This is a genomic window from Paractinoplanes hotanensis (genome assembly GCF_023717965.1).
In the GTDB taxonomy this organism is placed as follows: domain Bacteria; phylum Actinomycetota; class Actinomycetes; order Mycobacteriales; family Micromonosporaceae; genus Actinoplanes; species Actinoplanes polyasparticus.
Window position 1 is genome coordinate 1 of sequence record NZ_JAMQOL010000076.1, and the last position, 56,017, is coordinate 56,017.

Below are 56,017 nucleotides of genomic sequence, written 5' to 3' on the forward strand. Positions count from 1 at the left end.
CTCCACCATCACGCCCATAACAGATCAACGGACCACAATCCGTCAAGCTACGGGTTATTTCTCGGCGAGCCCTAAGCGCCTGGCCAGAAGTGTTGTCCGTAACCCGGCGGGAGCCAGGGTGAGGTCCAGGCCGGATCCGTATTGACGACGGCGCCGAGCAGGTCGGGTACTCCCCTTCGAACTGCGAACTATCATTCCCGAAGTCTGCTTCGTAGGACAAGCCGGGGGCGCATGAAGTGCGATACGAATCTCGTGACTTGGAACGCGTATATTGACCCGGATGTGCTCGGCCCGACCGCACGGATGGAGTGGCCCGTGTCTCTGCCCCCGGGGGCCGCTCGACGCCGGGCGGCAAGGAATGGACGTTCCTCACCAACCACGCCCACCCACCACGCTGTGAGTACGGGCTGCGACCGGCCGCCCATGACCCGGCGGGCGCTCTCAGTCACCGGACGGGCCGGCCGCCGTGGCTATCAATCAGGCCGGAAGCTTCCGGCGGGGGCCACCATGCTGCACATCACGGTCAGCGGTGCAGAGCCTTGCGCTTGATCATTCCGATCGCGGCGGTGGCCACGAAGAGGATGATCCCGATGATGGCCAGCCACATCAGGCCCTCGATCGCGAAGCCGACCACGGCCAGAACGAGCCAGACCACGAGAACAACGATGAGTAGGACGAGCATGTCTTGCCTCCTGACACGAGGGTGGCGCTACCTTCCAGCGTGTGCCCCGTGGGATCGGGCAGACAGGGCCGAAGGGCCTGCCCGGTGTCGTTCTTCCGGAACACCGGCCTGGTCGCGGCCACTGCGAGCACATCGGGGGCGCGCATGCCGGTGGACGGCTCGGCCGCTATCGTCATCGCCCTGCGGGCCACCGCGTCAGATGTCCGGGGCGGGACGACGAGCGGCCACCAGCCGCCGTCGAGAACTGCTCGTCCGGTCCCGAACGGAGGAAGACCGAGCCGGGGTGTCGAGGGTGGTGACGTTGGGAGCGACGGTGCGTCGTCGGGGAGAAGTCATGGCTGACGTGCCAGACGTGAGGGCGAGGGGCCCGGCACCATGATCCGGCGCGAGCTTTCCGCGTCGATCCCGAGCGTCGCTGACAGGCTCCGGGTTTGCCGACTTCGACGATCTCGGGCAGTTGCCGCTCGAAACCAATCGGCTCGGGCGAGCTTTCCTTCCGAGTGCGGCGGGAAAACGATCTTGCCCGGCTGACGCATGCGGTTGTCGCAGCCGGTCCTCCTTCGATGGGCTGGAGCTTCTGTCCCGTCGGCCGGGCTGAGCTTGCCTGTCACGCACAGACTGCGCGGGCGTGGGTGAGCCAGACGGGACCGACCTGCCCGATGCGGGTTGTGGAGAGCTTCGAGTGCTACATGACCGCCCAGGCCATGGTCACCGACCACCGGGATCGCCGTGTCCAGATCTGATCTAGAGGACGAATACGGCGAGGGCGACGTACTGGCAGGCGGCGGCCAAACAGACATAGGTGTGGAAGACCTCGTGATAACCGAACACCTCGGGTCTGGGGTCGGGGCGGCGGCGGTGGTAGACGAGCGCGCCGACCGTGTAGAGCAGTCCGCCCGCGGCGACGAGTAAGGCGGACGCCACACCGCCGTGCGTCCACAGTGCGGGCAGGGCCAGGCAGGCCGTCCATCCCATGGCCAGATAGATCCCGACCCGCAGCCGCTCGTGCCGGGTCGGCCAGGCGACGTGCAGGCCGATGGAGCCGACGGTGAGCGACCACAGTACGATCAGGCAGACCACCCCGAAGACGCGGGGAGCGGCGAGCAGATAGATCGGCGTTGCGGTCCCCGCGATCAGCAATGAGATCGTGGCATGGTCGGCCGACTGCAACGCTCGATGAACCGCCGGCTTCCACTGGCCGAGGTGGTAGAGAGCGCTGGTGCCGAACATGGCGGAGACGCTGGCCGCGTAGATCGCGGCGGCGGTGATCCGGAGTGCGCCGGCGGCGGCCGACACGACGAGTGTGCCGATGACCAGCGACGCTTCGAAGCAGACGAAATGAGACCAGCCGCGCAGGACCGGCTTGGCAGCGCGGACGGGCCGGTCTGGAACCCTGACCGCGCCGGCTGCCGGCGCGGTGCGGACGTGGTCCGAGGTGGTGACGTGGTGACGCACAGCTGCACACCTCCTTCAACGGATCGGTCGCCCGCTGTGCGCGAGCGGTGATTCGTTCCGGTGGTGGCCATCCCGGCCAGGAACCCACCGGCGCGTTGGGCCGGCTACCGGTGGCGGGTGACCCGTCGTGGCGATAAGGGGCCGTCGGCCCGGAAGCCGTTCCTCCGTCCGCCACCGAGGCGTTTCGCCTCCGCGCCGGTGGGTTCGTCCTCATCCTCGCCGGGCGCCGGCCGACCGGGCAGGGTCACAAGTCCCGACCTGGCCGGCGCCGGAGCGGCCGTCCGGTCCGGACTGTTGGCGCCGGCCCGGCCGGCCGGGGAATTCGTGACGAGGGACACGTTCACCGGTCGGACCGTCCCCGGAAAGGGCCGGGCGACTCTCGGCCCGATCGGGTCCGAGGTGAGAACGCCGAGCAGGCCGGTCAGCTCCAGAACGCGCCGGACGGCGGGTTGTGGCCGGGTGATCCGCAGGCCACCGCCGGCACGAACGGCGGCGTTCCGCCCGGCGACGAGAGCACTGACACCGCAGCAGTCCAGGAAGGTGACCTCCCCGAGGTCGACCTCGATGGCCGGCAGCGGCTCAGCGAGGGGGATGCCGAGCAGGGCGTCTTCCAGCTCGTCGACGGTGGCGAGGTCGATCTCGCCGGCCACGGCGACCCGGACGGCGCCTTCGGACAGTCGGCTCGACTCGATGCGGAGCAACGGTAACGAGGGGGCGGGTGATGGTGTGACGGACATGGGTCCTCCTGACGGCAGCTTCCACGGCGGACGTGGTGCGCGGGCAGGGTCCAGGCCCGGGACGGCACGGCGGTGAGGGCGATCAGTCGTGCCGGGCCGGAAGGGTGGCGTCGCTCGGCGGCACCCTGTGCGTTGGCGGAATGCCGGCCTGCGACGACGTCAGACGGTCGGCGGCCGGTGGACCGAGCCGTTCGGTTGAGTCGACGACGCCTCGCGCGACGTCGCGCAGGCGCCGATTGTGGCTGCGGGCATGGCTTCGTAGCAGACCGAACGCGTCGTTCATGGTCAGTCCGAGGCGTTCGGACAAGATGCCCTTCGCCTGCTCGATCAAGATGCGGCTGTCCAGGGCCGTCTGCAACTGCGCGGCCTGCAACTCGTGGGTCCGGATGCTGTCGTGCTGAAGCAGGCCGATGGTGGCGATCTCGCTCAGCGTCCGGCCGATGTCGAGAGAGTCCGGATCGAGCGGCCCGGGGCGTCCGGTGAGAAAACTCAGCGCACCGACCGTCTGAAGATGATGGCGCATGGCAACGACGTGGACGGCGGCGAAGCCGGCGTCGGTGGCGCCGGCAGCGAACTCCGGCCAGCGATCATCGGCCGGCAGGTTGTCGGCGCTGACGCTCCGTCCGGTGCGATAACAGTCCACGCCCGGGCCGCTTCCGGTTCGTAGCTGTAGCTGCTGAAGCAGCAGGGCACCCGGCGAGGAAGCGGCGCTGAGCCGCAGAACGCCGTGATCGTCGGCAAGCAGCCCGCCGGCCGCGCCGATGTCCATGAGCTGGACGCTTCGCTGAGTCAGCGTGAACAGAAACGCCGACGTATCAAAATCCTCGCCGAGGGTGTCCGCGATCTCGACAAGTACGGTTGCCAGTCCTTCTGTGACCATCGTTGCCGCTCCCATCTCGGTGTCGTGGCGAGCTGGTCCGACCACCACGGGAGCGCGAGGAGCAGCGTCCCTGATCGTCGTGATTGTGCATGGCTCGCATCCAGCCTGGCCAGGGCCGAAAGTCCCACCACCGCCCGGCGCCCGGATGCGACGACGCGGTGATCTGCCTGCTCACCCGGCACGGCAAGACAGGGACGGCCGCCGCCACCAGCGACTCGGTCGCTGGTGGCCGACCGCATCTGGCACGACACCGGAGACGGTCCGTGCTCGACAGCCGTCCGTACCAGCGTGGCTCACCTGATTCCCGCTCTCCGGCAGGACGAAGACTGGCCCGCCGCCAGCAGGCGCGCCGAACAGAGCTCAGGGATCAGATGCGTCCTGGCGCTTCCCGTCATCGCGGGTCCGCGGTCCTGGGCGGCCGCACCGTGGCCGATACCGGCCAAGTGCCGGACCGGCGTCCCCAGGACGCCGGATGACCGGGACGGCACCGGACGATGGCCCCGGCAAGGGGGCTTCCGGCCGTGGCCGCCCGGGGCGCGGCCCGGGCTTGCCGACGCCGGCATCCTCCTTCAGGCCGTGGAGGCGTATCGATTCGAGTCAACCACCGATCGGGTGCCAACCCCCCAAGGCGGACGCGCTCCGGAATTCCCCGGCCTTGGCGCGGGGCCAACCAGGCCAGGCAGGCCTCACGGGACCTCCGGCCCTGACCTCCGTCGACAGTCGAGCCGAGCCTGGAGGAGAGCCCATCGGCATCGGGACCCGGAGGCAGGGCATCATGACAACCAACAATCGAACGGTGCTCGTCGGGACCGACGGATCTCCCGCCGCGCGGGCAGCGGTGCGCTGGGCCGCCGACGAGGCCCACCGCCGCAACACGGTGCTGACCATCCTGTACGCGTTCACGCCTGAGTGGGTCGTCGACGACAACCTGCCGGAGCGACGCTACGTCGACCTGGGCGCCGAACACGCCGAGGTCGTGCTCGCCGACGCTGAGATGGACGCGCACGGCGTGTCGGCCGATCTCGAGGTGCGGCGCATGGCTGTGGCCGGTAGCCCGGCATCGCTGTTGCTCGAGGCTGCCCGCTCGGCCGCCGTCGCTGTGGTCGGGCACCGCGGGCACGGAGCCTTCGAGGACCTCCTGCTCGGCTCGGTGGGACAAGCTGTCGCAGCCCATGCCGGCTGCCCGGTGGCCGTCGTGCGGGGACGCGCAGACCTTTCCAGCGGCCCCGTCCTGGTCGGCGTGGACCCGTCGCCGGCCGGATCACACGCCGTCGAGCTCGCCTTCGACCAGGCCGGTTCGCGCGGCTGCGGCCTTGTCGCGCTCCGGGCCTTCCGGTCGCCCGCGCCGCCCTGGGGAGCGGACATCGCCCCGTCGGTCGTGCATCTCGAGGAGCAACTCGACCTCGAGCGCCGGCTGCTGGACGAGGTCCTGCAACCGTGGCGGACCAAGTACCCGCAGGTGCCGGTGGAGACCCGGATGTCGCGCTTCGACGCCGCCCGGGCCCTGATCGAGGCCTCCTGCGGCGCGCAGCTCTTGGTCGCCGGTTCCCGCGGTTCCGGGCATCTCGCCGGCAATCTGTTCGGCTCGGTCAGCCTGCACCTGCTCCGGCACGCGGCCTGCCCGGTGCTCGTCGCTCACGCCTGAAGTTGCCTCTCGTCTTCTCGGCGACCGACGCGGGACTGGCGGGTCGCGGGAGGGCTACAGCGGCAGAATCCTGTCCTCGATCTGGGGCCGACCGCCTCTGCCCGGATCTGTCAAAAGGCGGCATGATCGACATCATGCAGACCTCGGGCCAGAGGACGGACTCATGACTCATCCCGGTGAACCGCACACCGACGGGACCGCCGGGCGATTGAACTGGCTGCGGGCCGGGGTTCTGGGCGCCAACGACGGCATCGTCTCGACCGCGGGCCTGGTCGTCGGTGTGGCCGGCGCGACCCTGGACACCGGCCCCATCGCCACCGCCGGGGTCGCCGGGCTGGTGGCCGGCGCGGTGTCCATGGCATTGGGCGAATACGTCTCGGTGAGCAGCCAGCGCGACACCGAACGAGCTCTGCTGGCCAAGGAGCGCACCGAACTCGTCGAGTTCCCCGAACAGGAACTCGACGAACTGACCGCCCTGTACGAGGCCAAGGGGCTGACCGAGGCCACTGCGCGCCGGGTGGCCGAGGAGTTCACCGCCAAGGACGCCTTCGCCGCCCACGCCGACGCCGAGCTGCGTATCGACCCCGACGCCCTGACCGACCCCTGGCAGGCCGCCGGTGCGTCAGCCCTCGCCTTCACCGTGGGAGCCCTGCTTCCGCTGATCGCGATCCTGGTGCCACCACCAGGCGCCCGGGTGGCGGTCACCTTTCTGGTGGTGGTCCTGGCTCTCGCGCTGACCGGGGCGATCAGCGCGAGACTCGGCTCGGCCCGTGTCGGACGGGCGGTGGCGCGACTGGTCGGTGGCGGGGCCCTCGCCATGGCCGTGACCTACGGCATCGGCCAGTGGGTCGGCGCCGGCGTGGGCTGAGACCCGTCTCGGACCGGCCGTCCGGTATGTCAGGTGGCGTCCCCCGAAGCATGACGTCGGCCAGGTGCCGCCAGACAGGGCCGTTGGTCCCGGCCCAGGGGCCGCACCCAGCACAGCGGCCGAGTTCATCGGTGCTGGTGCCGTCTCGTCAGTCTCCGCAGACTGCTTCCGGGGCGCGGGCGAAGACCCGGAGCCGTTCGCCGGACCGGCGTGTCCGGCAACCGTGCCGGCGGAGGGATCGCCGGTGGAACCGGCCCGGCCGCCCGGGATATGGTCGGGAGCTCGACGATTCCGAGCGTGGTCGCCACCAGAGCCGACCACGCCGTGCCGAGGGCGAGACCGCCGAGCACATCGGTGAGCCAGTGCGCGCCCAGATAGAGGCGGGAGAAGCCGACCAGGCTCGCGATCAGGACCGCCGCGGTCCACACGCTGACCCGATGTCCCCAGCGTCGCAGCCTGCCTGCGAGCAGATAGGCGATGACCCCGTAGACGGCTGCGGCCTGCGCACTGTGCCCGGAGGGGAAGGCGTATCCCGGCGCTGCGGTCAGCAGATCGGCGATGTCCGGCCGGGTCCGGGTGGTGAGCAGCTTGATCGCATCGACCAGCACGCTCGTGCCCCCCGCGACGAGCGTGAACAGGATCGCTGTGTGCCACCGCCGGCCGGGCCGGGCCAGCAGCAGCAGAGCAAGGACGAGGGCGACGACCGTGACCCGCCCGCTGCCCAGCATCGTGACGACTCGCATGACGGCGGTCAGCCAGCCGGCCCGATGGCCCGTCAACCAGGCCGCCACCGGACTGTCCCGGACGGCGAGTTCGTCGCGGTGCACGACGTCTCCGAGGATGCTGCCGAACGCCCAACCGGCGAGTCCGATGACAACCAGACCAGAAGTCAGCGACAGACCCAGAGCACCGCCGCGGCTGAAACGCCGGGCGATGAACGCCAGCTGCCGCCGGTAACGCCGGCGCAGTCCGACCACCCGGGGCCGGTCGATCACCCGTCCGGCCAAGGCCCGCAGGCGATCCGGATGTTTGGCGATCCACCGGGCGGTGGCCGTGATCACGCCGATCAGCACCAGCAGGATCACCACGACGAGGCCGGCGGGGCCGGTGACGGCAACCACTTTCTGGTAGGAGCCGCCGGCGAAGTAGCCCAGCAGCACCGACCCGGGACCCCAGATCAGTCCGCCGACCGTGGCGTAGATGACGAAGGTCCGCAGTCGCATGCGTGCCATTCCCGCGGCCAGCGGCATCACGGCCCGCAACACGCCGACCAGCCGTCCGAAGAGGATGGCGCGTGCTCCGCGGTGGACGAGGGCCTTGTCGACCACTGCCCACCGGTCCGGTCCGATCCGACGGCCCAGCCGGCTGGTTCGCAACGCCGGGCCGTAACGACGGCCGATCGCGTACGCGAGCAGATAGCCACCGACTGAGCCGGCGCCGGCCAGCACCAGCATCACGGTGAGGCTGGCCCGGCCGTGGTACGCGAGCAGCCCACCCAGGACCAGCACCAGCTCACCCGGCAGCACCAGACCGAGGAACAGCGACTCCGCGGTGGCCAGGACGCCGACCACCGTGTAAGCCAGCATCGGCGGAATCACTGCCATCACGTCGCTGATCCACCGTCCCATTTACCGCCCCCACTTCCCGGTTGCGGTCACCTCAGCGGCCGGAGTCGTTCGCGTCGATCCGGACAGCCTGCGCCCGAACTGCTGGGCCACGGCAGGGGCGTTCTGCCCGGCGCACCCGGCCGGTTGGGCACGTTGCCGGCCGGCCCTCCGACGGAGCCGTAAGCCGAGCTGCCGCCTCCATGGTGAGCGACGCCGAGCGGATCTCACCCGCCTATCGCATGGTCACGACCGCCGCGTCGCCGTTGGTCCGGTGGTGGTGCCCGCGGCGCCCACGGTTGCGGGCATGAGGACGCTGCGGTGTCCTGGCGGATCATCGCGCGTACAGCTCATCGATCTCGGGCCGCAGTTTCGACCGGACGTACTCTCGCCGCACCTTCTGACTCGGTGTGAGCTCGGCGCCGACCTGGAACGGCTCGGCCAGTACGCGGAACTTTCGGACTCCTTCGGCCGTGGACACAGTGCGGTTCGCCTCGTCGACGGCCGTCTGGATCTCCGCCACCAGGTTCGGATGGTCCAGAAGCTCGGCCACTCCGTGCGCCGCGGCCAGCCCCTGCTGCCGCTTCCAGCGAGCGAATCCGTCCGGATCGAGGGTGACGAGGGCAGCGACGTAAGGCCGTGCCTCACCGATCACGACGCAGTCGCCGACCAGCCAGTGTGCTCGCACCCGGTCCTCGAGCGGGGCCGGGGCCACGTTCTTGCCGGACGCGGTGACGATCAGGTCCTTCTTGCGTCCCGTGATCCGCAGGTAGCCGTCGTCGAGCTCGCCGAGATCACCGGTGCGCAACCAGCCGTCGGTGTCGAACGCGCCGGCGGTCGCGGCGGCGTCGCGCCAGTACCCGGCGAAGACGTTCGGGCCTTTCACCAGGACTTCGCCGTCGGCGTCGACGCGGACGGCGCAACCCGGCAGCGGCCGCCCCACGGTTCCGATGCGCTGAAAGGCCGGAAGGTTCAAGGTCGTGCCGGAGGTCGTCTCGGTCAGCCCCCATCCTTCCAGGACGGTCACACCGCAGCCGCGGAAGAAGTGCCCCAGCCGCACGCCGAGAGGCGCGCCGCCACTGCACGCGTGGCGGGCCCGGCCGCCAAGGGTGGCCCGCACCTTCGCGTACACCAGCCGGTCGAAGAGCCGGTGCGCGACTCGCAGCGGGAGGCCCGGCCGGCCCGTTTCCAGCGAGCGGCTGTAGGCGACTGCCGTTGATTCGGCGGCCCGGAAGAGATGCCGGTGCCCTCCCGTGACAGCGATGAACCGGGCGGTGTCGTAGAGCTTCTCGAACACGCGTGGCACACCCAGGATGATCGTGGGCCGGTATCGCGGCAACTCGTCGGCGAGGCCGGCGAGGTCGCTGGTGTGCGCCAGCTGGGTCCCGTTGTGCACGGCGACCAGGGCCACCATGCGGGCGAGGATGTGCGCCAGAGGCAGGAACAGCAACAGGGAGCTGTGCTCGGTCAGGACGCCGTCGGCGACGCCGTCGGCGCGGGCGACGTTGCGGATCTCGGCGACGAGGTTGCCGTGGGTGAGGACGCAGCCCTTCGGACGCCCGGTGGTTCCGGAGGTGTAGACGATGGTGGCGGGTGTCGTGGCCCCGACCATCCGGCGCCGCTCGGCGAGTTCGGCCGCCGGCCGGGTGCGGCCGGCCGCCGCCAGCCGGTCCAGGTCGCGGTCGAGTTGCCAGCGCCGCAAGCCCGGCGATGTGGCTGCCGCGTCGAGCACGGCGGCGCATCGGTCGTTCTCGGCGAACACGGCCACCGCGCCCGAGTCGTTCAGGATCCATTCGGCCTGAGCCGGCGGGGAGGTCTCGTAGATCGGTACCGAGATCGCTCCCGCCGTCCAGATCGCGAAGTCGCACAGCGTCCACTCGTAGCGGGTGCTCGACATCAGCCCGACACGGTCACCGGGGCCGATGCCGGCCGCGATCAGCCCGGACGCCAGCGAAGTGACCTCATCGAGGAACTGTTTCGACGTGACGGATTGCCATGTCCCGTCGACGAGCCGGGCGAAGGCCGGGTGATCGGGGCGGACACGGGCGTTGTCGACGATGTCGTCGGCCGCGCTGACACCGGGCTCGGCCACATACCTCGCTGGGGTGCTCCACACCGCGCTCACGCCCCCGGTCCGGTCCGGCCCGCGCGGCCGACCGTGTCGAGGTGGCGCAGGGCCTGAGCGTACGACTCGATCAGGCCGGTCTCGCAGTACGGCAGATCGTGGTCGGCGCAGAACTCACGGATAATCGGCTGCGCGCGACGCAGACGAGGTCGCGGCATGCTCGGGAACAAATGGTGCTCGATCTGGTAGTTGAGCCCGCCGAGGGCGTAGTCGACCACGGCGCCGCCCCGCACGTTGCGTGAGGTCAGCACCTGGCGGCGTACGAAGTCGCTGTGGTCGCCGGCGGGGAGGATGGCCATGCCCTTGTGGTTCGGTGCGAAGGAACAGCCCAGGTACAGGCCGAACAGCCCCTGCTGCACGGCGATGAAGACGACGGCCTTGACCGGCGACAGCACGAGGAAGACCGCCGCGAGATAGCCGGCGACGTGCGCGGTGAGCAGGATGATCTCCCACCATCGATGCCGGGTGATCCGGCCCCCGACGACCGCGCGAACGCTGGACACGTGCAGATTCAGCGCCTCCAACAGCAGCAACGGGAAGAAGAAGTACGCCTGGTAGCGGTACAACACCCGCGCCGCGGGCCCCCAGTTGGGCGCGTCCTTCGCCGTGAAAGCCAGGGCGCCGCTCTCGATGTCGGGATCCTTGCCCTCCTGGTTGGGGTGGGCGTGATGCCGGTTGTGCTTGTCCACCCACCAGCCGTAGCTGAGCCCCACCGCCAGGTCCGCGTACAGCAGGCCCAGGACGTCGTTGATCCGGCGGTCGGTGGTGATCTGCTGGTGCCCGGCCTCGTGACCGATGAAGCCGGCCTGAGTGAAGACGAAGGCCAGGAACACGGCGACCGCCAGTTGCCACCACGAGTCGCCCACCCGGATGAAGGCTCCCCACCCGGCCACCAGCAGGACTGACGTGGCGACGATCCGCGGGACGTAGAGCCGAGGCCGGCGATCGAGCAGGCCGGCTGCCTTGACCTGTTTCAGCAGAGGCCCGTAGAGGCTGGCGGCCGGACCGGAGCCTTCGGCGCGCGGTGGCCGGATGGGGCGGTCGACCGGGGCCGACGCCGCGGAATGAGATGTGCCAGAGGCTGACATGACCCCTCCTCAACGGTCACGTCGACCGGACGATCGGCCGCCGGGGTCCGGGGCGGCAGCAGGTCGACGGCGGGGGAGGTCATTCCGTTGGACTCCTCGCCCACAGGTCGAGAATGCCCTCGCAGTCGCCCGGCCCGGCAGGGCCGGTAGTCCCGCGTTGGCGGCCGGCGGCCTGGTGCGGCGGCGTCAGCGCGCGAAGTGAGGTCAGAGCTTGCCGTTGCTGTCGAGCAGGGCCGCGGAGAAGACCACGGTGGTGTTCTTGTCGACGCCGATCTCGACGTTGGACTACGCCGGTTTCGCTCGCCTCGATCACGGCGAACGCCGACCTGTGGGGCGAGGCGTCGCCGTTCTGGTACCAGGCCACCGACGCGGTGACGATTCGGTCCCAGCCCGGAGCGGGCGACCCCCTCGTCCTCGATGCCCTATGCAGCCGCGGTATCAAGGTGATGCCCACTGTCACCGAGACACTCAGCGCCCCGGCTATGGCGGTGCTGCTCGCCAGCCCGGCGCAACGCGCGGCCCATGTCACGGCCCTGGTCGGCCTCGCGGCCGCCAACGGGTACGACGGAGTCGATCTCGACTATGAGACGATGAACTCCGCCGGCACCGTGACGGACAAGGCCGCGGTACGCAGCGGATTCGTCATCTTTCTGCGTGAGCTGGCTTCGGCCCTGCACGCACAGGGACGCCTGTTGTCAGTAACCGTCGGGCCGCGCACCCGCGCCGATGACCCGAACTGGGCGGTTTTCGACTACGCCGGCATCGCGCCCTCGGTCGACCGGTTCCGGCTCATGACGTACGACAACCACTGGCGCGGCGGATCACCCGGCGCCGTGGCTCCTCTGCCCTGGGTCAACACCGTGCTCACGTACGCCGTCACGGCGGTGACCCGCGACAAGATCGAGGTCGGGGTTCCGCTGTACGGCTACGACTGGCCGGCCGACCCGGCTCAGCCCGACGGCTACGGGATCGCCACCTCGAGGAACTACCAGCAGGCCGAGGCGTTGCGCCTGCAGTACGCCGCCGTCCGGCAGTGGTCGGCGACCGACGCCGTGCCGTACTTCGCCTACACCGATCCAGTCGGCGTGAAGCACGTCGTCTGGTACAACGACGCGGATGCCACCCGAGCGAAGATGACCTCGATCGAGAAGTACGGGATCCGGGGCCTGGCCTTCTGGGCGGTCGGCTACGAGGACGCCCGGCAGTGGTCCGTTCTGCGGGCTTACGCCATTCAGAAGAGCACCAAGCTGACCGTCGCCGCCCCGGCGACCGTCACCCACGGGACGACGGTGACCGTCTCGGGCCGGCTCACCACTACGGCGGGCCTCGCCGTGCCCGGTCACAAGGTCGCCCTGCAGTGGCACAAGGCCGGAACCAGCACGTGGCTCACCGTCGCGAGCGGATCGTCGTCGTCGAGCGGCGCCGTGTCTCTACGCTATGCCCCAGCAACGAACGGCTCCTTCCGCCTGCAGGCACCGTCGTCCTGGTCCTACCTGTCCTCGCTGAGCGCCTCGATCTCGACGCTCGTGCGCTGGCGGGTCTCGGCCTCCTTCAAGGACGCGACGGTGACCCGGGGCACCACCGTCCGGCTCGCCGGCAAGGTGAGTCCGGTCCGGTCCGGCACCGCGGTGCGGCGTCAGTGGCTCGTCAGCGGCGCGTGGACCACTGTCGCCTCCGCCACCGTGCGCTCCGACGGCACCTACCTGTTCTCCTTCACGTGGCGCGCACGAGGCACCTATACGTACCGCGTCGTCGCCCCCGGCACAGCCCTGAACACTACCGGCTACAGCACGACGTTGCGGCTTCGCGTCTCCTGACCGGCGATCGGTCCGCTCCTGTTCACCGCGGCGCAGCGTCTCGCCGCGGCCGGCCGATGGACCCTGCCCGGCAAGGAGCTGGCGCTGTCCGGCGTCGCATTGATGTTCCTCCGCGTCGCGGTCCGGCTGCTGGCCGGACCGGCGGCGCTCGGCGCGGCGGAGAGTCTTCGGAGGTACAGCAGCCGTCCGCAGTCGCGGGCCGAGGTCGTCGGTACGCGGGTGCTGTTGCTCGATACCTACGACTCCACTCGTTGCAGGCAGGCCAGCCGGGCAACGACTCTGCCGGTTCGCCGGCTGCCGTGCGCAGGCTGGGAGCGTTCGGCTCGGACACCCTGACGAGAGCGTCGAGGAGCGGCTCCTGCTTGCAGATACGGTGCACCGGGTGAGTGCTCTCGACGGGCGTCACGGCGGAACGTCCGCTCTGGTCCATCACCACCGTGCGACCTCGACCGGGTTCCCGTTGAGGGCCGGAGGTCCCGTCTCGGTTGAGATCCCCGCCGACGGCCATGGTCTTTCGGCCCGGGTGCGATCCGGCCGGGGCAGGCAGCATTGATGTCATGGACCGGAGGGTTCCACTCGGTTATCCCCGCGAGTACGAACGCGACCTGCGCCTGCCGGACGGGCGTGCAGTGCATCTTCGTCCTGTCCTACCCACGGACACGGCGCAGCTGGCGGACGCCATCCGCACGGCCGACCCGGACACTCTGCACCGTCGCTTCGTCGGCTCGCCGCCGCCCGTCACTCCCACGTTGCTGGCACATTTGTGCACAGTGGACTATTGCCGACGGTTCGCCCTGGTGGCGACGGATCCCTCGACCGGACGCGGGATCGGCATCGCGCGGTACGAGGCGACCGGTGACGACGCCGCCGAGGTCGCCGTGGTGGTCGACCCCGCCTGGCGCGGCGCCGGGCTCGCCACGGCGCTGATCGAGCTGCTGGCACGGGCTGCTCTCACTCGGGGGATCACCACGTTCAGCGCTTACTATCTCGCCGGAAATCGACCGGTGGCGGCGCTGGTCGACCATCTCGGTGGCGGACGGCAGATCATCAAGGAAGGCCTCGCCGAGGCCGCGGTGAGGCTCGACGGCGCTCGCGTGGAGGCGGCGCTGCACGCGCTCGATGGATAACGGTTCCGGTCAGGTTAAGACACTACTGCCCCACACGCGGGCGGCCGCCCGCCATCCCGCCGGAACCAAGGTCAAGATGATCACGGGGCGCTACAGGGGGACGATGACCCGTCGATGGAGGTCCAACGGCCGCACCGCGATCCAGGGTGGGCTGCCCATGATGGAAGTCGATCGACGAGATATCGGAGAGGTCTGATGTCATGAGCCACGGCAAAGTGGTACGCGACGAGCTCCGAGGACTCACCCGTACTCTGCGACATGCCATCCCTGAGGTGTATCGCGGCTACAAGGAACTGCACGATGCCGCTCTGGCTGCGGGCGCGCTGGACGCCAAGACCAAAGAACTGATCGCGCTGGCGATCGCGGTGAGCAAGGAATGCGATGGCTGCATCGCCGCCCACGCCCATGCCGTCGTGCGGCAGGGTGCCACCCCGGCGGAAGCCGCCGAGGCGATCGGGGTCACCTTCCTGATGAACGGCGGCCCGGCGACTGTCTACGGGGCCCGAGCCTATGACGCCGTCCTCGAATTCCACGAACAGGCCGAGCACGAGAAGGCCGCCTGACGCGTGGTCGGAGCACCGTAGGTGCCGGAAGGAGCGCTGCCATGCCGGGTCTTCGTGATCTGCTGAGCAGATTCCGGGCAGCCGGTGCACCAGGGGCGCCCGGCGCAGCCGGGATGCCCGTCGACCTGCGTACCGGCGTGACCGCGGAACTCGAACCGGTCTTCGCCGCGTTGGCCGCGACCACGGCCGAGTGTGAACGCCGGCGAGCCGCCGGCGCCACCGAGGCCGACCTCCGTGTCGATGAGGCCCGCCGGCGGGCGGCGGCGATGATCTCGCAGGCGGAAGGTGCGGCGCAGGCCGCACGTGCGACCGAGGCGGCGCGGGTGCACGAGCTCGCCCGGACAGCTCTGGTGGCCGTCGAGGGGGAGTCCCGGGCGGCCGCCGAGGAGATTGCCCGTCGCGCTGCGGACCGGCTTCCGGGCCTGGTGCGTGAAGTGGTGGAAACGGTCCGGCGTGACATCGCAGCGCTCGAGAACGAGGACGGTGCCCGGACCGGAGCGATCCCATGACCGCGGGGTGGGTCGCCGGAAGCGTCCGGGCCACCGCGATGGCTCGCCGGCGGCTGGGTGCCGTCGCCGCCCGTGAACTGGCCACCTGCCCGGGGCTTCCCGCGGCGCTGGAGGTCCTGGCCCGCTCGCCGTACGGGCGAGACGTCGGACCCGCCGACACGCTCGCCTCTGCCGAACGGGCGGTGGAGGCGACGACGTTGTGGAACCTGCGGGTCCTGGCCGGCTGGCTGCCCGCCGAGGGCGCCGGATTGTTCCGGCTGCTGGCGGGCTGGTTCGAGATCGCGAACATCGACGAGCACCTGTCGGGTTTCGCGGCCGATCCGCTCGAAGCCGGCGTGCCGCCGTTCCGGCTGGGCAGCCTCGCCACTGCCTGGCCACGGCTGTCCAGGACCAGCTCGCCCGCTGAGCTGCGTGCCGCACTCGCCGCCTCGGCGTGGGGTGACCCCGGCGCCGATACACACCGGGCCATCTCGACGTGGCTGCGGATCTCATGGGCGACCCGCGTCAGCGCTGACATCGAACCGGCCCGTCCATGGGCGGCAGGCGCCGTCGCGCTGCTCGTGGCGAGGGAGCTTGTCGCCACTGGGAATCCTCGCCCTGGCGTGGGCACAGCGGCCGTGATCGGTCGGCTGCTGGGCGCCGGATGGTCCGGGGCGACCGGCTTGGCCGACCTCGCCCGACGGTTGCCCGTATCGGCCCGTTGGGCCCTGGACGAAGTGACGGACCCGTCAGACCTGTGGCTGGCGGAGATCCGATGGTGGGCCCGGCTGCGTCGTGACGGCACAGCGCTCGCCTTGCATCCCGCGTTCGGCCGCCGGCGACCACTGGGCGCGGCCGTGGTCCTGGCCGCCGATGCCTGGCTCGTGACCGCCGCGCTGGAACTGGCGGCACGCGGCGGCGCCGATCGGGAGGTGTGGGATGCGTTGGCGTAACCTGCTGAGCACGCCACCGATGACCAGGGTGGCGGTAGTGGCACCACAGTCGTACCTGCGGCAGGTTCTCGTCCGGGTGGCCGACGCCGGAGTGATCGAGTTCGAACGCACCCTGGCACCCGGTGACGCCGCAACCGGCGAGGCTGCGCGACGCCTGCGACGCTCGGCCGATCCGGCCGGCCCGGCCCGGCTGGCGGTGGACGGACCGAACCTTGACCGGTGGGAACAGGCCGGGCGCACGGACCTGCTGGCCGGTGAGGCCGAGCTGGCCGGATACTGCGCCGAAGCGGTGACTCGTGGAAATGTCGCGGCTCTGCTCGGCTGGGCGCCGTCGGATCGGGTGTCCGCGGTGGCGGCCCGGCTCGCAGACGTCGGGGGCGCCGTAGCGCCGTTGCCGTCACCACGCGGCATCCAGCCACCGACGGCGACCGCACCGGGCACCGTACGAGCGGAGCTCTCCCCACTGGTGAGCACGTACACCACCGTGCCGTACGCAGACGTTGATCCGACCGTTCTCGCCGGGTTGGCGTACGTGGTGATGTTCGGCGCGATGTTCGGAGATGTCGGGCACGGCGCCCTGCTGGTGCTCGGCGCGCTCCTGATTCGTCGGGGCCGGCCGCAATGGCTGGCCAAGCTGCAGACGTACTGGCGGTTCATCGCCGGAGCGGGCCTTTCCAGCTTGCTGTTCGGCCTGCTGTACGGCGAATGCTTCGGTCCTACCGGGCTGGTGCCCACCCTCTGGCTGGCGCCGGCGGAACACCCCGTGCCGCTGCTGCTGGCCGGGGTCGGTCTCGGCGCGGTGCTGCTGGCGGGCGCGTACGCTCTGGGCACCGTCAACCGAATCCGTGAGAGCGGTTGGCTGGTGGCCCTGACCGCACCGTCCGGCCTGGCGGGCAGCGCGCTGTCCCTGGCCGCCGGTTTGGCCGTGCTGAGCTGGTACCTGTCGGTGGAGTGGCTCGTCCCGGTGGCCGGCCTACTTGCCCTGACCAGCCTCGTGCTCGTCTTCACCGGACTGCTGGCCGAGGCCGGCGGTGGTGCGTCCGGTGTGGCTCAGGCCCTCATCGAGACGTTCGACGTGGTGATCCGCCTCGGCTCCAACACCGTGTCGTTCGCGCGCCTGGCCGCGTTCGGACTGACCCACGCGGTGCTCAGTGGCATCGTCTGGGCCGCCACAGCCGGCTTGTGGCAGCGCGGAGCCGCCGGAGCGGTGGCCGCGGTCATCGTCTTCACGACAGGCAACGCCTTGGCGTTCTCGCTGGAGGCCCTCGTGGCTGGTGTACAGGCACTGCGGCTGGAGTACTACGAACTGTTCTCACGCGTGTTCCAACGACAGGGCCGGCCGTTCCGGCCCTGGCACGTACCCACCGAGACGATCGGAGAAGCGTCATGCTCACCTGGCTGATCGCACTGCCGGCCCTGATCGGTGGTGCTGCGTACGCGCTGGTGCTCATGCGCCGCCGCGGCCGTAGCGGCATGCGGATCCGGGCCGCGACCAACGCGGCCATGATGGTGGTCGCCGCGGTGCTGTCCGCGGTAGCGCTGACTGCCGGCCCGGCGACCGCGGCGCCGATCACGGCGGCCGCGCCCGATGTCAGCACCGGCGGTGGCATGGCGTTACTCGCCGCGGCGATCGCAGTCGCGGGCTCCTCCATCGGCGCCGCGATCGCGGTGGCCTACACCGGCGCGGCTGCCCTCGCCGCGATGAGCGAGCGACCCGAGCTCTTCGGCCGGGCCATGGTGATCGTCGGGCTCGCCGAGGGCATCGCCATCTACGGCCTCATCGTGTCGATCATTCTGATCGGAAAGGCGTGACCATGAGCCAGGTCGCGGTGATCGGTGCCCGGACGGCCGTCCAGGGGTACGGACTCGCGGGCGCGCTGGTCCGCGTCGCCGAGGACCCCGAGGCCGTACGGCGTAGGTGGTCGGAGCTACCCGCGGGCATCGCAGTCGTGGTGTTGACCGCTGCAGCCGAGACGGCATTGCGCGGGCAACTCGACGCCGATGACGGCCCGTTGATCGCGGTGATGACATGACTGTGCGCGTGGACGACGTGGCCGAGGCGCTGACCCCGGTCCGGGCCTCGTTGCTGGCGGCCGCCCAGCGCGACGTGGACGCGCACAACGCGCAGGCGCGGGCGCAGGTGGCTGAGACGCTGGCCGTGGCCGGCCGCCGGGTGGACGGCATCCTGACCGCGGCACGTGAAGCCGGCATCGCGGACGCCGAGGCGGCACTGGCGATCGAGCGGTCCCGGGCGCGGCGCGCGGCACGCGCCCGTACGCTCCAGGCCCGTCGTGAGGCCTATGACGAGCTGCGCCGGCAGAGCCGGCAGGCCGTCCTCCGAATCCAGGACGAGCCCGGGTACGCCGTCGTCCGCGAGACGCTGACCGCGGTGGCACACCGCCTGCTCGGACCGGACGCCGAAGTCGTGGAAGCGGAAGGTGGCGGGGTCATCGCCCGCTCGGGAGCCCGCCGCGTCGATCTCTCGCTGATCGCGTTCGCCGAGCGCGCCGTGGACACGGTCGCGGCGGGAGCCGAGGAGCCATGATCACCGGTACGGTCCGCCGCGTCAACGGTCCGCTCGTCGAAGTGGACGGGTTGAGCGGCGCCGGCATGGCGGAGCTCGTCGAGATCGGCAGTCGCCGCTTGCCCGCGGAGGTCGTTTCGATGTGTGACGAGACCACCGGCCCGGGGACGGACACGGTGACGCTTCAAGCCTACGAGTACACCGGTGGCATCTGCCCCGGAGATGCGGTGCGGGCACTGGGCCGGCCGGCTGGGACGAATTCGCCCGGATCAGGATGCCTACCGGTGAAATCCGGCACGCCCTCGTCCTGGAGGTCGACCGTGACCTGGCGGTCGTCCAGGTGCTGGAGGGCACCGGCGGAATCCAGAGGGTCGGCACTTACGCCACCTTCGACGGCAGTCCGCTGCGCGTCCCGGTCGGTGCGGGGTGGCTCGGCCGCGTCTGCAACGGCCGCGGCGAGCCGATGGACGGTGGGCCACCGGTGTTCGCCGCGCGGTCCGCGCCGGTCAACGGCCATCCTCTCAACCCGACCATGCGGGAACCACCGACCGATCCGGTCCTGACCGGGGTGTCGGTCATCGACGGTCTGACGACGCTGGTGCGCGGGCAGAAGCTGCCCGTGTTCTCGGTCGCGGGCCTGCCACACCTGGAGCTCGCCACCCAGATCGCCGCCCAGGCCACTACCGGCGGTGAGCCGTTCTCTGTCGTCGTCGCGGCGATGGGCCTCACCCACGCCGACGCTGCAGCCGTCCGCGACGGACTCGAGGAGCGCTCCGCCGCCGGTGAGCTCGCCCTGTTCCTCAACACCGCCGACGATCCGGTGGTCGAACGCATCCTGGTGCCGCGCATCGCTCTGACCGTGGCCGAGCACCTGGCCTTTTCCCTCGGCCGGCACGTCCTCGTGGTGATGGCCGACATGACCAGCTACTGCGAAGCGGTACGCGAAGTGTCAGCGGCCCGGGGCGAGGTTCCGGCACGGCACGCCTATCCCGGATATCTCTACAGCGACCTGGCCTCGCTGTACGAGCGCTGCGGCCGCATCCGTGGTGTCCCAGGCTCGGTCACTGTGCTGCCGATGCTCACCATGCCCGGCGGTGACATCACGCACCCGATACCGGATCTCACCGGGTACATCACCGAGGGTCAGGTCGTGCTCTCCGCCGGCGCGTCGGCCCATGGCGTGTACCCGCCGGTCGAGCCCTTGTCGTCGCTGTCCCGGCTGATGCGCCACGGCGCCGGGCCCGGCCGGACCCGTGAGGATCATCTTGACGTCGCCGCCCAGTTGCTGGCTGCCCTCTCCCGGGCCCGTCAGGTGGGGGAGCTGGCCGAACTGGTCGGCGCCGCGGCGCTGAGCGCGACCGATCGGCAGTATCTCGCGTTCGAGAGCGCGTTCAGCCGCGACTTCGTCGATCAGCGTACTGATGAAATCCGCAGCATCGAACAGACTCTCGACCGCGCCTGGCGGGTCCTGTCGCTGCTCCCGCGCCGGGAGCTGACGATGGTGACGCCGGCTCTGCTCGATGCTCGTCACGTGCCGTTGACCGGCGGCGACGACCATGGCTGACCTGCGGGTTCCGCCGGGCCGAGCAGGCCGGATGTGGCTCGGCGAACGCCTGAGGACAGCCCATCGTGCGGCCACCTTGCTTGATCACAAGGCGCACGTCCTGCGCAGGGAGCGGGAACGCCTCACCCTGGTCGCGGACCGGACCCGCGCGAAATGGGCCGCGACGCAGCACGAAGCGGATCGGTGGCTCACGCGCGTAGCCGTGATGGGGGGACAGCGCGAGATCCGGTTCGGTAACGCCGACCAGCTCACCGAGGTGAATGTCACCTGGGATGCCGTCATGGGAGTGCGCTACCCCAGTGATGTCGTCTGCATTCTGCCGAACCAATCGATCACAGCGCGAAGTCCGGGAAGTGCAGCGCTGACGGAGGCCGCCACTGCTCACCGGCGTGCGCTCCGGGCGGCCGTAGAACATGCTGCGGCCACAGCGGCATGCCGGATCCTGGAGACCGAGATGCGGGAGACCCGAAGGCGCTTGCATGCGATTTCCGACCGATGGATCCCGCGTCTCGAGTCCGCGCTCCGGAGCCTCACCGAACGACTGGACGAGGACGAACGGGCCGAAGGGGTTCAGCTGCGATGGGCGGCCCGACGCACGGGATCGGAGCGTGCTTCATGATCGCACGAATTCTGCTGGCAGCCGACGACTCCCCGGCGGCCCTCGCGGCGGCCCGGTTGTGTGTGGAGCTCGCCGGGCATTGTGGAGCCTCCGTTCGGACCGTCGTCGTACGGACCGGCAGGGAGACAGAACCCGCTGGAGAGCCAACCGGTGACCCGGTACTGCGGTATGTGCGGCATCTCGCGGACAGCACCAGCGTGCCCTTCGAAGGGATCGTGGTAAGCGGGTCCGTGGTGCCGTCCATCCTCGAGCAGGCGCGAGCGTACGCCGCCGATCTGATTGTGGTCGGCCGGTCCGATATCAGGGGCACGGGCCGGCCGTACGTGGGTCACCACACCCGGCACATGTTGGAATTCGCTGATCAGCCGGTCGTGGTGGTCCCGTACACCGCGCCGTGCCGCGCCTCATGCGCTCCTGACGGTGGAGGCTCCTGAGATTGTGCCGGACGTACGCCGGTACTTGACGAAGGCCAGATAGGTCTCCGCCTGCCGCTCATTCTTCTCCTCCGACCGGCGGAGGGCCTGCGCCTGACCGGTGAGCCGCCAACGCCACAGGGCAGTCTTCTCAAGATTGCGATCGGTCATCCTCCGGTATCGCGGATCTCCGCCGGCAGCCAGCTTTCGAACCCGCTGGACTTCGCGGTTCAGACCCGCCTGCCACTGCTCATGCGCACGTTCAGCCTTGTGCAGGCCCGTTCGGGCCCGTTCGTTCCAGATCACGTCACAGTGCCGATAGCCGATCGGGATCGGCAGCGGCCAGTACTCCGGGTCGGCTGCGGCCGGCGCGATCAGGAAACCGGCGCACGGCACGACGCCGTCCGGGCGGGCCAGTGGACAGGCTCCCGTGGAGGAGGGACCGGGGCACACACGGACCCCCCTGCCGGTCGCCGGGTCCAGGATGCGAATCGAGCGCTTGGTCATGGCCATGACACAGCCTCCACTTCTCGTCCCTCACGGTAGCCGTGCGCCGCGGTCCTCAGCAGGGCCGTCCGTCAGCCCTCAGGAGTCTTCCGGCCATGAAGGTCCCCCCGGTCGCACCGCCGTTCGGCGTTCCACGAACGGGTCTCCAGCTCGTCCGCGGCGCGAGCAGAGGCCCCGATCTGCGGCCCAGCGGAGCGCGCGGGAGGGCCGCCCTGAACCCAACGGTCCCTCCAAACGGCTCACCGGCCGCCCACGGCATGGGCACGGGCCGTTCGGCCCTACTGGACAGCGGGCGTCAGAGGTGGACTTCTCATGTTGGTGCGAGCTAACAGGAGGTGACCGAAATGGCAATGGCGACCAAGCCGTGGCAGCGATGGCAGGACTGGATCACCACGGCAGCGGGCTTGTTCCTGGCGCTGTCGCCGATCTGGTTCGACGTCGATACCGCCGGCGCCTGGGGTATGGCGATCATCGGCGCGTTCACGGCCGTGTTCGGACTGATCGCTCTGTACGCGCCGGGTCTGATGGCTGACGAGATCCTCGCCATCGGCGCCGGTGTGGTGGCGTTCGTGGCCCCGTGGGTCTTCTCGTACAGCGATTACACCGAAGCGTCGTGGACCTCGTGGGTGGTGGGTGTGATCGTGGCTCTCGCCGGAGCCCTCGCACTGCCCGCCAGTCGCGCGGCACACCAGCCGGCAACCCGCTGACGACAACGCCACGCAACGACCCGTCCGGCGGGCGCGGAGCCCGAACCCCTCCCGTCCGCCGGGCGCCGTCTGAGCCGGAAGTTCTTGCCGAGACAGACACCCCACCACGTCGTATCGCGCCGATCAGGGCCGGAAGCGGTCGCTGAACCGTCACTCGATGGAGGACACCATGCCGCTGAAGCAGAAGGCGGGCCGGCCCTGGCTGCCACCCCGCTGGTTCATCCGCTTCGCCTGGACGTTCCATCGGACTCTGTACCGGGCGAGCGGTGGACGACTGGGACTGCGTCGCCCACGTCCTGGCCGGTGGGGGATGCTGCGGCTGACCACTGTCGGCCGCCGTACCGGTCGGCAGCGCGGCGTCATCCTCGCGTACTTCGAGGACGGCGGCGATCTGGTGACCCTGGCCATGAACGGATGGGGAAAGTCCGAACCGGCCTGGTGGCTGAACCTGCGCGACCACCCGGACGCCGCCGTGCAGGTAACGGATGGGCGGCGCCTGGTCCGGGCCCACGCCGCAGCCGGCGACGAACGGTCGAGGCTGTGGGCGCGCTGGCACGAGTACGACCCCGAACTGGACGCCTACGCGGCGCTGAGACCGACGGAAACCGCCGTGGTCGTGCTGGCGCCGCGGCCCGAGGCTCCTGACAAGAGCTGAGCTCTCAGCACGTCAACGCCGCGCGGAGGTGGACCATGACCTATCACATCGAAAGCCGGGTATTGACCGCTCAGAACACCGCGGTTGTCCGGGGCAGCATGCCGACCGAGCGGGTACCCGCGTGGATGGCCGGCGTCTACGAGCAGGTCAACCGCTACCTGACCGATCGGGGAATCCGGACGGATGGCCCTCCGTTCGCCCGGTACACCTTCCACGGGGGCGCCGTCGACGTGGAGGCCGGTTTTCCGGTCCTCGAACCGATACGCGACGGCGGACGCGTTGTCTCGTCGCGTTTACCCGGCGGAACGGCGGCAGTCACTACCCACTACGGGCGCTATGAGGATCTGGCTCTGGCCTACCAGGCGATCGCCGACTGGATGAAGGAGCGGGGGGTGGAATCAGCCGGGCCGCATTGGGAGGTGTATTACACGAACCCCGCCGCGCAGCCCGATCCGGCTACGTGGAGCACCGATGTGGTGATGCCGTACTGGGCCGGGAGAGGCTGATGCGCTACGGGCATTTCGACGACGAGCGTCGCGAATACGTCATCGACCGGCCGGACACGCCGCTTCCCTGGATCAATTATCTGGGCACCGAGCAATACTTCGGCATCGTCTCCAACACCGCGGGCGGCTACTCGTTCTACCGTGACGCCCGGCTGCGCCGCCTCACCCGGTACCGATACAACAATGTGCCGTTCGATGTCGGCGGACGGTACGTGTACGTGCGCGACGACGTCACCGGCGACTTCTGGTCGCCGGCATGGCAGCCCACGCGCAGCCCGCTGGACGACTACGAATGCCGGCACGGCCTGTCGTACACCCGGATCGCCGCCGCCCGCAACGGAATCCGTGCCGAGACGCTGTTCTTCGTGCCGCTCGGCGAGACGCTCGAGGTGTGGCGGGTCCGGATCACCAACGAGCGGGACACGACAGCCGAGCTCTCACTGTTCTCCTCGGTCGAATTCTGCCTGTGGGACGCGCAGGACGACGCGACGAATTTCCAGCGCAACTTCTCCACGGGTCAGGTCGAGGTGGTGGACGGAGTGATCTACCACAAGACCGAGTACCGGGAGCGGCGCGACCACTTCGCATACTTCGCGTGCTCGGAGCCGCTGGCCGGGTTCGACACCCAGCGGGAGACCTTCCTCGGGGCTTACCGCGGCTGGGATCGACCGGCGGCAGTCGAGCGCGGCGCGGCCTTCGACTCGGTCGCGCACGGCTGGGCGCCGATCGGCAGCCACCACGTACGGCTCGGGTTGGCGCCGGGGGAGACCCGTGAGGTTGTCTTCGTGCTCGGGTACGCCGAGAACCCGCGGACGGACAAGTTCGACCCACCCGGTTCACAGACGCTGAACAAGCGGAACGTACGGCCGGTCATCGAGCGCTGGCTGCGGCCGGAAACCGTCGCCGGAGGTTTCGCCGCGCTCGGCGCCTCCTGGGACCGGCTGCTGGGGGGCCTGCGCGTGACAACTCCGGACCCGCACACCGACCGGATGGTCAACGTCTGGAACGCGTACCAATGCATGGTGACCTTCAATCTGAGCCGGTCGGCGTCGTTCTACGAGTCGGGGATCGGCCGCGGCATGGGGTTCCGCGACTCCAACCAGGATCTGCTCGGGTTCGTGCACATGATCCCGGAGCGGGCCCGCGAGCGAATACTGGACATCGCCGCTACCCAGATGGCGACCGGCGGGGCGTACCACCAATATCAGCCGCTGACCAAACGCGGCAACGACGATATCGGAGCAGGTTTCAACGACGACCCCTTGTGGCTGGTGCTCGGGGTCTCCGCCTACGTCAAGGAGACCGGTGACCGGACGATCCTGGACGAGCCCGTGCCATTCGACAACGACCCCGGCAGCGAGGCGCCACTGTACGAGCACCTGCGTCGATCGCTGCGCTACAGCCAGGAACGGCTCGGCCCGCACCGCCTGCCGTTGATCGGGCGGGCAGACTGGAACGACTGCCTCAACCTCAATTGTTTCTCCGACACCCCGGGAGAGCCGTTCCAGACCACTGAGAACGTGAGCGGCGGGGCCGCCGAGTCGGTCTTCATCGCCGGGCAGTTCGTCTTTGCTGCCAAGGAACTGGCTGCGCTCGCCGAGCTTCAGCGGATGCCGGGGGATGCAGCTGAGTACCGCGCCGCTGCGGAGAAGATGACCGGCGCGATCGTGGAGCACGGCTGGGACGGCGCTTGGTTCCGCCGCGCGTACGACTTCCGCGGCCACCCGATCGGCTCGAGCGAGAACGACGAGGGACAAATCTTCATCGAACCGCAGGGTATGTGTGTTCTGGCCGGTGTCGGTCACGGCGACGGGCTGGCCGCGCGGGCGCTGAGAAGCGTCACTGAGCGGCTGGCCACCGCGCACGGCATCGTCCTGCAGCAGCCCGCGTACGCCGGCTACCGGATCGAGCTGGGCGAGATATCCTCCTACCCACCCGGGTACAAGGAGAACGCCGGCATCTTCTGTCACACCAATCCGTGGATCATGATCGCGGAGGCGATGATGAACAACGGCGATCGCGCCTTCGACTACTACCGCCGGATCAACCCGTCGATGCGGGAGGCGATCAGCGAGCTGCATCGCTGCGAGCCGTACGTCTACGCGCAAATGATCGCCGGCCCGGACGCGCCGACCCACGGCGAGGCCAAGAACTCGTGGCTCACCGGCACCGCCGCGTGGAACTTCGTCGCGATCACGCAGTGGATCCTCGGCATCCGGCCGGAGCTGACCGGGCTGCGCTTGGACCCGGTGCTGCCCGCGGATTGGACCGGCTTCCAGGCCACCCGTGCTTTCCGTGGCGCCACCTACGAGATCACAGTACGCAAGGTGGCCGGGACGGTCGGCCGGGTCTCGTACCTGGTCGTGGATGGCGAGCACGTGGACGGCACCATGGTGCCGTCCGCCGCTCCCGGCGCGGTGGTCAGGGTGGAAGCTGTCATCGAGGGCTGATTCCCCCCGTCCGCCGAGGTCGGATCTGTGCGGATGCCAGCGGATCGCGCCCGTTACCGAGCGCGTTTCGCCTGTGAGAGCAGGAAATCGGTCACAGCCGGAGCGAAGCCCGGTCCCAACTCGGGCACGTGCGAACCGTCGTTGATCGTCCATGCCTGAACGGTCGACCCGGCGGCGCATCCCTGCCTGTAGAAGCGTACCGACGTTTCGGTGGCCGGCAGATCGGTGACCAGGTCGAGGCCCTCAGCGTCGCGACCGGCTGTGGCGCAGCCGTTGTAGCTCACCCATTGGGCGACCGTGGTGGCCGCGGACGGATAACCGATGCCGTTGATGTCGCCGCCGTCGAACGCGACGGTCTCGTCGGCGGTGCTGTGGATGGCGAGCACACTCACCGGTTCGGCCGGCTGGCACCGCGAGGCGTCGTTCCAGCCGGCGCCGTTGAGGGAGGCGATCGCGGTGACCTGGTCGGCGTGATCGCACGCCATCCGGAACGTCATGAATCCGCCGTTCGAGTGGCCGATCAGGTAGACGCGTGCGCGGTCAATACGGTAGGCGTCCCGGATCGTGGAGATGAGCTCGCTGAGGTAGCGCGAGTCGTCGGGCTTCGGCTCGGCGAAGGCGCAACACGCGTCGGTGGCATTCCAGAGGTGCTCGCCCTGGTCATCGGTCGATCCATCGGGATAGGCGTAGACGAATCCACGCCTATCCGACTCGGGAGTGAGCCGCAGGTAGCTCTCCAGCTCCTTGGCGTCGGAGGTGTAGCCGTGCAGCGCCACCACCAGCGGGACGGACCGGCTCGAATCGTAGGAAGCCGGGACGTGCACCGTGACCGGCCGACCGGCGACCTCCACCGTGCGCGTGCCGCTCGCCGGCCACGCAGGCGGGGAGCTCGACGACGGCACCGGATCATTACCCGAACAGCAGGCGAGCATCACCGTGACCACCGCCGCGGCGGTCACGGTCCGGCCCGCCTGCCACCAGTTTCGAGCCATCACACCTCCCGAGCTGGGACGCGAACTCAGACTACGCGATTGAGGGCGAGAACCTCATCGAAGCTTTCGCCCACGGAGGCGACCAGACAGTCCGGGTCGGGTACGACCGTGGCGTCCATGGTCAGACCCAGCCCAACAAGTACGACTCCTGGACCGTGACACCGGCCCAACGGGTGGCTGACACGATGGTGGCCGAGAACGACACGCGCAGGTCGGCGGGCGTCAACATCTTGCTCGCCGCGCCGATGACTGTTGCCGGCAGACGATTCAACAGCGGCGTGAGCGAGGAGAGGCCGTGCTGGGTCTGCTCCACATGCGACGTCAGCAAGAGACCGTGGAGGACGGCGACGCGTTCCCGCGGATCAGTCACTCCGGCCGGGCCGGCGAAGACAGCTCCTGTGAGACTGCCGTCCCCGGGCACGACGACCGACAGCTCGCCGAGTTCGATTCCGTGCCGGTGGTGGTAACGCCGCATTCCGCCGAGCAGCGCCGCCACGATCACTGCCTCGAAGGAGCTGCCAGTTGCCCGGGAACTTCGATTTCGTGTTCACCACGCCTCCCCGAAGACTTCGTGGCCGGGCGGCACCCTTGCTCGTGTGGACCCGGGTCGCGTAGCCACAGAACCGTGCGGTGCGGCGGGCCGCGATCGACGCCACGGTGGTGCCCCAAGTGCCGCCTCCGAGCACAGCCACGGTGGGCGTACGGGCGATCATCTCGCATCCACGCGTGCGGGCCACTGGTCCAGGGTGTCTACGAATTTTTGCCGTATCTCAGCGCTGCGCGTTTCGATCTGGTCGGCCGCCCAACCGGTGGTGGGAATCGGGTCGAGGACGGCGACCTGGACCGTGCCCGGGTTGATCAGCAACGATCGGCGCCAGGCCAGCTCTCCGGTATTGCGCAGCACGACGGGCACGAGTGGAACTCCAGCCTGCTGGGCGACGTGGAACGCGCCCTTCTTGAATCGTCCGACGCGGGGCGTCGGCATGCGGGTGCCCTCGGGCAGGATGAGGATCGAGATGCCGTCGCGGAGCCGCTGGACGACCTGGTCCAGGCTCGCCTTCGCCCGCGTCACATCGGATCGGTCGATCCACACCGGGTCCAGTGCGGCGCCGATGATGACCATTCGCGGATCGAGACGTGCCTCTTTCTTGGCCACGGCGGTGAAGTCGTGTCGCAGCAGCGCGGCCAGTACGAGCGCGTCGAGTGTGCTCTGGTGGTTGGCGATGAACACGGCCGGGCGGGCGCTGTGGAGATTGTGCTCTCCCACCACGTCGAGGCGTACACCGGCGAAGGCCAGCCCGAGATCGGCTGCGAGCGCGGTCCCGGTGTTGACGCCCAGCCGATGATCGCCGGTCAGCCACCCTAACGCCGCGCCGGTTGTCACTCCGGTGTTCGCGCCGAGCAGGGCGCCTACAGTGCCCAGGTAGGAGCGCAGTCCCGGTGATCTGGGCTCGCGCAGCGTCAGCACCGGCCACCCGAAGTCCAAGGCCGCGCGGCGCAGGGCCGGGTGCGGGTTGAGCGCGTACGGCCGCCCCACCGCGGCCAACAAGGCGACGTCTTCCGGGCCGTTGGCATAGCCGTAGCTGCGCCGCAGATCGACCCCGTTGGCTTGAGCAAAAGCGCGCACCGCGGCGGCTTTGGGCTCGCCCCACAGCATGCCGGTGGTGCTCCGGCCGGTCAGGACGCCACCCACTTCCTCGAGCTCCGTGCAGACGATGTGCGGGATCCCCAGGTCGCGGGCCACCGGGGCGACCTGCATGCGGGTCGCCGACGAGGCGATCACGAGGGTGTGGCCCCGTTGCTGGTGGGCGCGCACAAGGTCACGGGCCTCCGGCCGCAGGGTGCCCGCGATCCGGTTCGCGAACAGCCGATCGCCCATCTCGGCCACCGCGTTCGCTCTGCGTCCGTTCAGGGCCGCGAAACCCATCCGCCCTACCGTCTGCGGATCGCCACCCAGCAAAGTGCTGTCCACTGCCGCGGCCATGATGCGGGCGAGTTCCAAGGGGCCGACCTCGCCCCGGAGGATCTGGTCGCGACAGATGCTGCCGGCGGTGTACCCGTGCACCAGGGTGCCGTCGAGGTCGAAGAAGGCGGCGATCTCGGGTCCGGTTGCTCCGGTGCGGACTCCGGTGATGGCGTCGGCCACAGTGATGTTCATGTCCGCTCCCCGGGGTGCAACCGGGCGATGACGTGGACTCGGCGTACCGTCTCGCGTACCTGATCACGAAAGTCGTCGCGCCGTTGGGCGGCTTCGTGGCCGGGTTCGAGAAGGCCCCGATGTTCGGCCAGCCGCAAGGCGGGCCGGAACAACTCCAGCGACACGGATTCTTCGTTGGCCAGGCGTTTCTGCAACGCCCATTGCCGGCCCAGCCGCAGGCACTGGTTCAGGAAGCCGGATTGGTCGAACGGCTCGAAGTCGTGCCAGGCCGTCAACTGTTCGGCCACCACCAGATAGGCATCCAGGAAGGGGCGGAGGACCAGGTGGGCGACCAGCAGGTCGCTTTCCCGCAGCCACCGCCACGCCTCGGCCGGACCGAATGCGCGCAGCTCGCCGTTCAGCCGCGGGTCGACGGTCGCAAGCTCGGCAGCCATCGCGGCGGCCAGCTCGGCGCGCGGCGGGAAGAAGAAGTCGAACTTCAGCAGGTCACGCAGTCGCAAGGTCTCGCGCTGGGCGGTCGCGAGCCCGTCCTCGCCGTCTTCTGCCGCGGCCACCAGGCTGAGTTCGCCGACGGCCCGGTCGATCAGCAGGTGCACGGTGGTGTTGCGATAGAACGCAGCGACCAGGTGCTGGCCGGAAGCGACCGACCAGACTCTGTGGGTGCTGCCGTCGAAACCGGCGAGAACTCCGGAACGGACCAGGCCGTCGAGCGTGTGGCGGATGGTCGCCGGGTCCGTGAGATCAGCAGCGCCGGCGACCGAGTGCCCCCGCCGAGCGAGATAGCGGGCCAGCGGGGCTACCGTCTGCAACACCTCTTCCAGCGTCACCGCGCGGTCGGCGGCCAGCAGTGCCGTGCAGACGACCGCCGTGGTGGTCACCGGCGTGGCGTGGTTGATGCGGCGGCAGGTCTCGATCGCGATGCGCTCGACCGCGCGCGGCGCGGCCGGGGCGTCCGCGCGGAGCTCGGCGAGCCGCTCACGCAGCGGTAAGGCCTCCCCGAACTGCACATACGCCCGGCCGAACTGCTCGCGCTGAGCCCGTCCGAAGGACCACAGCCATCGCAGGTCCTCCGGGCGCTTAGCTGCCCCGTGTGCCTCGGTCGTGACCAGCGACACCTCGTGCAACTGCTCGTACACGATCGATACCGGCACAATCACCGCGTCCGTCGCGGCCGCCATGTCGAGCGCGTCGACCACGTACCGCAGCAGCCCGTACGCGGGATGGCGGAGTTTTCCGGTCCTGGTCCGGCCACCCTCGATGGACCAGCAGAGATTGCGCCGATCCTTGATCATCTGGGCGACGTACCAGCGCAGCGCGCACCGGTACACCGGATTGTCTGTGGTGGAGCGCCTGACGTAGACGAAACCCGAGTGCCGTAGCAGGCGGTTGAACGGGAAGACGTCGAGATTCGCGCCGGCCAGCACGAATGGCGCGGCCACGCCGTTGCGGGAGATCGCCGCGGGTACCGTGATGCCGTCGAGGTAGGAGCGGTGCGAGAACGGGAACAGCAGCGCGTGCTTGCGGTCCAGGGACCGCAGCCGGCGCAGATCCTCAGGGTTGATGACCAGCTCGTGGGCCCGGCTCAGCCAGTGACTGAACCGGGCCCAGTCGCGGGTCGCGCGTCTGGTGTGCTTGGCGCCCATCTCGCGCAGGTATCCGGCGGCCTCGGCGCGGACCTGCCGCGGCTCGTGGCCCAGCGAATCGGCCAGATCTACCAGAGCCGCCGCGAATGCGTCGCCGGACAGCAAGGCTGCGACCTCCGGCGGATCGGCCGGCAGCGGCCGGGCCTGCGGATCAGCCGACCCGGCTCGATAGACCCGACGGGTCAGGCCGCGCCCGGCCTTCGAACGGATCATGGGTCCTCCGTCGGCGCTCGGTATCATCAGTGCCTCGCAGGTGTGTCCGATGGCGGTGTATCGCACGTTCAGCGTCGTCTTTCGTGCCGCCCGTGGTCAGGGGCCATCGGTCGCCGGTGGGAGGCCTTAGGGCAGGTACTAGGACTCTGTCGGCCAGGCGATCGCCGGGATCACGCTGGAGGCGTCCAGGTTCGGACAGCGCCGCACGATCGGGAAGGGAGCTTCGCCATGGGAGACACGATGCAGCGCCAGCGGGTGATCCGTAGCGCCGGCGGTGGGGACGCGGTATACGGGCTCGGCTTGATCGGCGCCCTGGCTTACTACATCAGCCAGGCCAGCGGTTTCGCGGAGGGTGTGATCGGCATGTTGAAGGCGTTCGTCTGGCCCGCCTTCATGGTCTACGACCTGTTCCGGTTCATCTCCGGCTGACGGCAGTCGAGCAGGCGGCGATCGTGAGCTGACGGTGGGACCGAACACCTACCGGGCCGCGGCTCGGGCCCGGCGTGTTCCCCGGGCAGCCCGGGGCTGAGCCTCCGCCGGTGCTCTACGCGTGGTGAGGACCTCGGCGAGCGGGCGTCGGGGAGTGCCCGCCCGAGCGGCGCCGTAGCCGACCCTGAGCACCATTTGCACCGACAGACCTCCGGCCGCGTTCGACAGAACGTTGCGTACCGCCGGAACCTCCACCAGTTGACTGATGGGCATGGCGGCTAGTTGCTGGCAGGTGGCGCTGAGCAACACCCGCTGCAGTGCCTGCCCGGCGCGCACCCAATCCGCCGGCCGGTCGCCGGCCGTGGCCAGTGCCAGGATTGTGGGCTGCGGCTCGAACGTCTCGACTGGGCGCGGCGCTACGGAGGCCTCGGCGAAGTCCCGCAAAGGCATGGTCCCACGGACGTCGGCGACACCGGTAGCCCACGGGGGAACACCGTCACGATCCTGCCCAGTCGCGGTCCAGCGCGCCAGTTCCGTCCCGTAGCCGGGACGCGCACGAAGCCAACGGTCGGCCGATCGAGCCAGCCCGAGTATCGCAGCGCGGGCCGGCGGGGCCGCGACGGTGAGCACAGCCCTCTCGCGCTGTGCGGCATCCCGGAGGCTGTTCAGGACGGCCTCCGGGACCGGAGCAGCGGTGAACGCCCACCTGTTCGTGTGGCGGTGGGGGATGGCGGCCGCGAGAGCCTGCGCAGAGGAGCTGACCGGCGCGCGGCCCTTGACGGTCAGCCGAGCCACCAGGTCGGGCTCGTCCGGCGACGGGAACAGCCGCGTTCGGGACGCGAAGCCGGCTCTGGACACGGCCAGGCGAAGAGTGAAAAGCGCTGCGCCCACACTGATCAGCTGCTCGCGACCGGCCGGATCCAGCACCAGCAGTCGACGATCGGGGTCCGCGTACACCTCGACGGTGTTGCCGATGATCACGAACCGCCACGGCTGGCTGTTGTGCAATGACGGCGCCGAAGTGGCCGAGCGCACGCATTCCGCCAGCACCTTGTCCGACGGCACGAGCACAAGAGAACCCATAGCTCCTCCAGCTGACTGTTCTGGCTACGCCACCAGGGGCGTCGGTATCAGCACATCGCGGCGAAGATCCGCCGGCCAGGGCCATTGGCCCTTGGCCCGGCGACGACCGGCCCGAGAGCTCGCTGAGGGTCATGCCGTTCAGGTGCGCGCCGGACATCCGCAGCCGGCCAGGACCGGCGGTCACGATCAGCCGAGCCGATCGGCCGAATCGAGGCCGCGCACGTCGGCGACTCGCTGGTGCGCGGCGTGCAACTGATCAGCGGCGATCGCGAGCAGGCGGTCGGTGAGCTCGAAGCCGAGCGCAGGCTCCTCAGCGATCAGGTTGCGAAGCCCACCGGCCCGCAACTCGACCGCATGGCACTCCTCGACTATGAACGCGCCGATGGTCGACCGGTACGGGGGGATCAGGCTGGACCAGCCGAGCACACCGTCGCCGCCGGTGAGGGTTATCGGCACGTCGCCGTGGCCGGGCAGGTGGAAGTCGAGCATCACGACGCCCGACCACGGCAGCCACAGGTGGTCGAGCGGGGTGCCCTCGCGCATCAGCCGCGTCGACTCCGGCCAGGTGACGGACGTGCCGAGCGCGGCCAGCCGGCGGATCCAACGACCTGGCAGGTCGGCCACCAGCGGATGCAGGGCAAGGTGGTCGAACACCGTCAACGGTGAGGCCATCGCCGCCTCCCTCCCTCATGCTGTGCCGAACCGGGCGCGTCCTTCCGTCAATGTTGTCGGGCCTGGGCGGCTTCGACAGGGCCGGAAGACCGGACTGCCACCCCAGTAGGGCCTTCCGGTCACTGTTGGCGCAGCATCGCGAAGGGCAAGCCGAGTTGGCCGAGAGGACGGAGCAACCTCCGTCATAGCCTTGCCTCGGTTCCGGCTTCTCCACTGGTCATGTAACTCACGACGCGCCGCCGGTCGAATTCGATGAGGGGCGCCTGGACCGCCAGGCGCCCCAGATGCAGGATCGCGATGCGGTCGGCGATCGCGAACACCTCGTTCAGATTGTGCGAGATGACCAGCACCGCGAGCCCGTGCGCGCGCAGCGATCGGATCAGGTCCTGCACCATCGCGGTCTGGGTAACGCCCAGCGCCGCGGTCGGCTCGTCCAGGATGACCAGTTTGGAATGCCACATGACCGCCCTGGCCACGGCCACCGACTGGCGCTGGCCACCGGAGAGCGATGCGGCGCGCTGCCGTACTGATCGGACGGTGGTGACACCCAGCTCCCGCAACGTAGCCGTGGCGGCCTGCTCCATCTCGGCCTCGTCGAGCAGCCAGTGACGCAACCGTTCCCGACCCAGGAACATGTTTTGCACGATGTCCAGATTGTCGGCCAGCGCCAGATCTTGGTAGACGGTCTCGATGCCCAGCGCCGAGGCCTCCCGGGGACTGCGGATATGGACCTCTCGGCCCTGCCACCGGATCTGGCCGCGATCCGGTTGATGGATGCCGGCCACACACTTGATCAGAACCGACTTACCGGCGCCGTTGTCGCCGCACAAGGCAGTCACTTGTGCGGCAGGGACGTCGAGATCCACACCGCCCAGCGCCTGAACGGCTCCGAAGCTCTTGCGGATGTCACGCAGCCGCAGCAGCGGCTCGGTCGTTTCCATCGGAGGATCCCCTGTCGACGTCGATTCGTGCAGTCTCTGGATGGATCCGCGTAGAACATGCGCACAAGGGACCATCAGCCCGGCCGGGCGGGGCGAGCAGCCCGGCCGAATCAGGGGAATGACCGTCGCGTGTTGTCGCGATACGCCGGGCGCAGGACATGCCGTCGAGTGGAACGCGAGATCATCGACCTCGTGCACGACTTCCACGTCGATCTGATGCGACATGCGATTCTCCTCCCGTCCCAGGCAGCCTCGGTCGGGCCGCACAACGCGAACAGGGCCAGGTCGCCCCCGCGTGGGGGCCGACCGGCGCTGGTCGCGCGGGCCACCGGGTCGCAGGCTGAACCGGATCGCAACAGGAGGTCCCGGCCATGTCAGCTTCACAGATTGTCGTCGGCTACGACGGGTCGCGCGATGCCCGAGAGGCGCTTCGGTGGGCGTTCGCCGAGGCGGCACGTACGGGCGCGGACGTGGACATCGTCTACGTGTGGCGGTGGCCGGAGTACCTGCCGGCCAGTTCCCTGGTCCCCGGCGTACCGGTGTGGCCCGACATGACGGCCGAGAAGGAGCTGGAAGTCATGCTGGCCGACGTTGCGGACGGGGCCCGAGCGCAATTCCCGGGCGTAACCGCTCGTACGGTGATCGCCCACGGATCGCCGGCGTCGGTCCTGCGCGATCTTTCCTCCGGTGCGAGCCTGGTCGTCGTCGGCGGACGGAGTCACGGCCTGCTTCAGGACTTCTGGCTCGGGTCGGTGGCCGGGGCGCTGGCCGCACATGCCTCGAGCTCGGTCGTCGTGGTGCGTGACGGCGGGGACAAGCCGGCAGGGGCGCCCATCGTGCTGGGACTCGACGAGTCCGGTCACTCGGATCGAGCCGCAGAGTTCGCATTCGAGCAGGCGGCCGCGCAGAACGTCCCCTTGCGGGTGGTGCGGGCGTGGATGCCACCACCAGATCCGTGGCTCGGTTCTTCATTCATCGACCGCGAGGAGGTGTCGACGGCCGAACTGGCCGCAGTCCGTGAGCAGGTGGGCGTATGGCAGCGGAAATACCCCTCCGTGGAGCTGCGCATCGAGGCGATTGTCGGTCATCCGTACCGGGTTGTCGCCGAGGCCGCGGAGCAGGCCCGGATGGTCGTGCTCGGCGCGCGGGGCAAGGGTGGCTTCTCCGCCCTGCGGCTCGGCTCGGTTTCTCGTTATGTGCTGCACCACGTGTCTGTCACCACCGCGATCGTCCGATGACCAGTGCCGCCGGAAGCGGGTGTCAGGACAGGTGGGCGGCGTCGAGGGCCGATTGCAGCGATTGCCGGTAGCCGTCGCTGGTCACTGTGGCACCCGAGACGGCATCGATGTCCGCGTTCTGCGCTGTCAGCGTCTCCTGGCGCAGGACGGGCAACGCGTGGGCGTTGATCTCCTGGTCCCGGTGGTTCGCGGAGGGATAGAGGGGCACCTGAACGTCGGTGATCGTGCCGTCGGTCACCGTGATGGCGACCTGCACGTCGCCCCAGCGGGTGGAGGTCACCGCGCCGGTGTAGGTCTTGCTGCCGGTCGTTCCGTTCGTCGAGCTGCTGCTGGACGGTGCCGGCCTGGTCGGGGAAGGCGTCGTCGCCGGGCCCGTGGCTGCCGGTGGCGAGGCGGCGGCCGTCCCGGTGGCGCCCGTGCTGGTGCGGTAGCTGAACAGCAGCACCAGGGCGGCGACCGTGGAGAAGAGCCAGAGGGTGATGCGTCGCATGGTCGGGCGTCCTTTCGTCACCAGGAGAACTGTTCGGTGTGCACCCGGTCGGCGGGGGTTCCGGCGGCGTGGACCGCGGAGCGGGCGGCGTCGGTCCACGCATCCGGACCACAGATGTACACGTGAGCGTGGGCGACGTGCGGGGCGATCTGGCGCAGCGCGTCGTCGTCGGCGTGATCGGCGTACTGCGCGGGCAGCCAGGACGGCCGGTCGGCGCGGCCGCCGAGCAGCAACATCAGACGCACGCCCCGGTTGGTGGCGAACCACTGGAGCTCGTTGCGGAACGCGACGTCGGCGTCGTCGCGGGCCCGGTAGACCAGGGTGGCCTCGCCCGGCTGGTAGGGCAGCTCGCCGAGCAGCGCCAGCAGCGGTGTGACACCGATGCCGCAGGCGAGAAGGACCACGGGACCGCCGGTGTAGCTGTCACCGGTGAGCTTGCCGTACGGACCTTCGATCATCGTCCTTGTGCCGGGCCGCATCGCCGCGACACGGGCGCTGCCGTCGCCCAGATTCTTCACGGTGATCCGCAGCAGGTGCCCGTGCGGCGTCGCCGACAGCGAGTACGGGTGCGCCCGCGACCAGCCCGGCCCGTCGAGGAATCGCCACTGGAAGAACTGTCCCGCCCGCACCGGCAGCCGGTCGAGGCGCCGGCCGGTCAGGTAGACCGAGGTCAGCCCGGGGCCTTCCGGCACCACGTGGCTGACGACCAGGCGGTGCCGCCAGCTGCGCCAGGCGGGCAAGCCGATCCGGCAGGTGAGCACGGCACCGGCCGCGAGGGCGTACAGAGTCCACCAGTAGACCGTCGAGGCGGTGGAGCCGATGAAGTCGGTGCCGGTCCACAGCTGATGCGGCAGCGCCAGGCCTACACCGAGATAGGCGTACAGATGAAGCAGATGCCACGACTCGTAGCGCAGTCGCCGCCGTGCTGCGCGGATCGAAGTCACCACCACCAGGATCAGCGCAGCCGTGCCGGCAGCGGCCAGCAGCATGCCGGGGTAGGACCAGATCATGTCCCAGAGCTCGGCGAACACGTTGGCGTGCTCGGCGCCCGCGTAGCCGAAGGCGATCAGGACGATGTGCGCGACCAGGAGCCAGAACGACGTGAAACCAGTCCAGCGATGCCAGCGGGCCAGCCTGTCCTGCCCGAAGGCGCGCTCCACGAGTGGGATCCGCGCGAGCAGCAGCACCTGAAACAGCAGTAGATCTGATGCCCAGAGCCCGGCGAGACGGCCGGCCGCGGATACGGCGGACGCACCACCTTCTGCGATCTGCTGCACCCCGCCGTTGCTGACCCACAGGGCGGTCACCACAAGCAGAGTGAGCCCGGCCAGGACTCCTCCGGCGTCACTCCACCGGACAGAGGCCGTGCGGCGCTGCCCGCTGCCCGGAGCCGAAGAGGGGGCCGGGAGCTGGGCCGGGAGCGGGCCCGTGGTCACCGTCATGCGGTCACGATCGGCCGACTTGCTGAGAATTCGCGGTCCGGCGCCTGTGAGCGGGCTATGACCTGCCCGTGATCTGCGGTCGTTCACGACCCGGCACCCGGCAGCCTCACCGTGAAGGCCGCACCTTGACCGGGCTTGCCGGCGGCCTCGATGGTCCCACCGTGCCCGGTGATCACTTCGCGGGCCAGCGCCAGGCCGAGCCCGAATCGCCGATGATCGCCATGACCACGGGCGAATCGGTCGAAGAGACGTTCCGCGTCGACTGGATCGAAACCCGAGCCATCGTCACGCACGGTGAGCACCACGGTGCGGTCCTTCCTGTCCGAATGGAGCTGGAGCGTGACCCGTCCACCGGCTGGGGTGTGGCTCAGAGCGTTGTCGACCAGCGCGACGACCACCCGACGAAGCGCCGCCTCGCGACCCCGCACCAAGGAGGGCCCGTCCGGGTCGGGTTCGAAGAGAAGATCGACTTGCTGCTCCCCAGCCCTGGCAGCGAAGGCCGCCACGGTGCCGGCGGCGACTACGCCGAGATCGACCTCGGCCGCCGCGGCGGTGCCACGCTCCAGATGGGTCGACAGCAGCAGATCCTCGATCACGTCGCCGAGCTGCCGGGTACCGGCCAGGAGCAGCTCGATGTCCGCCGCCGTCCGTTCCGGAGCCGCTCCGTCCCGGAAATCCTGCTGAAGAAGCTGAGCCCGGGTGTGCAGCTGAGTGACGGGGGTGCGCAGTTCGTGGCTGGCATCGGCGACGAACCGGCGCTGCCGGGTCAAGGCCTCGCCCAGCGGCGCGGTGGCACGGCGAGCCAGCAGGATTCCGGCGACCGCGGCGGCCGCGAGGCCGACCAGGCCCGCGAGGGCGAGCGCGGCCAGCAGCCGGTGCCGCTCAGCTTCCTGACCGGCCAGGCTGCCGACCACCTGAACCGTATCGGTTCCTCGGGACTGGGTGACCACCGAGTAGTCGGTGCCGCCGACGTCCACCGCGGCTGTCTCGGCCGCCCCACCGGCTCGCACCCGGTCGAGCGCGCCCCGATCGGGAAAGCCCGCAGGCGCGTCCGCGGTCGACGAGAGTCGGCCGTTCGCATCCAGGAAGTAGATCCACCTCCCGGCCGGAACATCGCTCACGTCCTGGACGGTCGCCGCGGTCTGCCGCAAGGCACGCGTCAGATCCGTACGCTGGCCGCGCGCGACGCCGTAGGCCACTATCACGCCGAACAACAAGAGAATGAGCGCCACCGCGGCGACGTTCTGAACGGCCACGGTGCGGCGGGCCTGCCTCAGCAGTGCCGCGTCGGGGTCGGGCCTGCTCACAGCGTCCCCAGCCGGTAGCCGGCCCCGCGGACGGTGGACACCACTCCGGCACCCAGCTTGCGACGCAGGTAATGCACGTACGTGTCGACCAGATTCTCGGCGGCTGCATCGGGGAAGACCCGGGCCACGATCTCGGCGCGGTCGAACACGCGGGCCGGCGCCTCCGCGAGCATGCGGAGGAGGTCGGCCTCCCGGCCGGACAGAGTGACGCTGGCGCCGTCGGCGGTGCCGACCCGGCGAGTGATCAGGTCGAACTCCGCGTTCCCGATCGCCAGCGTGGAATCCGGTGAGCCGGGACGGCGCAGCAGGGCCCGGACACGGGCGAGCAGCTCGTCAACTTCGAACGGCTTGACAAGATAGTCCTCGGCGCCGCTGTCCAGCCCGGCGACGCGGTCCGCCACGGTGCCCAGCGCGGTCAGCACCAGCGCCGGCGTCCCCACCGAGCTGCGCCGCAGCCGCGCCAGAAGGTCGAGGCCCTCGATCGCAGGCAGGCCGCGATCGATCACCAGGACGTCGTACCGGCGAGTCAGGCCACGGTGAAGCCCGGCTTGCCCGTCGCGCGCGAGTTCGGCGGCATAGCCGGCTCCGCGGAACAGCCTGAGCAGCAGGTCGCCGAGCTCATGGTCGTCCTCGACGGCCAGGATCCGCGGGACGCCGTGGTGTCGTGTGTTGCTTGTGTCCACGTGTCAAGCCTGCCTCGTCCGGATGGGAGAACTCCAAGAAACTGTTCGTACGCTGGCCGAAAGACGCCTATCCGGAGGATTCGCATGTCTACCGTCAACGGGCTACCCGCGCACCTCTTGCTCGTGCACGCCGTCGTGGTTCTGCTGCCGCTGAGCGCGCTGCTGCTCATCGCCACCGTCGTCCGGCCGGCAGCCCGCCGCCGATTCGCGGGAGCGAATGTCGTACTGAGCCTTCTGGTTGTCGTTCTCGTTCCGCTGACCACGAGCGCGGGGGAGTGGCTGGAACAGCGTGTGCCAAGCAGCGACCTGGTGCATCGGCACGCCGAACTGGGGGACACGGCCATTCTCTACGCGTTGCCGATCGCGGTGCTGGCGCTGCTTGTCTGGTGGCGTGAGCGCGAGACGGCCGGCGAAGGGTCCGCACGCCGCACCTATCTGGCCCCCACGTCGTCGGCCGTGACGGGCGTCATCGCGGCCGTCGCGGTCGTCGTCGCGGCCGCGGGTGTCTACGGCACCTACCGCATCGGCGACTCCGGCGCCAGGGCGGCCTGGACCGGCACCTTCGACGTCACGGCGACCAGCCCCCGCGCCGAGCATCCATGACAGCGTTCGCCGATTCCGTCCTGCATCCGCAGTGGCTGATCTCCACGTTCGGCCTGATCGGCATCCTGGCGCTGGTGTTCGCCGAATCGGGCCTGCTGATCGGCTTCTTCCTGCCGGGTGACTCCCTGCTGTTCACCGCCGGCCTGCTGGTCGCCGAAGGCAGCCATCTGCACCAGCCGTTGTGGCTCGTCTGCCTGCTGGTCACGGCCGCGGCGGTGGCCGGCGACCAGACCGGATACGCGTTCGGCCGGAGAGTCGGACCGGCGTTGTTCCGGCGGCCGGACTCGCGACTGTTCAAGCAGGACAACCTCGTCCGGGCCCGCGGCTTCTTCGCGAGATACGGTGCCCGGTCGATCGTACTGGCCCGTTTCATACCGGTCGTGCGGACGTTCACCCCGATTGTGGCGGGATCGAGCCACGTGTCGTACCGCACTTTCGTCGTCTGGAACGTTGTCGGCGGCACGTCCTGGGGTTGCGGCGTGACAGCGCTCGGCTACTTCCTCGGGCAGGTCGCGTTCGTGCGCTCGAACATCGAGTTGATCCTGATCGGCGTCGTCCTCGTCTCGGTGGTGCCGGTCGTCGTGGGAGCGCTCCGTGGCAGGCGACGGTCCGCCGGGGCAGCGCGCCGTGGGACCTTCGGCCCCTGACTGCGTGGCCGTCCGGTGACACAGTCGAAGTGCCGCCATCACGAGGCAATCACCGAGGAGTCCGACATGACGCTGACGATCGCCGGCCTGAAGGCCGTGGAAGTGCTCGATTCGCGGGGCCGCCCCACCGTGGCCGTGACGTTGCGGCTGGCCGACGGCCGGACTGTGCGCGCCGGGGTGCCGTCCGGTGCGTCGACCGGTAGCCGTGAGGCGGTCGAACTGCGCGATGGCGACCCGCACCGCTACTCCGGCCAGGGCGTGCTGAAGGCCGTCGCCAACCTCAACGGCGAGATTCAGGACCTGCTCACCGGCCGGCACTTCACCGATCTCGCGGCAGTGGACCGGGCGATGATCGAGGCCGACGGGACTAACACCAAGGCGCGCCTGGGCGCCAACGCCGTCGTCGGTGTCTCCATGGCCGCCGCTCGGGCGTTCGCCCTGCTCGCAGACCTGCCGCTGTGGCGCTTCCTGACGCCGGCCGGCGCGACGCCACGCCTGCCGGTGCCGCACTTCAACGTCGTCAACGGCGGCATGCACGCCCCGAACCGCCTCGACTTCCAGGAATTCATGATCGCGCCGCTCGGGGCGCCCAGCCTCGCGGAGGCGGTCCGCGCCGGCGCTGAGGTCTACGCGGCGCTGCGCCGCCGCCTGAGCGACAAGGGCTTCGCCACTGGTCTGGGTGACGAGGGCGGCTTCGCACCCGAGATCGACACCCCCGAAGACGTTCTGAGCCTGCTGGTCGATGCCGTCTCGGACGCCGGCTACCGGATCGGCCAAGACGGCATCGCCATCGCGCTCGACCCGGCCGCCAGCGAGTTCTATCGTGAGGGCCACTACCATGTCGCAGCGGAGAAACTCACCAGCGACGACATGATCAGCCGGTACGAGGCCATGGTGGACCGGTATCCGGTGTGGAGCATCGAGGACGGTCTGGCCGAGGGTGACTGGGACGGCTGGATCAGGCTGACCGAGCGGCTCGGCCCGCGGACCCAACTGGTCGGCGACGACCTGCTGGTCACCAACCCCGGCATCGTCGCGGAGGCCATCGGCCGCAGGGCGGCGAACGCCGCGCTCATCAAAGTCAACCAGATCGGCACGGTGACCGAGACGCTCGAGGCCATGCGTCTGTGCCGGGAAGCCGGTTGGGCCCAGATGGTCTCGCACCGCTCGGGCGAGACCGAGGACACCTTCATCGCCGACCTCGCCGTGGCAACCGGCTGCGGGCAGTTGAAGACCGGCGCACCGGCTCGGGGCGAACGGGTGGCCAAATACAACCGGCTGATCGAGATCGAGGCCGCCGGGTCGCGTCCGTACGGGCTGCCCTGACAGGTGGGCCCCACCCGTGACGGTCCTTCGGCCCTGCCGCAACCGGCCATCCGCGTCGGATCGTGAAACCCATGAACACCGGGCAGCACTTGGGTTCCTCCGCGCTGGCAGAGGTGGTCCGGCTACGCCCGTTCCGGCGGTTGTGGCTCGTCTTCGGGCTATCGTCCCTGGGTGACTGGCTGGGACTGCTGGCGACCTCTTCGTTCGCCTCCGCGCAGCTGAGTTCGCCGGCCGGCCAGGGCGCCGCTTTCGGCGCGATCATCGCCGTTCAGCTGCTGCCGTCGCTCGTGCTCGGGCCGATCGGCGGCGTGCTGGCCGACCGGTTCGACCGGCGGCACACGATGGTGCTGGTCGACGTGGTGCGCTTCTTGCTGTTCGCCTCCATCCCGACTGCGGCGTTGCTGTCGCACAACCGTGTCCTCGTGATCGGTTGGATTGGCGTTGCCTCATTCACCGCTCAAGCCGTCGCGATGGTGTGGAACCCGGCCAAGGAAGCGGCCGTGCCGAACCTGATACCTCGCCACCGGCTCGAGACGGCGAACCAGTTGACCATCATCACCACCTACGGGATCACGCCGGTGCTGGCGGCTCTGGCTTTCGCCGGGGCGGCGAGGTTGCCGAGCCTGGGCCGCATCGATGCGGTCGCATTCGCGCTCTACTTCAACGCTTTGACGTTCCTCGCCTGCGCGGCGGTCGTCCACTTCGGCGTACGAGAGATCTCCGGCCGGCGTGCTGCCGTGCCGGCGCCCGCCGAGCCGGCCCTTGACGCGCTATGGACCGGGTGGCGCCACCTCACCGGGACTCCGTTGCTGCGAGGCCTGATCATCGGGCTGCTGGGCGCCTTCGCCGGTGCGGGCATCGTGGTGGGCGGGGCGCGCTTCTACAGCCGGTCGCTCGGCGGTGGTGACGCCGCCTTCGGTCTGCTGTTCGCCGGCTTGTTCATCGGCTTCGGGCTGGGTGTGCTCGCCGGGCCGAAACTGGCTGGACGCGTGCCCCGGCGCGTGGTGTTCGGCCTGTCCGTCCAGCTGGCCGGTCTCGCTGTGGTTCTGCTGTCCATCACCGCACGACTGGTGGTCGCCCTGGCCGAAGTGGCGATCGTCGGTTTCGGTGCGGGCCTGGCCTTCCTCTGTGGCGTCACGCTCATCGGTGGCGAGGTCGACGACGCGGTACGCGGAAGGGTTTTCGCCTTCGTCCAGACTGCCGCCAGGGCCATGCTGCTCGTCGCCGTGGCGGTGGCAAGCGCACTGGCCGGCGCCGCGTCGCCGCATCGCGTCGTGCTGGGACCCACATGGGTTTCGCTGGCCGACAGCCGGCTGCTGTATGCGATCGCTGGGTTCTCCGGCATCACGGTGGGTCTGGTTGCACTCCGGCAGATGGCCGGTGAGGACTTTCTGTCACTGGGCCGAGCGGCGTGGCGGCACTTGCGCGGCGCACCAAGCGGCGCCGGATCGACTCAACCGACAGGAGTAGGAGATGACACACCACCCCCTGTCCGATGTGCGGGATACCGACACCGTGGTGGGCGTAGACGGCTCGCGCTGGTGGAGTCCGCACGCCGGCCGCTGATCACTCACCCTTACCGGATGAGGACATCCGGCACGGCTCGGCGTGGCGAGCCCCGGCCGGGCACGCCATACCCGAGGCGTAGCGCCATCTGCGGGAGACCGGTTCGGTGCAACGAGCGGCGCAGCTGTTCGCGAGCGGAGGGCACCTCGATCGGCTGCGAGATCAATGAGGCCGCCAGTCCCGAGTCGGTCGCGGTCAGCAGTACCCGCTGCAGAGCCTGACCGGCGGTGATCTGGTCCATCGGCCGGTCGCCGGGCACGCCGAGGATGCCCACGAGGGGCTCGGGCTCATAGTCGCGGCCCGGTGCCCGTGGCCGGTCGCCGAAACCCCGCTGGGGAAGCAGATCATGCGGAGCCGGCACCGGACCACCGGCCTGGCGCGGTACACCGTCGGCGGCATCGCCCGCATGCGTCCACTCGGCCAGCTCGAACTGGTACGTGCTGTCGCGGCGCAGCACCCGATCGGCGCTGCCGGCGATCTCGGCGAAGCTTGCCAGCGCTGTCATGCCGACCAACAGTTCGAGCCAGGCGTGTTCGTCACGGGCAGCGCTCATCAGGCGGTGCCGGATCTCGGCGGGCACCGCCTCCGACCAGAACGGCGCCCGGTTGCTGTGCCGACGCGGAATTGCGGCGTACAACGCCTCCTCGGTGTAGGTCGGCGGGCGTCCGCGGCCCGGCGAGAGCCGGGCGATGATCTCCGGGTCCGGGTCCGGGCACAGTCGCACGTCGGCCGGACGCCCGCGCACGGCCAGGGCCAGCCGGGCGTTGTAGGTCGCGGCGCCGCAGGCCAGCCGGACCGCCCAACCCGATCGATCGGCGACGGCAAGCTGCCGACCGGGGTCGGCGAGGATCTCGACGGCGCCGTCACGGAGCCGGAATTGCCATGGTTGGCTGTTGTGCATCGAGGGGGCACGGATACCGGCGATTGCCGCCGCGCGGAGGTCCGCTTCGCCGTACGCCGACGGCGACGTCTGCTGTGCCGTGGGAATGTGATCGTCGGATGTCACGGCAGGAACCTCCGATCCGGGTCTCACCACCACCGTGTCGCCTTCCCCGGATGTTGTTCAGGGCCGGAGGTCCTGTCTGGTCCAGGATCGTCTTACCGGCCGGATTCCGGATTCGCCTGCTCGGTCTGCATCCGCGTCTCCGACCGGTTCAGAACACGGTCAACCCGTGGTCACGGAACTGGCCACGCACCCGCTCCAGCAGTGCGGCGTCGGGGACCGGCGTTCCGGCGAGCGGGAAGGGCAGCCCCAAGGCGGCGTACTTCCGCTCTCCGAGGCGGTGGAACGGGAGAACCTCGATCCGTTCTACCGTGGACACCCCGGCGGCGATGCGGGCAACGGCCTCCACATTGGCCGGATCGTCGGTCAGGCCGGGCACCAACACGAACCGTACCCAGATGGGTTTGCCCAGCTCCGCCAGGCGATGCGCGAAGCGGACAGTGGGCTCGAGACGACCCGTGCCGGTCACTTGCGCGTACGTTCGGGGATCTCCACTCTTGATGTCGAGCAGCACGAGATCGGTCGCGTCGAGCAGGTCGCCGTCCGCGCGGTCCCCGAGGAAGCCACTGGTGTCCAGGGCAGTGTGCAGTCCCATCTCGTGACAGCTGCGGAGCACCTCGCGGGTGAAAGTGACCTGCTGCAAAGGCTCCCCGCCGCTCACGGTGACGCCGCCATGCGAGACCTTGAGGAAACGTTCGTAGCGGCGGATCTCGGTGAGCAGGGCTTCCGCGGTCGTCAGGCCGCCGTGGCGCCGGTACTGAGTGTCCGGGCTGTGGCAGTAGAGGCACCGCAGGGGGCAGCCGGCCAGGAACGCGACGAACCGGGTGCCCGGCCCGTCCACTCCTGTCGACACGTCGAAGGAGTGGAGGGAGCCGGTCACCGTCCGGGCCGTCGTGGTCATCACAGCGACCCGTGGAAGGTCCGGGAGATGACGTCGCGCTGCTGTTCCGGGGTGAGCCTGACGAAGTTGACCGCGTAGCCCGAGACCCGGATGGTCAGCTGAGGGTAGTTCTCGGGGTGCGCCATCGCGTCCTCCAGGGTCTCCCGGTTCAGCACGTTGACATTCATGTGGAAGCCGCCGCCGTCGGTGTAGGCGTCCAGCACGCCGGCCAGGTTCGTGACGCGTTCCTCGCGACTGTGGCCGAGCCCGTCCGGGCTGACGGTGATGGTCAGCGAGATGCCGTCACGGGCCGACCGGTACGGCAGTTTGGCCACCGACAGGGCGGCGGCGACCATGCCGTGCTTGTCCCGGCCGTTCATCGGGTTGGCACCCGGCGCGAACGGCTCGCCGGCACGCCGGCCGTCCGGGGTGTTGCCGGTCTTCCGGCCGTAGACGACGTTGGACGTGATGGTGAGCACGGACAAGCTCGGCTCGGCGTCGCGGTAGGTGGGCTGTTTCTGGATCTTGGCCATGAACCGTTCGACCAGGTCGACGGCGATGTCATCCACCCGGTCGTCGTTGTTGCCGAATGCCGGGAAACCACCGTCGATCTCGTAGTCGACGGCCAGGCCGGAGGCGTCCCGCACCACCTTCACCTGAGCGTGCTTGATGGCGCTCAGGCTGTCGGCGGCGACGGACAGGCCGGCGATGCCGGTGGCGAGGAAGCGGTGCACGGGATAGTCGTGCAAGGCCATCTCGAGACGCTCGTAGGCGTACTTGTCGTGCATGTAGTGGATGACGTTGAGCGCGTCGACGTAGGTCTCGGCCAGCCAGTCGAGGGTCTTGTCGTACGCGTCCATGACGGTGTCGAAGCTCAGCACGTCGTCGACGATCGGCTCGCCGGCGAAGACCTGCTCGCCGGTCACCTCGTCCCGGCCGCCGTTGATGGCGTAGAGCAGCGCCTTGGCCAGGTTGGCCCGTGCGCCGAAGAACTGCATGTCCTTGCCGACGCGCATGGCCGACACGCAGCAGGCGATCGCGGTGTCGTCGCTGTAGGCGGGCCTGATCAGGTCGTCGTTCTCGTACTGGATCGAGCTGGTGTCGATGGAGACCTGCGCGCAGAACTGCTTGAAACCCTCGGGCAGTCGCGGTGACCAGAGCACGGTCAGGTTGGGCTCGGGCGCGGGACCGAGGTTGTAGAGGGTCTGCAGGTAGCGAAAGCTCGTACGGGTCACCAGGGGCCGGCCGTCGTCGCCGATGCCCCCGAGCGCCTCGGTCACCCACGTCGGGTCACCGGAGAACAGTTGGTCGTAGTCGGGGGTGCGCAGGAACCGAATGATGCGCAGCTTGATGACGAAGTCGTCGATCAGCTCCTGAGCTTGCGCCTCGGTCAGTACGCCTTCGTCGATATCACGCTGCAGATAGATGTCGAGGAACGAGGAGGTGCGCCCGAGCGACATCGCGGCGCCGTTCTGCTCCTTGGTCGCGGCCAGGTAGGCGAAGTACAGCCACTGGATGGCTTCGCGTCCGGTCGTGGCCGGTCCGGTGATGTCGTAGCCGTACCGCTCGGCCATGAACCGCAGCTCTTCGAGCGCGCGGATCTGCTCGGCCAGTTCCTCCCGATCGCGGATGACATCAGCAGTGGACGTCAGATCGTCCAGCTCGGCCTTGCGTTCCTGGCGCTCGGTGACGAGCCGGTCCACGCCGTAGAGGGCGACGCGACGGTAGTCGCCGATGATCCGGCCACGACCGTAGGCGTCGGGCAGCCCGGTGATGATGTGCGAGCGCCGTGCGGCCTTGACATCCGCCGGATACGCGTCGAAGACACCGTCGTTGTGTGTCTTGCGGTACTCGCTGAAGACGGTCTTCACGTGGTCGTCGAGGACGTACCCGTACGCGGCCAGGCCGGCCTGCACCATCCGTAGGCCTCCGTTGGGCATGATCGCCCGGCGCAGCGGTGAACTCGTCTGCAGGCCGACGATCAGCTCGTGGTCCCGGTCGATCCAGCCGGGCGCGTGCGAGGTGATGCTTGACGGAGTGTGCGCGTCCACATCGTAGATTCCGCGCCGCTGCTCCTCGGGAAACATGCGCGTCAGCTGCTCCCAGATCCGGCTGGTCCGGTGGGTGGGGCCTTCGAGAAATGCGGGCCCTCCTTCGTACGGAATGACGTTGTCCCGCACGAAGGCGGCTACATCGACCGTGTCGCGCCAGCCCGATCCCTGGAATCCACGCCAACCACTAGCCATGACAATCCCTCCCTGTCCCTCTGCCTTGACTCTTGTCTCGCACGCCGGATCCGGGCAGGGCCGATGGTCCTTCCAACCCCGGGATTCCGACCCTGCGCCGCCGGCTAGCAGCTACTCCGGTATTGCGGTGAGCCGTCGCGGCGCGGGCCTGCGTCCGGCCGGCTGAGCGGGTTCGGACGTCAGGGGCGCCGCGGCCGGGATCGGCCGGGTGACCGAGGCTTCGGTGGTGAGCACCAGCGGTTCACCGTGATGCCTCAGCTCCAGCTCGGCGCCGGCGTTGTCGTTGCCGCGCAGCGAGTAGACGGCCTCGTGCGCGCTGACCGTCACCCGCAGGCGCAGGCCGTGCCACAACAGGGAAAAGGCCAACCGGTCGATTCGGCGGGGCAGGCGGGGTGTGAACGACAGCACACCGCCGTGGTCGCGCATGCCGCCCAGCCCCGCGACGAGCGACAGCCACGCTCCGGCCAGAGACGCGATGTGCAGGCCGTCACGGGTGTTGTGATGCAGATCGTAGAGGTCCATGAGCACCGCCTCGCCGATGTAGTCGTGGGCCAGCTCCAGATGTCCCACCTCGGCGGCGAGCACCGCTTGGGCGCACGCCGACAGGGAGGAGTCGCGTGCGGTGCGCTGTTCGTAGTAGGCGAAGTTGCGGGCTTTGTCCTCGGCCGTGAACGCGTCTCCGCACCAATGCATGGCGAGCACCAGGTCCGCCTGCTTGACGACTTGAGTCCGATAAAGGTCCAGGTACGGAAAGTGCATCAGGAGCGGATACTCGCCGGGCCGGGTGGCGGCGAAGTCCCACTCCTTCCGCAGGGTGAAGCCACGGACCTGAGGATGCACCCCGAGATGTGGGTCGTACGGAATGCTCATGGCGGTGGCGGCGGCCCGCCAGACGACGAGTTCTTCTTTGCGCACGTCGAGCGTCTCGCCGCGCTCCGGGTGGCGCTCGACGCTGTCCGCGGCCGCGCGGAGATTCCGCTGGGCCATCAGGTTGGTGTAGACGTTGTCATCGGCGATCGCGGTGTACTCGTCGGGTCCGGTCACACCGTTGAGGTGGAAGGCGCCGTCCCGGTCGTAATGGCCGAAGGAGGCCCACAACCGCGCCGTTTCCACGAGCAGGTCGACGCCGACTTCTCGTTCGAAGTCCGCGTCGCCGGTCGCGTCGACGTACCGCACCACCGCGTCGGCGATGTCGGCGCCGATGTGTACCGCCGCCGTCCCGGCCGGCCAGTAGCCGGAACATTCCTGGCCGCGGATGGTCCGCCACGGGAAGGCGGCGCCGGACCAGCCCAGGGTGGCGGCACGTTCCTTCGCCAGGCCCAGTGTGGAGTGCCGCCAGCGCAGCGCCTCGGCCGCCGCGCCGGGCTGAATTGCGGTCAGCACCGGAAGGACGAAGCGCTCGGTGTCCCAGAACACGTGTCCGTCATAGCCGGGCCCGGTCAGGCCCTTGGCTGCGATGGGGCGGCCTCGACCCTGCGCCCCCGCCTGCAATACGTGGAACAGCGCGATGCGGACCGCCTGCTGAACCTCGGCGTCGCCGTCCACCTCGACGTCAGCGTCGTCCCAGAAGGCGTCCAGGCGGTTCCGTTGCTCGCGTCGCAGACCGTCCCAGCCCTCGTAACGGGCCCCTTCGAGCGCCGCGGCCACCCGGTCGCGCAGCGCGGACCGTGAACGGTGTTCGGACCAGCTGTAAGCCAGCAGCTTGACCAGGCGCAGCGGTTGACCGGGCATCAGCCGGCAGACCATCGTGGTTCGGGCCAGGTCCTCGTACGCCTCACTGGTACAGCGCAGATCGGGTGGCCCCTCGACGATGTGGTCCATGGCGGCGACCAGGTGCAGACCGCTTTCGCGGGTGATGTGCATCAACATTGCGCCGGTGCCCGTGGCGTGGCTGAGCTCGGCCACGAGCGGCGCCCGCAGCACCGCCGATACGCGCGGATCGCGCATCGGTCCCGGCAAGGCCTCGTTGGCCACGAGCTCGGACTGCACGATCACTCGCACCGGCGCGTCGACCGCCTCCACCTCGTACTCGATCGCGGCAATCGACCGGTGCGTCAACGACACCAGCCGGGTCGAGCGGACCCGGACCGTCCGCCCGGCCGGCGATCGCCATTCGAGGGAACGGCGCAGCACCCCCTCGCGCAGGTCCAGCACGCGCTCGTGGTGGAGCAGCCGGCCGTCGCGCACGTCCAACGGCTCGTCGTCGACCAGCAGGCGGATCACCTTGCCGTCGGTCACGTTGACGATGGTCTGGCCGGACTCCGGATAGCTGTAACCGCCCTCGGCGTACGGCAGCGGGCGCAGCTCGTAGAAGGAGTTCAGATAGGTGCCCGGCAGGGCGTGCGGGTCACCCTCGTCGAGGTTGCCGCGCAGTCCGAGGTGTCCGTTGGAGAGCGCGAAGAGGGACTCCGACCGAGCGAGCAGCTGCCGGTCGAGATGAGTTTCGCGCAGCTGCCAAGGCTCGACGGCGTACGCCTGAGGCCGTTCCACGCCAACCTCATCTCCGGCCGCGGCGGCCCCAGATCAGGTAGGCCGGCGGCCCGATCGGCTGCACGAAGACCGCGAGCCACCACACCGCCTTGGCGCCCCGCACGGAAGACGAGGGTCGCCGCGCCAGATCGGCGGCAGCCACAGCGGTGCAGAGCAGTTCGGCCGCCGCGAGCACCGTGACCGCGGCTCGTTGCCGGGGGTCCAGGTTGTGCCAGCTGCGAGTCATCGTGCACCTCCGGCGGTCCGAGCGGTTCCGCCGCCCGTCTGATGACTTCGAGCTTGTACCGGTGTGGGCCGGTGTCACAGGGCTGAACGGCCCGGGTCGACCGGCCCGATCCGCACCCGTTCGGCGGCGCTGATCGGGTCGAGGTAGCGTCCTCCGGGCTCCGGCACGGGCGCCGAGGCGACCATGGACCTTGCCGGCAACCGGCCCGTGGCGGCTCTGGCCGATCACCTCGGCGGCACACGGCGCCCACGATGGCTGCACTGCGCGGTAGGCAGTCCTGGCCGGGCGGGACCTTCGGCCCTGATGGCCGCGTACGACTCCGCCGTACCGTCCGGAAAGGGACAACGGACGAAGGAGGGGCGCGTTGAAGACCTGGAGCGTCAACGATGTGATGACCAAGGTGGTCCTGTCCGTGGACGCGACCGCCTCCTACCGAGACGTAGTGGATCTGCTGATCGAGAACAGGCTGAGCGCGGCGCCGGTGGTCGACGCCTTCCGGCACGTGATCGGTGTCGTGTCCGAGGCCGATCTCCTGCGAAAGATCGAATATGCCGGCGAGGACGAGCCGCGGCTGTTCGAGAGCCGGCAGCGTCGTGGCGAGCGCCGCAAGTCCCGGGCGCAGACCGTGGAGCACCTGATGAGCGCTCCCGCCGTGGTGACCCTCAGCGGCACCTCGATCGCGGCGGCCGCTCGGCTGATGGACCGGGAGAACGTCAAGCGCCTGCCCGTCATCGATGACCTCGGACGGCTCATCGGGATCGTCTCTCGCGCCGATCTGCTCAAGGCTCACCTGCGTGCGGACGACGAGATTCTGGCCGACATCGAGTCGGGCGTCCTGCACCCGTACGTCGACGATGAGAACGCGAAGGTGACGGCCACCGTGACCGATGGGGTGGTCACTTTGTCCGGCCGGGTGGACCGATGGTCCTCGGCCGAGATCGCGGAGCGACTGACCAGGCAGGTGGCAGGCGTGGTCGACGTGCGGTCCGCACTCGACTGGAGCTACGACGACCGCCAGATGCGGGGCGTGCGTCTGGGGATGGGCATCGGCTGACCCGGTGCAACCGGAATCGTGGCCCGGGTGAAAGCCCGGGCCACGCGTGTTCGTGCTTCAGCGGCGGCCGAGTCTGTCCATCTCGGCCCGGATGGCCTCCTCGGAAGGATTCGAGCCGACGTAGACGTCCCAGACGTGGAAGGCGAGGCCAATGCCCCAGCCGAGCAGCGGGAACATCGGCCAGTAGAAACCGCCAGGGGTGGTCAGCAGCCAGATCCCGTTCAGGAAGAGATTGACCAGCACGAAGGCGAGCAGGTGCGCTTGCAGGTCGCGCTTCTTGCGCAAGCGGGTCACGGCCGCCTCGCGCAGGTCGACCGGGATCGGGGAATCGGTCATGGTTGGCCTTCTTTCGGGCTACGTCCCCACGGTCACGGGGGGAATCTGCTGAGGCGCCGGACCGGCCGGACCGGGCGCTGATGGTGGCGGGCTGTGCCGGCGGCCGATGCCGACGCCGCCCAGCACGATCAGCCCGATGGCGATCAGGCCCAGCACGATGCCGGTGGCGAGCAGTCCGCCGCCCAGGCCGGTGAGGTCGGGGATCTGAATGGCGCCCTCGACGTCGGCCGCCACTCCGGGCGTGCCGTCGAGATTGGTGACGACCACGGCGTAGTCGCCGTCGGTGACGTTCCACCGCAGGGTGGCGCCGGAGCCGGTGCCGGTGGCCAGCCAGAACGGCTGGGCAGCCGGGTCGGTGATCGCGCGGGTTGCGCCGGAGGCGCGGTCGTAACGGCCCGCGCCGGAGTTGAACCCGACCAGCTGGTCGTGCGAGGTGCCGGCCAGCCAGGCGTCGACCGAACGCTGCCGGGCGATACCGACGAACAAGGGTTCGCCGGTGGGCGAGGCCACGGTCACGCGTAGGCCGCCAACGTCGGCGAGGTTCCGCGTCCAGACCTCGGTGTCGGCGATGACCAGGTTCTCCGCGGTGACGGCGGCCGTATTCGTGCTCAGCTGCAGCGTCGGCGAGGCCACGTAACCGTTGCGGTCGCGTGCCGAGTCGAGGCCCAGCAACACGCCACCACCGATGCCCAACCCGGCGGCCGGGGCAAGCAGCAGCACGCCGGCTACCAGAGCGACGACGGACCCGGCGATCGATCCTGTCCGCCGGTGAGGCACAGCCACCGGGCCCGCGGCCCCGGCCGGGTCGTCGGGTGGCGGGTCCGGCTCGGTGTCGCCCTGGTCCAGGCGGAACGGCGGGTACTGGGGCGTGAGCAGGGTCAGATAGGCGATCACTCGCAAATTCCACCGGGCGACGCCCACGAGCAGGTCGTACAGTCCCCGGGGATAGCGGCCGGTGAACAGCAGAGCCAGGCCGGCGACGAGCACGACGGCGCCCAGGACGCTGATCCGGACGTCGTTGTCGCGGGTTCCGGCTGCCGTCAACGCGCCCAGGATGACCAGGTGCGGAATCGCGAACAGCCAGGCGACCAGGGGTAGCCAGCGTGGCGGTGGGCCGTCCGGCTCGAGGTGCAGGCGTGCCGGATAGTCCGGGACGTCCGCGAGGGTGAACGGCGGATAGGCGTCGGTGCCGAGAGCCTGGTAGCCGTAGTAGCCGACGCGCCAGCTCCAGCGCAGCACGCCGAGGTTGTAGGCGCGCAGCGCTGCCGGGTAGCGGCCGGTGAACAGCACGGCCAGGTAGGCCACCAGGGTGAGCACCACTAGGCCGGTCCACAGCACTGCCAGGACGATGTAGTGCGGGATGAGCAGCAGCCATTTGACGAGCCATAGCCAGCGGCTCAGCGTGGGGTCGCGGCGGGCTTCGACCCGCATCGGATAGCGGTTCATGTCACCTCCCAGAGAGTCTTCTGCTCCAGGACAACGCCGCTCGTCGTGCTGTGGCAGGGCCGGAAGGCGGGGTGTGCCGGGCAGATCGGGCCCTCCGGCCCTGACCGACCGGTGGCAGTCCGCCTAGCGTGGAGTGGAGGAGGTCGAGATGCCCACTGTGGACAGGGGAATGTTGATTCGATGCGTCGAGGCCGCTACGCTGGCGCCTTCGCTGCACAACAGCCAGCCCTGGCGATTCCGCATCGACGGTGAGACCGTCGAGGTGTACGCCGATCCGGCCCGTCGTCTGGAGGTGCTCGACCCGCACGGCCGCGAACTGACCATCAGCGTCGGCGCGGCGCTCTTCACGCTGAGGGCGGCGATCAGGGACGCGGGCTGGATACCGGCCGTCGAGGCCTATCCGGATCCGGATGAGCCCGACCTGGTGGCCCGTGTTCGCCCGGAGCAACCCGCCGAGCCGAGTCCGGAGGCGCACGAGCTCGCCACCGCGATTAGCCGGCGGCACACCAACCGGCGGCCCTTCTCGTCCGCCGTCGTTCCAGCCGACGTGGTTGACAAACTGCGCGACGCGGCGGTCCACGAAGGCGCGCGCCTGACCGTGGCCGACCGGGCCAGCCGCACAGTGATTGTCAGTCTCGGGCGCGCCGCAGCAGACAGATTGCGAGGGCGGGGAGGCTACTTCGCGGAGCTGAACCGCTGGACGCGTCCGCTGCCGGGCCGACTGGACGGCATCCCGGCTCACGCCATGGGGCCGTGGGACGCACTGGAACGCATCCCCATGCGCGACTTCGGGGTGGTCATGTCGCAGCCGTCGCGTCACGGTGAGGAGTTCGAGCCGTACCCCACCATCGCGGTGCTGACCACGGTGGGAGACGCGCCGGCGCAATGGTTGCAGGCCGGTCAGGCGCTGCAGCGCATCCTGTTGGTGGCGACCCGTCTGAATCTGGCCACGACACCCATCAGTCAGCCGGTGGAGATTCCCTCGATCCGCGACGTCCTGTCGGACCCGCGGACCGACCGCTGGGCGCAGATGGTGATCCGCCTCGGGTATGGTGCTCCAGCCGCCGCGACGCCGCGCCGGCCCGTCGCGGAGGTTCTGATCGCGCAGAGCTCCTGACGTGGATTCGCCGTACGGATCACCCGTCTGGCGCTGCCCGGTATTCCTGACCGGCTGAGCGGCGGCGACGCGGCGCACTCGCTCAGAGGTAAGTGATGTAGTCGGTCGACCGCAGCCGCGGGGTGGCGGGCGGGAGGTCACCGGTCGTGCCGGTCGTCAGCCTCAGCACCAGATGCGGGTAGCCGTCCCAGTCGAGCAACCGCCGAATGGTGTCCCGGCTGCGAGCCACCTCGGTGACGATGCTCAACGGCAGGACTCCCACGCGAAGCACGGCCGCGGTCAGCCAGCCCGCAGACAAGCCCTCACCGGCCAGCAGCCACCCGAACCGGTCATCATCGGCGCTGTAGAGCACCGTGAAGTAGGCGGCGTGGTGGTGCGTCTCGGTGATGAGCTCGGCGCCGGCGCGGCGTAGCGCCCGGGCCGGTGCGGTCAGCAGGTAGGGGTCGTCGGGCAGGGCGGAGGAGGGGATGCCGGTTCCCTCGGGATGGTGGCTGCCCACCCAGCCGGCCACCTCCACCTGCCAGCCCGGATCCTCGGCCTCGACGTTGCGGGCTGCCTCGGCCGCTTCGGCCAGAGCGAAGACCTGGGACGGCAGAAGCACCGCCAGACCCGCACCCTGACCGATCACCGCCTGCTGGATGGTCCGCACCAGGTGCCGGTCCAGGGGCGAGCCCGGTGGGGCGCGCCGATCCGTACGACGCCGCGAGGCCTGCTTTTCCAGCCGGGCAGCGTCGTGATCGACCGGCGCCTCCGCTCCCAGGACGATGTGGGCCAGCAGGTCCGGATCATCGTCGTCGGGCATCCGGTTCACCTCGATGGCCCGGCCGGTCGCCGCGAGATGCACTCGCGCGTGATGCAGCGCCGCGCCGCAGCTGAGCACGGCCAGCCGGGCGTCCGGATCGGTGATCGGCAGGACCCGTCGTGGCTCCAGCCGGAGATCGAGCGTCTCGCCGGCGTGGACCCAGTGCCAAGGCTGGCTGTTGTGCAGGGACGGTGCCTGGCCGGAGAAGACCGCTGCCTGGGCCAGGGGATCTGTTGCCATGGCTGTCTCCTTTCACGTCACCGGAATTCGCCCGGCATACCCGAAGTAGCCGCGCCGGCATTTCGAGCGTCCTTTCGAATCGTCGTGTCCTTGCCCATCGCGCGCTTCCCGTCAGCTCACCGGTCGAGCGATATGCACCGGGCACTCGGCGTGGTGAAGCAGTTGCAGGCCGGTCGAACCGAGCAGCCCGCCGGTGATCAGACCGCGGCCACGGCTGCCGACGACGACCAGCCGCGCTTGATGGGAGGCCTTGACCAGGGCGGAGGCGGCGCTCTCGTGGCTGATGACCTCGTCGACGGGCACCTCAGGGTACTTGGCCCGCCAGGGCGCGAGCCTGGCCTCCAGGCGGGCCTGTTCGGCTTCGTCCTGGGACGGGATGGCGACCGTGCGAGACGCCGCCGGCGACAGGGAAAGCGGGATGACCGGCTCGTACGCTCGGATGACGGCCAACGAGCAGCCTTGTTCGCTCGCGGCCGTGAAGGCGTTCTGCAGAACCAGATCAGCGGCCCGTGAATGGTCCACACCCGCGGCGATCGGGCCTCCGGTGACGCTGTGGCGCCCGCGTACGACAACCACGGGGCACAAGGCGTGCGTGGCAACGCGTTGGCTGACCGAGCCGAGCAGTAGGCCCGCGAACCCGCCGCGTCCCCGGTTGCCGACCACGAGCAGCTCCGCGCCGCGAGATACCTCGAGCAGCCGCGGCACGGCGGGTCCGATCAGCATGTCGGTCTCGATCGTGATGTCCGGCGCCACCTCCCGGGCCCGGT

General features: G+C 69.6%; 53 protein-coding genes and 2 pseudogenes (1 of these 55 cut by a window edge). 27 read left to right on the top strand and 28 right to left on the bottom strand.

The annotated features are described in order from the left end of the window. Window positions 1-523: 523 nt before the first annotated feature. The 4 genes from LXN57_RS43125 to LXN57_RS43140 form a co-directional block, all read right to left on the bottom strand. Window positions 524-682 carry a hypothetical protein gene (locus tag LXN57_RS43125; RefSeq protein ID WP_251804100.1) on the bottom strand — a complete coding sequence of 53 codons (159 nt, stop codon included), beginning with the start codon at window positions 680-682 and terminating at the stop codon, window positions 524-526. Between the two features lie 744 nt (window positions 683-1,426). Continuing rightward, entirely contained in the window at window positions 1,427-2,137 is a 711-nt protein-coding gene (trhA, locus tag LXN57_RS43130; RefSeq protein WP_251804101.1) for a PAQR family membrane homeostasis protein TrhA, read from the bottom strand. Window positions 2,138-2,241: 104 nt separating this feature from the next. Then, the gene (locus LXN57_RS43135; RefSeq protein ID WP_251804102.1) at window positions 2,242-2,874 is read right to left on the bottom strand and encodes an STAS domain-containing protein; all 633 of its coding nucleotides are present in this window, start codon (window positions 2,872-2,874) and stop codon (window positions 2,242-2,244) included. An 82-nt stretch (window positions 2,875-2,956) separates the two neighbouring features. After that, window positions 2,957-3,754 carry a GAF and ANTAR domain-containing protein gene (locus LXN57_RS43140; protein WP_251804103.1) on the bottom strand — a complete coding sequence of 266 codons (798 nt, stop codon included), beginning with the start codon at window positions 3,752-3,754 and terminating at the stop codon, window positions 2,957-2,959. 775 nt (window positions 3,755-4,529) lie between these two features. Between LXN57_RS43140 and LXN57_RS43145 the strand changes: the two genes are divergently transcribed. Together LXN57_RS43145 and LXN57_RS43150 are read left to right on the top strand one after the other, a co-directional pair. Beyond that, a complete protein-coding gene (locus tag LXN57_RS43145; protein WP_251804104.1) occupies window positions 4,530-5,399 on the top strand; it encodes a universal stress protein in 870 nt (289 codons plus the stop codon). A 163-nt stretch (window positions 5,400-5,562) separates the two neighbouring features. Continuing rightward, a complete protein-coding gene (locus tag LXN57_RS43150) occupies window positions 5,563-6,267 on the top strand; it encodes a VIT1/CCC1 transporter family protein (protein ID WP_251804105.1) in 705 nt (234 codons plus the stop codon). A 125-nt stretch (window positions 6,268-6,392) separates the two neighbouring features. On the opposite strand, the gene LXN57_RS43155 is transcribed toward LXN57_RS43150, so the two are convergent. The 3 genes from LXN57_RS43155 to LXN57_RS43165 all read right to left on the bottom strand — a co-directional run bounded on the left by LXN57_RS43155 (window position 6,393) and on the right by LXN57_RS43165 (window position 11,084). After that, the gene (locus LXN57_RS43155) at window positions 6,393-7,895 is read right to left on the bottom strand and encodes a bifunctional DedA family/phosphatase PAP2 family protein (protein WP_251804106.1); all 1,503 of its coding nucleotides are present in this window, start codon (window positions 7,893-7,895) and stop codon (window positions 6,393-6,395) included. Window positions 7,896-8,205: 310 nt separating this feature from the next. After that, a complete protein-coding gene (locus tag LXN57_RS43160) occupies window positions 8,206-9,996 on the bottom strand; it encodes an AMP-dependent synthetase/ligase (protein ID WP_251804107.1) in 1,791 nt (596 codons plus the stop codon). Continuing rightward, a complete protein-coding gene (locus LXN57_RS43165; RefSeq protein ID WP_251804108.1) occupies window positions 9,993-11,084 on the bottom strand; it encodes a fatty acid desaturase family protein in 1,092 nt (363 codons plus the stop codon). Before LXN57_RS43165 ends, LXN57_RS43160 begins: the two co-directional genes overlap by 4 nt. A gap of 446 nt (window positions 11,085-11,530) precedes the next feature. On the opposite strand from LXN57_RS43165, the gene LXN57_RS43170 reads away from it, so the two are divergent. The 13 genes and pseudogenes from LXN57_RS43170 to LXN57_RS48465 all read left to right on the top strand — a co-directional run bounded on the left by LXN57_RS43170 (window position 11,531) and on the right by LXN57_RS48465 (window position 21,173). After that, complete coding sequence (locus LXN57_RS43170) at window positions 11,531-12,901, top strand: glycosyl hydrolase family 18 protein (RefSeq protein WP_251804109.1); 1,371 nt, start codon at window positions 11,531-11,533, stop codon at window positions 12,899-12,901. A 557-nt stretch (window positions 12,902-13,458) separates the two neighbouring features. Then, window positions 13,459-14,028 carry a GNAT family N-acetyltransferase gene (locus tag LXN57_RS43175; RefSeq protein WP_251804110.1) on the top strand — a complete coding sequence of 190 codons (570 nt, stop codon included), beginning with the start codon at window positions 13,459-13,461 and terminating at the stop codon, window positions 14,026-14,028. Between the two features lie 272 nt (window positions 14,029-14,300). Next, window positions 14,301-14,591, top strand: coding sequence for a carboxymuconolactone decarboxylase family protein (locus tag LXN57_RS43180; RefSeq protein ID WP_251804111.1), 291 nt, complete (start codon window positions 14,301-14,303; stop codon window positions 14,589-14,591). Window positions 14,592-14,632: 41 nt separating this feature from the next. Next, window positions 14,633-15,100: a hypothetical protein gene (locus LXN57_RS43185; protein WP_251804112.1), complete on the top strand. Its 468-nt coding sequence runs from the start codon at window positions 14,633-14,635 to the stop codon at window positions 15,098-15,100. Next, the gene (locus LXN57_RS43190) at window positions 15,097-16,032 is read left to right on the top strand and encodes a V-type ATPase subunit (RefSeq protein ID WP_251804113.1); all 936 of its coding nucleotides are present in this window, start codon (window positions 15,097-15,099) and stop codon (window positions 16,030-16,032) included. The genes LXN57_RS43185 and LXN57_RS43190 overlap by 4 nt, the downstream gene beginning before the upstream one ends. After that, window positions 16,019-17,434, top strand: a complete 1,416-nt coding sequence (locus LXN57_RS43195) for a V-type ATPase 116kDa subunit family protein (protein ID WP_251804114.1) — start codon at window positions 16,019-16,021, stop codon at window positions 17,432-17,434. The genes LXN57_RS43190 and LXN57_RS43195 overlap by 14 nt, the downstream gene beginning before the upstream one ends. Then, the gene (locus LXN57_RS43200) at window positions 17,419-17,844 is read left to right on the top strand and encodes an ATP synthase subunit C (RefSeq protein WP_251804115.1); all 426 of its coding nucleotides are present in this window, start codon (window positions 17,419-17,421) and stop codon (window positions 17,842-17,844) included. Before LXN57_RS43195 ends, LXN57_RS43200 begins: the two co-directional genes overlap by 16 nt. Window positions 17,845-17,846: 2 nt before the next feature. Further along, the gene (locus tag LXN57_RS43205; RefSeq protein WP_251804116.1) at window positions 17,847-18,065 is read left to right on the top strand and encodes a V-type proton ATPase subunit F family protein; all 219 of its coding nucleotides are present in this window, start codon (window positions 17,847-17,849) and stop codon (window positions 18,063-18,065) included. Then, window positions 18,062-18,577, top strand: coding sequence for a hypothetical protein (locus LXN57_RS43210; protein ID WP_251804117.1), 516 nt, complete (start codon window positions 18,062-18,064; stop codon window positions 18,575-18,577). The genes LXN57_RS43205 and LXN57_RS43210 overlap by 4 nt, the downstream gene beginning before the upstream one ends. After that, window positions 18,574-18,657 (top strand): annotated as a pseudogene (locus LXN57_RS48460) (hypothetical protein); the annotation flags it as partial. The gene LXN57_RS43210 and the pseudogene LXN57_RS48460, both read left to right, overlap by 4 nt. 110 nt (window positions 18,658-18,767) lie before the next feature. After that, entirely contained in the window at window positions 18,768-20,120 is a 1,353-nt protein-coding gene (locus LXN57_RS43215; protein ID WP_285904745.1) for a V-type ATP synthase subunit B, read from the top strand. Between the two features lie 31 nt (window positions 20,121-20,151). Beyond that, window positions 20,152-20,739 carry a V-type ATP synthase subunit D gene (locus tag LXN57_RS43220; RefSeq protein ID WP_251804119.1) on the top strand — a complete coding sequence of 196 codons (588 nt, stop codon included), beginning with the start codon at window positions 20,152-20,154 and terminating at the stop codon, window positions 20,737-20,739. Next, the gene (locus LXN57_RS48465; protein WP_369077306.1) at window positions 20,736-21,173 is read left to right on the top strand and encodes a universal stress protein; all 438 of its coding nucleotides are present in this window, start codon (window positions 20,736-20,738) and stop codon (window positions 21,171-21,173) included. Before LXN57_RS43220 ends, LXN57_RS48465 begins: the two co-directional genes overlap by 4 nt. Here LXN57_RS48465 and LXN57_RS43225 read toward each other — a convergent pair. Continuing rightward, window positions 21,144-21,665, bottom strand: a complete 522-nt coding sequence (locus LXN57_RS43225; RefSeq protein ID WP_251804120.1) for a hypothetical protein — start codon at window positions 21,663-21,665, stop codon at window positions 21,144-21,146. The genes LXN57_RS48465 and LXN57_RS43225 overlap by 30 nt on opposite strands. Before the next feature lie 338 nt (window positions 21,666-22,003). On the opposite strand from LXN57_RS43225, the gene LXN57_RS43230 reads away from it, so the two are divergent. The 4 genes from LXN57_RS43230 (at window position 22,004) to LXN57_RS43245 (ending at window position 25,977) form a co-directional block, all read left to right on the top strand. Continuing rightward, the gene (locus tag LXN57_RS43230) at window positions 22,004-22,366 is read left to right on the top strand and encodes an SPW repeat domain-containing protein (protein ID WP_251804121.1); all 363 of its coding nucleotides are present in this window, start codon (window positions 22,004-22,006) and stop codon (window positions 22,364-22,366) included. 157 nt (window positions 22,367-22,523) lie between these two features. Next, window positions 22,524-23,021, top strand: a complete 498-nt coding sequence (locus LXN57_RS43235) for a nitroreductase/quinone reductase family protein (protein WP_251804122.1) — start codon at window positions 22,524-22,526, stop codon at window positions 23,019-23,021. Between the two features lie 35 nt (window positions 23,022-23,056). Then, entirely contained in the window at window positions 23,057-23,527 is a 471-nt protein-coding gene (locus LXN57_RS43240; RefSeq protein WP_251804123.1) for a GyrI-like domain-containing protein, read from the top strand. Then, window positions 23,527-25,977, top strand: a complete 2,451-nt coding sequence (locus tag LXN57_RS43245; protein WP_251804124.1) for a glycoside hydrolase family 94 protein — start codon at window positions 23,527-23,529, stop codon at window positions 25,975-25,977. Before LXN57_RS43240 ends, LXN57_RS43245 begins: the two co-directional genes overlap by 1 nt. Before the next feature lie 53 nt (window positions 25,978-26,030). Here LXN57_RS43245 and LXN57_RS43250 read toward each other — a convergent pair whose 3' ends face one another. From LXN57_RS43250 to LXN57_RS43265, 4 genes are all read right to left on the bottom strand, one after another. Next, the gene (locus tag LXN57_RS43250; RefSeq protein ID WP_251804125.1) at window positions 26,031-26,969 is read right to left on the bottom strand and encodes a CE1 family esterase; all 939 of its coding nucleotides are present in this window, start codon (window positions 26,967-26,969) and stop codon (window positions 26,031-26,033) included. Between the two features lie 121 nt (window positions 26,970-27,090). Next, entirely contained in the window at window positions 27,091-27,465 is a 375-nt protein-coding gene (locus LXN57_RS43255; RefSeq protein WP_251804126.1) for a hypothetical protein, read from the bottom strand. 213 nt (window positions 27,466-27,678) lie between these two features. After that, window positions 27,679-29,127, bottom strand: a complete 1,449-nt coding sequence (locus LXN57_RS43260) for an HAD-IB family hydrolase (protein ID WP_251804127.1) — start codon at window positions 29,125-29,127, stop codon at window positions 27,679-27,681. After that, window positions 29,124-30,983 carry a lysophospholipid acyltransferase gene (locus LXN57_RS43265; protein ID WP_251804128.1) on the bottom strand — a complete coding sequence of 620 codons (1,860 nt, stop codon included), beginning with the start codon at window positions 30,981-30,983 and terminating at the stop codon, window positions 29,124-29,126. The genes LXN57_RS43260 and LXN57_RS43265 overlap by 4 nt, the downstream gene beginning before the upstream one ends. Before the next feature lie 228 nt (window positions 30,984-31,211). On the opposite strand from LXN57_RS43265, the gene LXN57_RS43270 reads away from it, so the two are divergent. After that, window positions 31,212-31,412 (top strand): hypothetical protein, encoded by a 201-nt coding sequence (locus tag LXN57_RS43270; protein WP_251804129.1) that lies wholly within the window; start codon window positions 31,212-31,214, stop codon window positions 31,410-31,412. 48 nt (window positions 31,413-31,460) lie between these two features. On the opposite strand, the gene LXN57_RS43275 is transcribed toward LXN57_RS43270, so the two are convergent. From LXN57_RS43275 to LXN57_RS43285, 3 genes are all read right to left on the bottom strand, one after another. Then, on the bottom strand, window positions 31,461-32,495 hold the full coding sequence (locus LXN57_RS43275) for an Acg family FMN-binding oxidoreductase (protein ID WP_251804130.1): 1,035 nt from the start codon (window positions 32,493-32,495) through the stop codon (window positions 31,461-31,463). A 186-nt stretch (window positions 32,496-32,681) separates the two neighbouring features. Continuing rightward, window positions 32,682-33,167 (bottom strand): Crp/Fnr family transcriptional regulator, encoded by a 486-nt coding sequence (locus LXN57_RS43280; protein WP_251804131.1) that lies wholly within the window; start codon window positions 33,165-33,167, stop codon window positions 32,682-32,684. Window positions 33,168-33,349: 182 nt separating this feature from the next. Then, the gene (locus tag LXN57_RS43285) at window positions 33,350-34,333 is read right to left on the bottom strand and encodes an ATP-binding cassette domain-containing protein (RefSeq protein ID WP_438872978.1); all 984 of its coding nucleotides are present in this window, start codon (window positions 34,331-34,333) and stop codon (window positions 33,350-33,352) included. A gap of 146 nt (window positions 34,334-34,479) precedes the next feature. On the opposite strand from LXN57_RS43285, the gene LXN57_RS43290 reads away from it, so the two are divergent. Further along, complete coding sequence (locus LXN57_RS43290; protein ID WP_251804132.1) at window positions 34,480-35,346, top strand: universal stress protein; 867 nt, start codon at window positions 34,480-34,482, stop codon at window positions 35,344-35,346. Window positions 35,347-35,368: 22 nt separating this feature from the next. Here the strand turns inward: LXN57_RS43290 and LXN57_RS43295 are convergent, their stop codons facing one another. The 4 genes from LXN57_RS43295 to LXN57_RS43310 all read right to left on the bottom strand — a co-directional run bounded on the left by LXN57_RS43295 (window position 35,369) and on the right by LXN57_RS43310 (window position 39,268). Beyond that, the gene (locus LXN57_RS43295) at window positions 35,369-35,836 is read right to left on the bottom strand and encodes an FMN-binding protein (protein ID WP_251804133.1); all 468 of its coding nucleotides are present in this window, start codon (window positions 35,834-35,836) and stop codon (window positions 35,369-35,371) included. Between the two features lie 17 nt (window positions 35,837-35,853). Continuing rightward, the gene (locus tag LXN57_RS43300) at window positions 35,854-37,278 is read right to left on the bottom strand and encodes a ferredoxin reductase family protein (RefSeq protein WP_251804134.1); all 1,425 of its coding nucleotides are present in this window, start codon (window positions 37,276-37,278) and stop codon (window positions 35,854-35,856) included. An 83-nt stretch (window positions 37,279-37,361) separates the two neighbouring features. Further along, a complete protein-coding gene (locus LXN57_RS43305; RefSeq protein ID WP_251804135.1) occupies window positions 37,362-38,585 on the bottom strand; it encodes a sensor histidine kinase in 1,224 nt (407 codons plus the stop codon). Further along, complete coding sequence (locus LXN57_RS43310; RefSeq protein WP_251804136.1) at window positions 38,582-39,268, bottom strand: response regulator transcription factor; 687 nt, start codon at window positions 39,266-39,268, stop codon at window positions 38,582-38,584. Before LXN57_RS43310 ends, LXN57_RS43305 begins: the two co-directional genes overlap by 4 nt. Before the next feature lie 84 nt (window positions 39,269-39,352). Here LXN57_RS43310 and LXN57_RS43315 point away from each other — a divergent pair, with 84 nt between their 5' ends. The 4 genes and pseudogenes from LXN57_RS43315 to LXN57_RS48470 form a co-directional block, all read left to right on the top strand. Next, on the top strand, window positions 39,353-39,871 hold the full coding sequence (locus tag LXN57_RS43315; RefSeq protein WP_251804137.1) for a DUF2231 domain-containing protein: 519 nt from the start codon (window positions 39,353-39,355) through the stop codon (window positions 39,869-39,871). Further along, window positions 39,868-40,518 (top strand): DedA family protein, encoded by a 651-nt coding sequence (locus tag LXN57_RS43320; RefSeq protein WP_251804138.1) that lies wholly within the window; start codon window positions 39,868-39,870, stop codon window positions 40,516-40,518. The genes LXN57_RS43315 and LXN57_RS43320 overlap by 4 nt, the downstream gene beginning before the upstream one ends. 66 nt (window positions 40,519-40,584) lie before the next feature. Beyond that, window positions 40,585-41,844, top strand: a complete 1,260-nt coding sequence (gene eno / locus LXN57_RS43325; RefSeq protein WP_251804139.1) for a phosphopyruvate hydratase — start codon at window positions 40,585-40,587, stop codon at window positions 41,842-41,844. Between the two features lie 71 nt (window positions 41,845-41,915). Further along, window positions 41,916-43,043 (top strand): annotated as a pseudogene (locus LXN57_RS48470) (MFS transporter); the annotation flags it as partial. Window positions 43,044-43,420: 377 nt separating this feature from the next. Here the strand turns inward: LXN57_RS48470 and LXN57_RS43330 are convergent. From LXN57_RS43330 to LXN57_RS43350, 5 genes are all read right to left on the bottom strand, one after another. Further along, complete coding sequence (locus tag LXN57_RS43330; RefSeq protein WP_438872979.1) at window positions 43,421-44,416, bottom strand: Acg family FMN-binding oxidoreductase; 996 nt, start codon at window positions 44,414-44,416, stop codon at window positions 43,421-43,423. Between the two features lie 148 nt (window positions 44,417-44,564). Then, the gene (gene pflA, locus LXN57_RS43335; protein ID WP_251804140.1) at window positions 44,565-45,314 is read right to left on the bottom strand and encodes a pyruvate formate-lyase-activating protein; all 750 of its coding nucleotides are present in this window, start codon (window positions 45,312-45,314) and stop codon (window positions 44,565-44,567) included. After that, a complete protein-coding gene (gene pflB, locus LXN57_RS43340; RefSeq protein ID WP_251804141.1) occupies window positions 45,314-47,539 on the bottom strand; it encodes a formate C-acetyltransferase in 2,226 nt (741 codons plus the stop codon). The genes pflA and pflB overlap by 1 nt, the downstream gene beginning before the upstream one ends. Window positions 47,540-47,650: 111 nt before the next feature. Beyond that, window positions 47,651-50,029: a glycoside hydrolase family 65 protein gene (locus LXN57_RS43345; RefSeq protein WP_251804142.1), complete on the bottom strand. Its 2,379-nt coding sequence runs from the start codon at window positions 50,027-50,029 to the stop codon at window positions 47,651-47,653. 7 nt (window positions 50,030-50,036) lie between these two features. Next, the gene (locus tag LXN57_RS43350) at window positions 50,037-50,255 is read right to left on the bottom strand and encodes a PLD nuclease N-terminal domain-containing protein (RefSeq protein ID WP_251804143.1); all 219 of its coding nucleotides are present in this window, start codon (window positions 50,253-50,255) and stop codon (window positions 50,037-50,039) included. A gap of 364 nt (window positions 50,256-50,619) precedes the next feature. Here LXN57_RS43350 and LXN57_RS43355 point away from each other — a divergent pair, with 364 nt between their 5' ends. Then, a complete protein-coding gene (locus tag LXN57_RS43355) occupies window positions 50,620-51,309 on the top strand; it encodes a CBS domain-containing protein (RefSeq protein ID WP_251804144.1) in 690 nt (229 codons plus the stop codon). A gap of 57 nt (window positions 51,310-51,366) precedes the next feature. Here LXN57_RS43355 and LXN57_RS43360 read toward each other — a convergent pair whose 3' ends face one another. Beyond that, the gene (locus LXN57_RS43360; protein ID WP_251804145.1) at window positions 51,367-51,645 is read right to left on the bottom strand and encodes a 2TM domain-containing protein; all 279 of its coding nucleotides are present in this window, start codon (window positions 51,643-51,645) and stop codon (window positions 51,367-51,369) included. 18 nt (window positions 51,646-51,663) lie between these two features. Continuing rightward, complete coding sequence (locus LXN57_RS43365) at window positions 51,664-53,091, bottom strand: DUF4389 domain-containing protein (RefSeq protein WP_251804146.1); 1,428 nt, start codon at window positions 53,089-53,091, stop codon at window positions 51,664-51,666. Between the two features lie 148 nt (window positions 53,092-53,239). On the opposite strand from LXN57_RS43365, the gene LXN57_RS43370 reads away from it, so the two are divergent. Beyond that, window positions 53,240-54,208 carry an Acg family FMN-binding oxidoreductase gene (locus LXN57_RS43370; RefSeq protein WP_251804147.1) on the top strand — a complete coding sequence of 323 codons (969 nt, stop codon included), beginning with the start codon at window positions 53,240-53,242 and terminating at the stop codon, window positions 54,206-54,208. A gap of 82 nt (window positions 54,209-54,290) precedes the next feature. On the opposite strand, the gene LXN57_RS43375 is transcribed toward LXN57_RS43370, so the two are convergent. Continuing rightward, window positions 54,291-55,250, bottom strand: a complete 960-nt coding sequence (locus LXN57_RS43375; RefSeq protein ID WP_251804148.1) for an Acg family FMN-binding oxidoreductase — start codon at window positions 55,248-55,250, stop codon at window positions 54,291-54,293. A gap of 111 nt (window positions 55,251-55,361) precedes the next feature. Then, window positions 55,362-56,017, bottom strand: the 3' portion of a protein-coding gene (locus tag LXN57_RS43380; RefSeq protein ID WP_251804149.1) for a universal stress protein. It continues 214 nt past the right edge of the window; 656 of the gene's 870 nt are visible here — the last part of the coding sequence; the start codon falls outside the window, past its right edge — the gene reads right to left on this strand; the stop codon is at window positions 55,362-55,364.

Coding starts and splice junctions, on each gene's coding strand:
- LXN57_RS43210 (WP_251804117.1), top strand. CDS start 18,062: ATGACTGTGCGCGTGGACGACGTGGCCGAGGCGCTGACCCCGGTCCGG.
- LXN57_RS43240 (WP_251804123.1), top strand. CDS start 23,057: ATGACCTATCACATCGAAAGCCGGGTATTGACCGCTCAGAACACCGCG.
- LXN57_RS43195 (WP_251804114.1), top strand. CDS start 16,019: ATGCGTTGGCGTAACCTGCTGAGCACGCCACCGATGACCAGGGTGGCG.
- LXN57_RS43250 (WP_251804125.1), bottom strand. CDS start 26,969: ATGGCTCGAAACTGGTGGCAGGCGGGCCGGACCGTGACCGCCGCGGCG.
- LXN57_RS43135 (WP_251804102.1), bottom strand. CDS start 2,874: ATGTCCGTCACACCATCACCCGCCCCCTCGTTACCGTTGCTCCGCATC.
- LXN57_RS43165 (WP_251804108.1), bottom strand. CDS start 11,084: ATGTCAGCCTCTGGCACATCTCATTCCGCGGCGTCGGCCCCGGTCGAC.
- LXN57_RS43285 (WP_438872978.1), bottom strand. CDS start 34,333: ATGTCGCATCAGATCGACGTGGAAGTCGTGCACGAGGTCGATGATCTC.
- LXN57_RS43140 (WP_251804103.1), bottom strand. CDS start 3,754: ATGGTCACAGAAGGACTGGCAACCGTACTTGTCGAGATCGCGGACACC.
- LXN57_RS43205 (WP_251804116.1), top strand. CDS start 17,847: ATGAGCCAGGTCGCGGTGATCGGTGCCCGGACGGCCGTCCAGGGGTAC.
- pflA (WP_251804140.1), bottom strand. CDS start 45,314: ATGACCACGACGGCCCGGACGGTGACCGGCTCCCTCCACTCCTTCGAC.
- LXN57_RS43260 (WP_251804127.1), bottom strand. CDS start 29,127: ATGAACATCACTGTGGCCGACGCCATCACCGGAGTCCGCACCGGAGCA.
- LXN57_RS43270 (WP_251804129.1), top strand. CDS start 31,212: ATGGGAGACACGATGCAGCGCCAGCGGGTGATCCGTAGCGCCGGCGGT.
- LXN57_RS43375 (WP_251804148.1), bottom strand. CDS start 55,250: ATGGCAACAGATCCCCTGGCCCAGGCAGCGGTCTTCTCCGGCCAGGCA.
- LXN57_RS43185 (WP_251804112.1), top strand. CDS start 14,633: ATGCCGGGTCTTCGTGATCTGCTGAGCAGATTCCGGGCAGCCGGTGCA.
- LXN57_RS43350 (WP_251804143.1), bottom strand. CDS start 50,255: ATGACTCGCAGCTGGCACAACCTGGACCCCCGGCAACGAGCCGCGGTC.
- LXN57_RS43370 (WP_251804147.1), top strand. CDS start 53,240: ATGCCCACTGTGGACAGGGGAATGTTGATTCGATGCGTCGAGGCCGCT.
- pflB (WP_251804141.1), bottom strand. CDS start 47,539: ATGGCTAGTGGTTGGCGTGGATTCCAGGGATCGGGCTGGCGCGACACG.
- LXN57_RS43125 (WP_251804100.1), bottom strand. CDS start 682: ATGCTCGTCCTACTCATCGTTGTTCTCGTGGTCTGGCTCGTTCTGGCC.
- LXN57_RS43365 (WP_251804146.1), bottom strand. CDS start 53,091: ATGAACCGCTATCCGATGCGGGTCGAAGCCCGCCGCGACCCCACGCTG.
- LXN57_RS43275 (WP_251804130.1), bottom strand. CDS start 32,495: ATGGGTTCTCTTGTGCTCGTGCCGTCGGACAAGGTGCTGGCGGAATGC.
- LXN57_RS43200 (WP_251804115.1), top strand. CDS start 17,419: ATGCTCACCTGGCTGATCGCACTGCCGGCCCTGATCGGTGGTGCTGCG.
- LXN57_RS43225 (WP_251804120.1), bottom strand. CDS start 21,665: ATGGCCATGACCAAGCGCTCGATTCGCATCCTGGACCCGGCGACCGGC.
- LXN57_RS43315 (WP_251804137.1), top strand. CDS start 39,353: ATGTCTACCGTCAACGGGCTACCCGCGCACCTCTTGCTCGTGCACGCC.
- eno (WP_251804139.1), top strand. CDS start 40,585: ATGACGCTGACGATCGCCGGCCTGAAGGCCGTGGAAGTGCTCGATTCG.
- LXN57_RS43145 (WP_251804104.1), top strand. CDS start 4,530: ATGACAACCAACAATCGAACGGTGCTCGTCGGGACCGACGGATCTCCC.
- LXN57_RS43170 (WP_251804109.1), top strand. CDS start 11,531: ATGCCCACTGTCACCGAGACACTCAGCGCCCCGGCTATGGCGGTGCTG.
- LXN57_RS43320 (WP_251804138.1), top strand. CDS start 39,868: ATGACAGCGTTCGCCGATTCCGTCCTGCATCCGCAGTGGCTGATCTCC.
- LXN57_RS43245 (WP_251804124.1), top strand. CDS start 23,527: ATGCGCTACGGGCATTTCGACGACGAGCGTCGCGAATACGTCATCGAC.
- LXN57_RS43155 (WP_251804106.1), bottom strand. CDS start 7,895: ATGGGACGGTGGATCAGCGACGTGATGGCAGTGATTCCGCCGATGCTG.
- LXN57_RS43280 (WP_251804131.1), bottom strand. CDS start 33,167: ATGGCCTCACCGTTGACGGTGTTCGACCACCTTGCCCTGCATCCGCTG.
- LXN57_RS43265 (WP_251804128.1), bottom strand. CDS start 30,983: ATGATCCGTTCGAAGGCCGGGCGCGGCCTGACCCGTCGGGTCTATCGA.
- LXN57_RS43230 (WP_251804121.1), top strand. CDS start 22,004: ATGGCAATGGCGACCAAGCCGTGGCAGCGATGGCAGGACTGGATCACC.
- LXN57_RS43235 (WP_251804122.1), top strand. CDS start 22,524: ATGGAGGACACCATGCCGCTGAAGCAGAAGGCGGGCCGGCCCTGGCTG.
- LXN57_RS43190 (WP_251804113.1), top strand. CDS start 15,097: ATGACCGCGGGGTGGGTCGCCGGAAGCGTCCGGGCCACCGCGATGGCT.
- LXN57_RS48465 (WP_369077306.1), top strand. CDS start 20,736: ATGATCGCACGAATTCTGCTGGCAGCCGACGACTCCCCGGCGGCCCTC.
- LXN57_RS43220 (WP_251804119.1), top strand. CDS start 20,152: ATGTGGCTCGGCGAACGCCTGAGGACAGCCCATCGTGCGGCCACCTTG.
- LXN57_RS43295 (WP_251804133.1), bottom strand. CDS start 35,836: ATGCGACGCATCACCCTCTGGCTCTTCTCCACGGTCGCCGCCCTGGTG.
- LXN57_RS43360 (WP_251804145.1), bottom strand. CDS start 51,645: ATGACCGATTCCCCGATCCCGGTCGACCTGCGCGAGGCGGCCGTGACC.
- LXN57_RS43300 (WP_251804134.1), bottom strand. CDS start 37,278: ATGACGGTGACCACGGGCCCGCTCCCGGCCCAGCTCCCGGCCCCCTCT.
- LXN57_RS43290 (WP_251804132.1), top strand. CDS start 34,480: ATGTCAGCTTCACAGATTGTCGTCGGCTACGACGGGTCGCGCGATGCC.
- LXN57_RS43175 (WP_251804110.1), top strand. CDS start 13,459: ATGGACCGGAGGGTTCCACTCGGTTATCCCCGCGAGTACGAACGCGAC.
- LXN57_RS43150 (WP_251804105.1), top strand. CDS start 5,563: ATGACTCATCCCGGTGAACCGCACACCGACGGGACCGCCGGGCGATTG.